The following is a 57,671-nucleotide window of genomic DNA, read 5'->3' as shown; positions in this document are numbered from 1 at the left end:
TGGTCAGAACTTCGCCACGGCGCGGACGCCGTAGGTGCGCGGCTCGCCGACCCGGCCGACAATGCCGGAGGCGAAGCTTGCCGTGCTCGTCACATATTCACGATCGGTGAGGTTGCGGGCGAACGCCAGCAACTCGAAATGCTCGCCGGGAAAGGTGTAGCCGATGCTGGCGTTGAGCAGACCATAGCCGGCCTGCGTATCGAGCCCGGAATTGGACGCGGTGAAAAATTGCCGCGTGCGATAATTATACTCGCCGCGGATGAACCCGGAGCCGGCGCCGATCGCGGTATCGGCCTCGGCGAATACCGAATAGGACCATTTGGGCGCGAGGTTCAGCCGGTTGCCCGAGGCGTCATAAGGAATGTTCCCGGGCAGCAGGGCGGACGTGTAATTCTTGTAGCGCGCGTCGAGATAGGCGAGGTTGCCGCCCAGCTTGAGCCATTTAGCCGGCCGCAGCTGCGCTTCGAATTCGACGCCGTCGACCTTCGCATCGGAGGCGTTGGTGATGTCGACCACGCCCGGCGAAAGGAAGGACTGCACCTGCAGATCGTTATAGTCGTAATGGAAGACCGTCGCGTTCAGCCGCAACAGGCGCTCCAGCAGATCGAGCTTGGCGCCGGCCTCGTAGCTCCATAGCGTCTCGGGACCGAAACCCTGGGCCGCATTGGCGCTGGAGAAGTTGAAACCGCCCGATTTGAAGCCCTTGGTCGCCGAAGCGTAGATCAGCACGCCGTCGACCGGGCGGAATTCGACGCCGAATTTCGGGGTCCAGGCCTTGTAGGTGTTTTCCGTGCTGTAAGTGCGCGGATAGGTCGCATTCGGCAGGCCGGTGACCAGCGAGAAATTGGTCGCGATCTGGTCGAACTTCTTCTTCTCGCTCGTGTAGCGGATGCCCGCGGTCAGCGTGATCTGCTCCGTGAGCGCGAAGCTGCCCTGCGCGAAGCCGGCGATCGCATCGGTGTTGATCGTCGGATTGAAATTGGCCCGGACGTTGGTGGCGTAGGTCGTCACGCTCGAATCGACCAGGATGTGCTCGTTGAAGTAATAGGCACCCAGGATGTAGGTCAGCGCACCCGCCTTGCCGGTGAGGTTCACTTCCTGCGAAAACTGGTGCTGGTCCTCGAACTGATCGGTTCGCCGGCCATTCAGCGCCGTGCCGTCGGTATCGCCGACCTGAGTCAGGCGGTTCGCCCGATAGGCAGTGAGCGATTTCAGCTGCAGGCCATCCGTCACGTCATAATTGACTTCGGCCGCGGTGCCCCATTGCCGGCGGTTCGAGGCGGGGCGGATATTGACTGCGATCTTGCGATAATCACCCAGCGTGCTGTTTGCGAGAGGATCGGTGGTCGTCTGCAGCAGTTTCACGTAGCCGGCGAGCGCGTCGTCCGAATGGATGTAGTCAGCCCGTAAAATGATCTCGAGCGGCGCGCTGGGCGTGAAGCGAAGCTGCCCGCGGCCGCCGATCGTGCGCTCGTTATCGGCATCGCCGACGCCCGGCACGATATTCTTGAGATAGCCGTCGCGGCGCGAACCGATGAACGAGATCGACGCAGCGAGCTTGTCCTCGATGAGCGGACCGCTGACATAACCCTCGGCCCGTGCGAAATTATAATTGCCATAGGTCGCCTGGATCCGGCCGACGAACTCGTTGCCCGGCTTGCGGCTGATCACGTTGATCGTTCCGCCGACTGAGTTGCGACCATAGAGCGTGCCCTGCGGGCCACGCAGGACCTCGATCCGCTCGACGTCGAGGAAATTGGTGAGGTAGCTCGCCGGCCGGGCGAGATAGACGCCGTCGAGGTGAATCGTCGACGATGGGTCCGATCCGCCAAAGACGTTGTTGGAGCCGATGCCGCGGATATAAATCTGCGAAAAGGACGCGTTCTGCGTAACCAGCAGGTTGGGCGTGACCGCCGCGAGATCGCGCACATCCTTGACGCCGGTCCGCTCGAGCATCTCGGCGTTGAACGCCGTCACCGCAAAAGGGGTGTCCTGCAACAGGGTGGCGCCGGTCTTGCTCGCGGTGACCACGATGTCGCCGGTTTCCGCACTGTCCTGATCGGGCGCCGTCTGGGCATGCGCCGCCGCGCTTGTGAGAAGCAAAGCTGCGCCAAAGCGCAACGTGAATCCAGTCGCCGCCATGTCCTGTTCCCTTTCGTGACCGGACCTGCCGTTCCTGGCCTCGTCCGATGATGGGAAGAGATCATGATTTCAGGCAGCATGCAAGCGATTGTCGACGATTCTTTTAAAAAGCATGGCAAAAACTACCTGACTCGCTCGAAATCCTCGTTTATCGTCGACAATTATTGCTCATTCGCCGCTTTTTGGATCGAGCAGGGAGACGCACCAGTCAGCATGATACAGCATGATCGCCTCAGCCGACCTCGCGTCTCCGGCGATCAGCGCGTCGGTGATGCGTTGATAATTCGCGACATATTTGCCCGCGTGCCGATCCAGGTCGATCGCCGCGGCCAGCAGCCTGTTCCAATATTCGATATTGACCGCGCGCAGGACGAGATCGACGTGCGGCTTCTCGGCGATCGCGTTCACGAGATAGTGGAATTCGTTGAGCACCAGGAAAAAGCCGAAATTCGACGGCGTGTCGTCGCCCGCGGCCCGGATCGCCGCCATCGCCGCGCGGACCCGCTCGGCATTGTCGCCCAGATCGATGCGCCGCGCAGCCTCGCGCAGGCCGATCGCGGCGACCGGCGCGCTCACTTCGTAGATCGCCGCCAGGTCGCGCACGCTCATCGGCCGAAGCATGGCGCCGCGATCCGGCAGCAGCTCGACCAGCCCCTGCCCCGCCAATACGGCCAGCGCCTCGCGCACCGGTGCCCGGCTCAGGCCCAGCCGCGTCGCGAGTTCGGAAGCGATGATCCGGCTGCCCGGGGTCAGTTCTCCCGCATCGAGCGCCGCCATGATCGTTTCGTAGACCAGCTGGACCAGCGAGGTCTTCACGCCGCCATCCGAATCCTGCTTGGGCGATCCAAACGGCAGCCCGCTCGGTCCGGCAAATTCGCGGTCGGCATCCTGCGGCGTTCTCTTGGGACGAGTCATGCTTCGTTCGCAGCCTTTTGTTCGGATGTTCGACAATCCTCTTACCGGCCCATGCGACGCAGGGCCACCACCTCCCGGAGACGACCGCATGGCTGACAAAACCTCATCCCTTTATGGTGCCATCGCCGCGGCGCTGATCGCGACGGGCGATCGCATCGCGATCGTCGACGATGGCCGCTCCTTGAGCGGCGCGGCACTGCTCGAGGGGGTCGAACGATGGGCGGCCGGGCTCGCCGCGCTGGGCGTCGGCGCGGGTGACCGCGTCGCGGTGCAGGCGGACAAGTCGCTCGACCTGGTGCAGCTATATCTGGCGACGCTGCGCCTCGGCGCCATCTACCTGCCGCTCAACAGCGGGTATCAGGTCGCCGAGATCGGCTATTTCCTCGCCGACGCGAAGCCGGTGCTGTTCGTATGCGATCCGGCGCGGGCAGCTCTGTTTGGCGACAATGGAATCCCGATCGCGACGCTCGATGCCAATGGCGCGGGCAGTCTCGCCGAAGCGGTCGCGGCCTCGCATCCGCCCGCGCCGCCGCACGAAGCGCGTGGCGGGGATCTCGCGGCGATCATCTACACTTCCGGCACCACCGGTCGCTCCAAGGGCGCGATGATCACCCACGGCAATCTCCTGTCCAATGCTCGGGCGCTGATCGCTGCCTGGGGAATCGCTCCGGGCGACGTGCTGCTCCACGCGCTGCCACTGTTTCACATTCACGGGCTGTTCGTGGGGCTCAACCCGCTCCTCCTCGCCGGTAGCGAGATCCGGCTCATGCCTGGCTTCGACAGCGCAAGCGCGATCGATCGCTTCCCTGGGGTCAGCCTGTTCATGGGGGTGCCGACCTATTACACTCGGCTGCTGGCCGATCCGCGGCTCGACCGGAGCAGCACCGCCGAGATTCGCCTGTTCATCTGCGGGTCGGCGCCGCTCACTGCGGCAACCTTCGACGCGTTCGCGGCGCGCACGGGCCACCCTATCCTCGAACGCTATGGCATGTCCGAATGCGGCATCATCTGTTCCAACCCGCTCGCCGGACCGCGCCTGGCTGGCGCGGTCGGTCGGCCGCTCGACGGCATCACCGTCCGCATCGCCGACAGCAAGGAGATCGGCGTCCTTGAGGTGAGCGGTCCCAACGTCTTTGCCGGCTATTGGCAGCAGCCCGAAAAGACCCGGGCGGAATTCCGCGACGATGGATTCTTCATCACCGGCGACATTGCCAGCATCGACAGCAACGGCGTCGTCCGCATCGTCGGGCGCGACAAGGATATGATCATCGCGGGCGGACTGAACGTCTATCCCAGCGAGATCGAAAGCCTGATCGACCAGTTGCCCGACGTAGACGAATCGGCAGTGATCGGGTTGCCTCACCCCGATTTCGGCGAAGTGGTCGCGGCGATCATCCGGCCTGCGCCCGGCCATGCCGTCGATCCGGTGACGATCGTCGCCGCGCTCCGCCCGCAACTCGCCAGGTTCAAGCTGCCCAAGGCAGTGTTCGCCGTCGACGATCTGCCGCGCAACACGATGGGCAAGGTGCAGAAGGCACTGCTCCGCGCCGAATATTCAACCTGGTTCGAGGGCTGACCCATGTATTTGCGGCTCTTCCGGCGGACGCCGGTCTCATCGCTCACCCATGCCCGCCACCTGTCCGAAAAACTGATCGGCCGTGCCGGCGAGGCCGAAGGCACCAGCCTTGCCGCCAGCCTGGCCGACCGGTGCCGGTCGTTCGACGACGGAGAAAGGCTGACCTATTTCCACTGGCTGGTCGACGCGCTGCCGCCGCTGCAGCCGGCATTGCTCGAAGCCGCCCGGGCGTTCACCGCGGATCCCTCGGTGGCCAATGCCGCGATGCTCACACGGCATGCCGAACCCCGGCGGCAGAATCTGCTGCGCCGGCTGAACGCCGCGCCAGGCGGCACCGCCCTGATCGTCGCCCTGCGCGCGCAGCTCCAGCGCCTGCTGCCCGATCATCCCGAGCTGCAACCGCTCGAAGACGATATGCGCCACCTCCTGGTCTCATGGTTCAACCGCGGGTTTCTCGATCTTCGCCGGATCGACTGGAACAGTCCTGCCGCGATCCTGGAGAAGCTGATCGAATATGAGGCCGTCCACGCCATCAGCGGCTGGGACGATCTGCGCGGCCGGCTCAGCGGCAGCCGACGCTGCTACGGTTTCTTCCACCCTGCCCTGCCGGGCGAACCGCTGATCTTCGTCGAGGTGGCGCTGACCGACGGCGTCAGTGACTCGATCGGGCCGCTGATCGATCCAGCCGCGCCGGCCGGAAGTTCCAAGCCGACAACCGCGATCTTCTATTCGATCAGCAATTGCCAGCACGGCCTGCGTGGCATCAGCTTCGGCAACCTGCTGATCAAGCAGATCACGACTCAGCTCAAGGCCGAGCATCCATCGTTGCGAACCTTCGCGACACTCTCCCCCGTGCCCGGATTCCGGCGCTGGCTGGATGCCAGGGACGGCAACCGGACGCCCAAGGACGATGAACTGCGCCAGTTATGCGCCATGTATCTGTGCGGCGACGATGCGGCTGGGCGGCAGACCAGCGATCCCGTCGCCAAATTCCATCTCTCCAACGGCGCGCGGCTCGAACGGATCAACCTCGCCGCCGATCCCTCGGACAAGGGGCTAGCCCAGAGCCATGGCGTCATGGTCAATTATCGTTACCTGCCCGAGCAGATCAAGGCGAACGTCCAGCGCTTCCTTGCCGAAGGACAGGTCGCTGTGTCCCCGCCGGTCGCCAGGTTGCTCGGTCGCCCCGCGGCGCTTCACGAAGGGCGATTGTAGCGTACCGCCGCAACATGGGCCCCCCGGTGTCGGGTTGTTCGCCCGAGAGGGCAATGCGCCGCCGCAAACTACGCGGCAGTCGAATCATACATTGCCCGCGCCACCCGCGCGACACGGCTCGTGCTGCCGAGCATCAGCATCCGCCGCTGCGGCAGATTGAGCTTGTCCAGGATCATGTGGACATGGTTCTTGACCGTGGCCGGACTGATGCTGAGCGCGCAGGCAATCTCCTTGTTCGACATTCCCTCTTCCACCAGAGAAGCGATTTCGCGCTCGCGTCGCGTCAGTTGCGCGTCTCCCACGGGTCGACCGCGCGTCGCGAGTTGCGCGACACGCTGCAACAACCGCGTGGTGAGTTGGGGCGGGCACACCGGAACGCCGCTTAGCGCGCGCTTGGCTGCCTGATTCAGGTCAGTGATCGTGCCGTCATGGTCGACGAACGCCGTCACCCCGGCTTCCGCGCCCGCCAGCCCTTCGTCCTCGCTGGTCATGCCGAAACCGATCACCAGCACCGGCGGCGAGAGCGCGCGTGCAGCCCGTGCCGCTTCCCGGGAACGCTCGTGCGAAATATCGACAAATACGATCTCCACCGTGCTCGCGGCGAGCGCGCCGGAAAGTTCCTCCGCCGAAATGGCGCCCACCACCTCGAGGTCGCCGATCCGCGCCAATCCCGCCGCGATTCCTTCTCGATAGATCAGGACGTCGCTCACCACGAGCGCGGGTGGTCGCTTCCTGTTGCCTGCGTCGCCGTCGCGATGGCGCTCCATCCCTGAACTCCTTCTGATTACGCCGCTCCGGCCGACTTCAATAAAGCCGATCGGCCAATGGCGGGGCCGGACCAATACTCGCCGGGGGAAATAATCCTGCCCCCAACATTTTGATTAACGCCGTGTTATTCACGGAGCGCGCGACCTACCGAGCCAAGAAAAGTCCTTGGCTGTCGCTAAAGAGCAAAGGAAACCCCAAGCAACCAGGTGGCGATGATCATAGTCCCGATCCGGCCAATCGAAAACTGGATTTAAGATCAATACGGTGTTTTCGACGATTCTCTGTCGCAGAGCGGTCGACTTCCCGTCGGCCAATTGTACGGATGCGACATTATAGGCCAAATGGTCCGGACCATGGTTCGGACACAGGTCCAGCTGATGACCCCAGGCCGTTGACCCGGGCCTTCCTCCCCACCCTTCAGTTCATGCACGCACCGCCGACATGAGCCTAGCTTGCCTCCCTGACCTCAAAGGGATGCGCAATGACGATCCGCGTATTGCTCGGCGCTTCCACGGCGATGGTCAGGTCCGCGCTGCACGGCGCGCTCGCAGAATGTGAGGATATCGAACTGGTCCACGCCGCCACTCCCGAAGCCGATATCGTGACTGGTGATGTCGACGTCGTCATCCTTCACCAGGCGGCGATGCGCGACTTCCCGGACGCGCTCCGAGTGATCTTCGACGCGCCGCATATCGGCGTGGTGGCGATCGGCGAAGACGGACAGGCGGGCGATCTCTACCGCTTGGATCGTCAGGGGTGGCGTTTCGGCACCGGGGACCAGCATGGACTCGCCGATGCGATCCGCGCCGTGGCACGGGCCGGCTGATGGCCCAGCATCAGGCCATCGCCGCGGTCACCGCCGCGATCCGCGGTCTGATCCGCGAACGCTATCCGCGCGACGCGTTCAATTCGCTCACCGTCGAGATGTACCAGGCCAAGGACGTCGAGAAGGGCCTGACCGGTGATGGCTTCGCGATCCTGCCCTGGCGCGTGACGATCAACACGCAACGCCGCGCCCGCGGGCCGCGCGTCGACATCTTCGGGCGCCGTTTCAGGCCCTCGCTGCCGATCGACGTCAGCTTCCTGATCATCCCGATCGCTTCATCGGCGGAGAAGCAATTGCGCATGCTCGGCTGGGTCATGCGCGCGCTGGAGGATGCCGGGACGATCACCGCCGCCCAGCTCAACGACTATCTCACCGAGGACGACATCTTCACCATCGAGGAAGATGTCGACCTGGTCTGCGATCCGCTTGCTCTCGCCGACCAACTCAACATGTGGGATCGCATCCGCAAGCACCCGCTGTTCGTCAATTATCTCGTCCGCATGGTGCTGATCGACAGCAACCAGGCGCTAGACGACAGCGGCGAAGTGCTTGAGCGCGGCTTCGGCGTCGGGGTGGCCGAGGAAGCGATATGACGCTGGTCCTCGTCTCGCCCGACCGCTTCACGCGCCACGTTCCGCTCGGCTTCGCCTTCCGCGACGCGTCGGATCTCGGCCTTGTCGGCGATGGGCTCGACATACGCATCGTCGATGCCGGGCGCCCGTTTCGCCAGGCCGTGCTCGGCCCGACGCCCAGCGGCGCCTGGATGACACCGCGCCTGCCCGGGCTCAGTTTCGAGCTTGCCCAGAAGCCGGCCGACTGGCCCGCCAAGGCGCGCAGCTTCAAGGTATCGGTCGACGATCCCTTCCAGCGCTTCCTGCCGCTGCGGTTCGAGGCGGCCTTGCCGGTGCGTGGCCGGTTCATCTGGCCGGCCTGGGCCGGGCTCGACCAGGCGAAGATCGCTCCGTTGCTGCCCGCCGGTGCCCCCGCCGGATACAAGCCGAACTATCTCCCCCTCTTCCCGTCGATCGCCTGCCCCGCATCGGGGCCGCGCTCTACCGTCCGGGCTCAGCTCGCCGAGCGCCAGGCGGACGGCACCGACAAGCCCGCGGCCTGGGCCGTGATGACGGTGACGGTCGACGGCAAGATCATCGCGCTCGGCATCGCCGGGGCGAACGGCTCGATCGCGGCGATCGGGGGCTATCCGGCGCTTCCATCCCAGACGCCGGAGGAAGCGACCGCCGGCCGGGACGCAGTCACCTGGAGTGCGGAGATCGCCGTCTATTGGGACGAGCTCACCGACGAGTTGCCCAAACTCGACGCGATCCTGGGCCAGCTTTCGAGTCCAGCGCGCATCGCCCTCAAACAACTCAACAAGGACGATCCCCTGCCTGGCCAGCCGCTCACGCTCGGTCGCCCGCTCACGCTCGTCTCGCTGAAGTCGGCGAACGTGCGTCTCTCAACGCTCTACCTCAAGCCGAATTGATCGAGGAGACTGCCCATGCCTGAATATCTCGCCCCCGGCGTCTTCGTGGAGGAAGTCTCCTACCGGGCCAAGTCGATCGAAGGTGTCAGCACCACCACCACCGGGTTCGTCGGCGCGACGCGCTTCGGCCCGATCGACATCGAGCCCGACGTCATCACCTCGCTCGTCGAATTCGAGCGGATCTATGGCGGCCGCCAGCAGCTCGAATTCGTCGGCACCACGCTCGACAATTATATGTGGCACGCGGTCCGCGCCTTTTTCGAGGAAGGCGGCAAGCGGCTCTATGTCGCCCGCGCCTTCCAGGGGAATATCGACACTGCCTGCGCGAAGGTCGCCGGCGCGTTGGTCCCTCCGGCCAATGTCGCGATCCGCGCCCGCTTTCCGGGCAAGGCGGGCGAGGCCCGGGTGCGGCTGCAATTCTGGGTGAGCCAGAACCGGCTGGTACTGGAGCCGATCCCCAACAGCGGCGGCAAGCACAAGGCGATCCTGCGCTCGTCGTTCGATCGCGACACCGTCTATGTCGGCAACGATGCCAAGAAGGGCATCTATTTCATCTCCTACGACATTCAAAAGGACCTGTGGAATTTCGAGAACCAGGACGGCACGGCCAAGTTCGAGCTGCAGGAACTTGCCGAAACCAACGCCACGATCCGCACCATCACCGCAAGCGTCTATGTCGAGCCCAGCGAGCCTGGCCTCCCCTTCTTCGCCGTTGCCAATCTGGCGCTCGACCGCGGGCACAGGATAGGCGGCGCGCCTGATTCGATCTTCGACTATTTCGCCGCCGAGCCGGCCAATCTGTCGGCGTCGCGCTCGATCCCGATCGTCGTCGCCGCGCTGACGGCGGAAGACGCGCAGATCGAGAAGACGGCCGCCGACAAGGTCAAGGCCGATGCGGACAAGGCCGACAAGGACGCCAAGAAGGTGGTCGACGCCGCCAACAAGGCGGTCAAGGACGCGCAGGACGAAAAGGATATCGCCGACGGCAAGCTCGACACCGCGCTCGACCATCAGGCCAATCCCCAGCCGGGCGACGTCCAGGCTACCCTGGATGCGGCGGTCGTGGCCGCCCAGGCGGAGGTCGACGCGGCCCAGGCCAAGATCGACCTGGCGCTGCCAAAGGTCCAGCCAGCGATCGACGCCAAGGCAGTGACGGCGGCCGCGCTCGTCGAAGCGACCGAGCGCGCCAAGGTCGCCGCCGACATCTTCGCGACCGCCGGGGACGACAATCCGCCGCGCAACGGCGCCAAGATCGCCACCGACTATCTTGCCGGCAACAAGGCGGACAATCGCTTCGTCATCACCGATCTCGAAGGCACGGGCAGCGACGCGGCCAAGGCGCGCAGCGAAGGCAAGGCGCCTTTCCTCGATGCGGTGTTTTTCCTGGCCGGGGGCAAGGACGGCGAAGTGCCCGGCCCGGACCGCTATGTCGGTGAGGAAAATCCGACGACCAATCGCAAGTCGGGGCTGAAGGCATTCGAGGATATCGAGGATATCTCGATCGTCGCCGCGCCCGGGTCGACTTATGGCCTCGCAGCCAGGATCAACGCTCAGGCGACCGCCAACGCGCTGATCAGCCATGCCGAGCGCATGCAATATCGCATCGCGGTGATCGACAGCATCAAGGGCCAGTCGATCGCCGATGTCCGGGCCTATCGCGCCATGTTCGATAGCAGCCACGCGGCGTTCTACTACCCCTGGGTCCGGACGATCGATCCGAACACTGGCCTGGAGAATTATTTCCCGCCATCGGGTTTCGTCGCCGGCATCTATGCCCGCAACGACATCGAGCGCGCGGTCTTCAAGGCACCTGCCAACGAGGTGGTGACCCTGGCCCTCGGCTTCGAGAAGCTGATCAACAAGGCCCAGCAGGAAGTGCTCAATCCCGAGGGGGTCAACTGCTTCCGCTTCTTCGAGGGGCGCGGCATGCGGCTCTGGGGCGCACGCACCATGAGTTCCGATCCGGAATGGAAATATGTCAACCTTCGCAGATACTTCGCCTATCTGGAGCGCTCGATAGACAAGGGCACGCAATGGGCCGTGTTCGAACCGAACGGCGAACGGCTATGGGCGAACGTGCGGCGCACGATCGAGGATTTCCTGCTCAACGAGTGGCAATCCGGCGCGCTGCTCGGTGAAAAGCCAGACCGCTCCTTCTTCGTGAAGTGCGACCGCTCCACCATGACCCAGAATGATCTGGATAATGGCCGGCTGATCTGCCTGATCGGGGTAGCCCCGTTGCGCCCCGCCGAATTCGTCATCTTCCGCATCGGCCAGTGGACGGCCGACCGCAAGTCATAAGGGGTCATTGTCATGGCAGTGCTGAGAGCGAAACGGCCATATGTCCAGTTCAACTTCCTGGTTGATCTGGGCGACGGCAATCCGGAGAGCCCGGAGGCGGGCTTCCAGGAAATTAGCGGCATCGGAATGGAGGTGACCGTCTCCGAATACCGTGCGGGCAACAGCATGGAACCTTCGGTGATGAAGATCACCGGCATGAACAAGTCGACCGACGTCACCTTGAAACGCGGCGTGATCGGCTCGCTCAACCTGTACAAATGGCTCGATCAGATCCGCAATGGCGACCAGGACGCGCTACGCACCGTCACCATCACGCTCAAGAGTGAAGACCATAGCCAGGACGTCCAGGTCTGGAAGCTGCTCCGTGCGCGCATCATCAAGCACACCAGCGGCCCGCTGAACGCCAAGGGCACCGACGTGGCGATGGAGGAACTGGTCCTCGCCTATGAGCGGCTGGAGATGGAATAACCCATGTTCGCCGGCGACGCCCTTCCCGGCATTCGCGTCGACATCGCCCCGGCGCCCGTTGCCGAGGCGCTGCCGCGCATGGACGTCGCCGTGTTCGCGGGGTTCGCGCAGCGCGGCCCCTGCCATGTGGCGATCGCCATATCCAGCGTCGCCGCCTATGAGGCCGTGTTCGGCGGCGACTGCCCGCTGGCCTATGACGAGGACGGCGGGCGGCGACTGAGCGGCAACCTCGCGCCAGCGGTGCGTGCTTTCTTCTCCAACGGCGGCACACGTTGCTGGGCGATCCGCCTGGCCGAGACGACCGAGCTTGCCGACATCCGCGCCACTGAACTGGGCGCGCCGGATCCAGGGTCGAGCCCCGCCTCCGCAGGTAGCTTCCTGATGCCCGGCCTGCTGTGCCGGCTCCCTGCGATCGACGACAATGCGAGCATCATCCTGCCGGCCAGCCTGAACGCCGCCAGCCTCGGTTCATGGTCGGACGCGATGCAACTCGCGGCGCGTGTCTCTCGCCGGCCGGTGACGATCGCTGGGCAGAGCAAGCTGCGCTACGGGCTGCGCTTCGCCGATCCGGGCGTGCTGACGCCGGGCGATCTGATCGAGCTGACCGGCGGTAGCGGCGTGGTCAGGCGCTACGCCAAGGTGGTGCGCCTGGCGGACGGCGATGTACTGGCGCTGTGGATCGCGTCCTTCGCCCGTATCGTCGAGGCCGGGAGCGGCCCGCCGGTGGTCAAGCAGGGCCATGCCATGATCGCGGGCGAGACGGGCAGCTTCGAGGCCAGTCTTACCGAAGGCACGGTCTGCACGCTTGTCTTCACTGACAAGAATGTGCCGCTCGTGCGTGGCCGCTGGGTGCGTTTCCAGCATCAGGGCGAAGCTGATTGGCTGCGCATCGACGCGCTGCGGGTCGATGCCGTGCAGGACAACAAGGCGTTCGGTCCGGCTTGGCAGCAGGTGGCATCGCGCATGCCGGCCGGCCCGCTCGCCGCGTCGAAGGTCACGATCGATATCGCCGAGCACCGCCCGGGTGCGGATCGGGTCCATACCGGGCTTGCACTGACGCCCGAAAGCGCCGGGGCGATCCAGGGGCTTGTCGATGCCGACCTGTATCACCGCGACCGCACCAACCGTACCGCGGCGATCCGCCCCGGATTCGCCGTCACGGGCGAGGAAACCGATCGCATCACGCTCGCTTATGGCCAGGCCGATTTCACCGAGATCGCTGCCCGGTTCGGCACCCAGGCCTTCACCTCGGCGGATCGCCTGGCGCTCCGCTCCGCCTGGCTGCCGGTCGGGCTCGATGCCGACTTTGCCGAATCGTGCGGACCTGTGCCCCGCCCCGAAGATCCGCTGGTGCGCGACGGGCTGTCGCGCTTCGACGAGCGGCTGTTTCTCGACCCGCGTCTTGCCGGCTTGCGCGGTCCGACGCTGGTCGAACGAGTCCAGGCGATCCGCGACCTGGGCGAGCAGCCCGTTTTCGGAGTCCATGCTGCGTTCGACATCGACGGCGACCTGTTCCCCGAACCAAGCCTGCTCGCCGTTCCCGACGCGATTCAGCCGGGCTGGGAAATCGACGGTACGACCGACAATTTCCCACCCCCCAAGCCGGGCGCCCCGGTCCTCGCCAATTGGCGCAACCATTCGGGCGGATGCGCGCCCACTACCATGCCCGAGCTGACAGAGCCGGATTTCAGCGGTTTCCTCGATTGCTCGACTCGTTTGCTTGCTGCGCCCGAACTCGACTCGCTGCAGAATCCGATCGCTACGGACGACTTCACTTTGTCCTGGTCTCCCGGCCCGGCGGGCAGCGTCGCCGTGCTGGAAGAGGCCGCGCAGCCGGATTTCATGGACGCGGTCGAGCTGCTCCGTGAGAAGAACGTCTCTACCTACGCCATCCCCGGACGCGCCCAGGGCGTGCATTATTACCGCCTGCACTTCGAGCTGGACGGAAATGTCTCGGCCTATGCCGCCGTAAAGGCAGTGCTGCGCAAGGCACGCTTTGCCGCGACCCGGGCAGAGGTCAAATCGCCGCGCCTCGCCGAGCTCCACACGGCGATTCTGCGCATCGCTGCCGCCAATGGCGATTTCTTTGCGATCCTCTCGCTTCCCGCGCATTTTCGTACCGCGGATGCGACGGGCCACGCCCGTGCCCTCGCCACGCTCGCTCCTGGAGCAGGGTCGTCGGGCCAGCTCGGCGCGGACGAAGCGCGGCTTCTCTCGCACGGGGCGGTCTATCATCCCTGGCTCGTCGCCCGGACCGGCAACGGCCTGCTCTCCGCACCGCCCGACGGCGCCGTGGCTGGCCTGATGGCGACGCGCGCGCGTACCCGCGGCGCCTGGATCGCACCCGCCAATGATCCGCTGCTCGACGTGGTCGGGCTCGACCCGTCGCTTCCCGAACCCGATTTGCTGTCGCTCGATCGTGCGCGCGTCAACATGATCCGCCCGTTGCCGGCCGGTTTCATGCTGCATGACGCCGACACGCTCTCGCCCGAGCGTGAATGGCGTCCGATCAACGTCCGCCGGTTGATGATGCTGCTCCGCCGCACCCTGCTTCGCCGCGGCATGACCTATGTGTTCGAACCCAATGGCCCGGTGCTGCGCCGGGCAGTCGAGCGCAGCCTCACCGAAACGCTCGACGACCTTCAGTTGCGGGGCGCCTTTGCCGGCGCGAGCTCGGAGAAATCCTTCCGCGTCGCCGTGCAGCAGAGCGAAGCCGATATCGACGCTGGCCGGCTGATCGTCGAGGTCGGCGTCGCCCCGTCGCAGCCGATCCGCTTCCTCACGCTCCGCCTCGTCCAGCAGGGCGCGCGGCTTTCGATCATCGAGGAGGCGTGATGGTCGACGTTCCGCGCCCCTTCATCGCCTTTAACTTCGCGGTCGAAATTTATCCCGACGGCAAGAGCGATCCGCTCGCCAAGGCGAGCTTCGCGGAATGCGACGGGCTGGAGATCACGCACGAATTCAAGACGATCCGCTCGGGCGGCGCCAATGATCACGCGTACCGCGTGCCCGGCATGATCAGCTACGCCAACCTCACCCTGAAGCGTGGCCTCACCGACAATTTCGATCTCTGGAAATGGGTCGCCGACTCGGTCGCCGACCCGTTCCTGCGCGCCAATGCAGAGGTGGTGATGTTCGCCGCGGACGGCAGCACCGAACGCGCGCGCTTCCAGCTCAGCCGCTGCATTCCAGCCAAGATCAAGGCGCCCGCGCTCAACGCCAAGGACGGCACCATCGCGATCGAGGAATTCGCGATGGCTTATGAAAAACTCCAGCTCGCCATGCCGGCCCCGGCGGGAGGTAAAAAATGAGCGAGCAGGTTCTCGTCATGGCGCAGATGATCGAGCTCAAGCAGGACCTCTCGATCGAGAAGCCCGGCGGCAAGAAGGTCTTCGTCCAGTTCAATCCGGAATCGATGAAGGTCACCTTCGCCAATCAGGTCGCCGAGCCCAAGGGCGGCGACCAGAAGGCAGGCACCGCTGGCCGCCAGTTCGTCGGCGCGGGCACGACCAAGCTGGCCCTGACATTGTGGTTCGACGTGACCGCGATGGCCAAGAACCCGGTCGACGATGTCCGACGCCTTACCACCGAGATCCTCTATTTCATGACGCCGCAGGAAGCGGAGAGCGACAAGAAGAAGCTTGCCCCTCCCGGCACGCGCTTCTCCTGGGGCTCGTTCATCTTCGACGGCATGGTCGAGGCGTTCGAGGAGAGTCTCGAATTCTTCTCCACCGCCGGCAAGCCGCTCCGCGCGAGCGTCACCCTGACGCTCGCGCAGCAGAAGATCCTGGTCACTGACTATTCCAAGACGACCGGCCTGGTGCCGTCGCGCCCCGGCCAGCGGCCTTTCACCCCGGCGCCGCAGAATGCCAGCCTCCAGAACATGGCGGGCGCGGCGGGCAAGGACGACTGGCAGGGCGTCGCTGCCGCCAACAATGTCGAAGATCCCCTGCGCATGTCGCCGGGCGCGCTGATCGATCTCGACGCAAGCGTCGGTGTCGGCGCCAGTGCGAGCTTTGGTGGCGGTGCGAGTTTCGGTGTCGGGGTCGGTTTCGGCGCGAGCGCATCGATGGCGCCGCCGAGCGTCGATGCGGGCGCCGCGATCTCGCTGTCCCCGAAACTGTCGATCAATTGAGGAGCGGGCAATGGCTGTCGTCATCGACGAATTCGAAGCGACCGGGGAACCGGCCAATGACGCCAAGGGCGATGCCGGTCCGCCGCAGGAACCGCGCCCACATGAAACCCGGCGCCGCGTCCGCGCCGTCGCCATCCGTGCCGCCCGTGTGTGGCCGCGTTGATCGATGAGCGCTGAAGTCGCCCGTTTGCCGATGCGCCCCGCGCGGCCCTCGATCTTCATCGAGGGCAAGCGCAATGCGCAGCTCGAAGCCGGCCTGCTCCGCTACGAGCTGAGCGACAGCATCGAAGGCATGGCGCGTGCCGAGATTTCGTTCGGCAACTGGGGCGGCGAGGACAAGCCCGGCTTCCAGTATTTCGATCGCAAGGTCCTGGATTTCGGCAAGAAGCTGAAGGTCGGCGTCGGTGATGCCGATGTCCTGTTCGAAGGCCGCATCACTGGGATTGCCGCCGACTTCCCCGAAGGCGAGGCTGCACGCATCACCATCTTCGCCGAGGACCGGCTGCAGGATCTGCGCATGACCCGGCGCACCCGCTGCTTCACGCAATCGTCCCTCGGCGATGTGGTGCGCAAGATCGCGCGGGAGCATGGGCTTGACGCGCAGGTCGACACCCAGGCGCCGGCCGTACCGCTGCTCGCCCAGCTAAATCAGACCGACCTCGCTTTCCTGCTCGATATCGCGCGGCGCTTCGACGCCGATATCTTCATCCAGGGCACCGCGCTCCATGCGGCGCCGGCGCGCACCCAGGAAGGCGTGAAGCTGGCCTGGGCCGGCACGCTGCGGTCCTTCAGCGTGCTCGCCGATCTCGCCCACCAGCGCAGCGGCGTCGTCGCATCCGGCTGGGACGTGAGCGAGAAGAAAGGCGTCAGCCACAAGGGCGCCAAATCGGCGATCGAATCCGAACTCAACGGCGATACCGCCGGCGGCGACATCCTGGTCAAGGCGCTCGGCGAACGAGTCGATACGCTCGCTCACGGTGTCCCGCGCTCGGCCGATGAAGCGAAGCAGCTGGCCGAGGCGAGCTATCGCCACATGGCCCGCGGCTTCGTCACCGGAGAAGGCGCCTGCGAGACCGACCCGAAGCTGCGCGCCGGAGTGAAACTCGACCTGACCGGTCTCGGCCCGCTGTTCGACGGCGGCTACCGCGCGATCTCGGTCACCCATCTCTACGACTCCGAGCATGGCGCGCGCACCGAGTTCCGCTGCAATCGTCCGGGGATCAAGCCGCAATGAACGCGCTGACTCTTCTCGAAGGCGATCGCCGCCAGGCTCAGCTCGACGAGCGCATGCCGTTCGGCCTGGGCGGCATCTGGTACGGCGTCGCGCCCGCCACGGTGATCGACATCTCCGATCCCGACGGGACTGGCCGGGTACAAGTCACCCTGCCGTGGTGTCCCGATTCAGCCGGTGGCCGCTACGAGGCGTGGGCACGCATGGCGACGCTCTTCGCTGGCAAGGATCGCGGCAGCTGGTTTATGCCCGATGTCGGCGACGAAGTGCTCGTCGCGTTCGAGCATGGCGACCCCTCGCGCCCCTATGTGCTGGGCGGCCTGTGGAACGGCACTGATTCCCCGCCGGAAAGCGCGAGCAGTCAGAACAACCACAAGGTGATCAAGTCGCGCAACGGCGTCACCGTCACGCTCGACGACACCAACGGCCAGGAGAAGCTGATCCTCGAAACCCCGGGCGGCCAGAAATTCACTCTGAAGGACGGCCCCGGCGCAGTCGATATCGAGGACTCCAACGGTAATTCGATCAAGCTCGAAACCGCCGGCATCACCGTCACCGCAGCGGCCAAGGTCACCGTCAACGCCTCGCAGGTCGCGATCTCGGCCGGCATGGTCCAGGTCGATGCCGGCATGTCCAAATTCTCGGGCGTGGTGCAGGCCGATACGATCATCACCAACTCGATCGTCTCGGCCAGCTATACGCCGGGCGCGGGGAATATCTGGTGACCGTGCTCGCCCATCCGCTGACCTGGGCCGCGCCGCGGCCGATGTGGCGCGGCGCCGCCTCGCCCGGTCGCGCGCCAACCATCCTGCGCTTCGCCAATGACGAGTTCATGGAGCAATTGCTCGGCTTGCTCGAGACCGATCCCGGCGCGCTCGCCGATCATGTCGCCCGCCACGAGACCTGGCGCTCGCCCCAGTTCGACCACCGGACCGAGGATCTGGTCGAACGCGTGCCGCTCCCCGCGCCGCTCAAGCTCGCCCGGCTCAAGACCCGCCTCGGCCGCGCGCCAAAGCCGGTCGCCGCGCTGCCCGCCAATATGCCGCGCCTGAAGCTCTATCAGCCCGCGCATCAACGCTTCTATGTCGCCGCCGCCACACTCGCCTGCGCGATCCCCGGCCTGCCCGACCGCAAGCTCGCCGGCAGCCACGAGCAGGTCGGCTTCGTGCTGCGCCGCCTGATGCCCGCGACCAAGGACGCCCAGCCCGGCAGCCCGCTCCATGAATATGGTTTCGTGAAGGACGCGACCGGCGCCCGCTGGCAGCGCGTCGCCGAGGGCGATGAAGGCGTGCTCGTGCCCGGTGAAGAACGCCTGCCCGCCTTCCCGCTCGCGCATCAGGACGGCCATGGCCTGAAACGGACGATGTGGGGCGGCCTCATCCCGGTCGGCCGGCGCGAACAATATCTGAGCGCGACCATCACCCGTACCGCACGCCGCCTCGTCGAAGGCCAGGCCGAGGCCCTCACCGGTGCCGCGCCCGTCTCACCGCGCAACTCCAAGCTGGCGCGGACCACCGAATTCAAGATCGACTTCGCCGAACCGTGGAAGGCGCTGATCCAGGCGGCGATGAAGGCCGCGAGCGATATCAACCTCGACAATGGCGACAAGGCGACGCCGGCCAACAAGCAGCTCAGCATCCGCAAGCGCAACTGGGGCTATCAGTCGCAGAGCTGGCTGTTGCTGCTCGATTTGATGGCCTTTCTCGACCGCCATCTCCCCACTGTCGCCCAGGCGGTTCGTCAGTCCTCGGCCGGCACCCTCTCCGGTGACAAGCTCGCGCTCTTCACCTGGCTATCGGGCCAGATGTCGACCGGCGACCGCGACAAGCTCAACAATGGCTTCAAGCCCGACGATGGCGACAATACCGGCCGTCCGGACCATGTCCGCAGCCTGGCCGAGGCGCTGCGCCAGGTCGCCAAGCCCGGCGTCGCCGCGCTGCTCGAAGGCGTCGAGACCCAGTATCGCGATCACAAGGACGATCGCGCCAAATGGCCGGCCTTCCACTATCTCCTCGCCGGCATCGCCACCAGCGACGGCGCCGGCAACGGCATCGTCTCGGCGGGCGCCTTTCGCAGCTTGCCGCCGGCCAACCCCGGGGCCGTGCCCGATGCGGAAATCGACGCGCTCACGGTCTCGCTCGACGCCCCGCCCATGCCGGGCCTCTTCGACATCAACCAGGTCGACAAGCTGACGGTCCTCGTCGCCCGCGCGCTCGACACCAGCGACGAGGCGACCGCTCGCGCCCTGCCCTTCGCCCAGCAACTCGCCCAGACCATGGCGGACAGCATCGGCGATACCGGCCAGTTCCGCCTCCGCTTCGTCCACCTCAACGCCGATTGCGGCCCGGTCCATCCACCCACGCTGTCGCAACCCAGCGTGCCCTTCGAGCTGGCCAGCTTCTTCGATCCCGACGCGCCCGCCCGCCCGGTGCGGATCAGCCTGCCGATGGACACCAGCCCTGCCGGCCTGCGCAAGCATGCTCGCGGCACGGCCTTCGTCTTGTCCGACATGCTCTGCGGCCAGGTCCAACGCGCCAAGGGCATGGGCTTCATCGATCTCGTGCTTCAGGTCCTGCCCTGGCCGCTCCACAAGGAGATCGACACTGGCGACGGCGGCGGCTGCAAGAACGGCAATCAGATCGATATCGGCATGATCTGCTCGCTGTCGATCCCGATCGTCACGCTCTGCGCGCTGATCCTGCTGATCATCATCGTCAGCCTGCTCGACTTCATCTTCCGCTGGATGCCGTTCCTCGCCTTCTGTTTCCCGGTGCCGAAGTTCAAAGGCAAGGGGAGCGGCGGATGACCAGTCCCTTCGGCAAAGGCTTGGCCTTCCCGCCGCGCGTCGACGCCTCCGGCCGGATGCTCTGGTCGCAAGGCGAGCGCAATATCCAGGAATCGATCGCGGTCATCCTGCGGACCGACCTGAACGAGCGCGTCCAGCTGCCCGGCTTCGGCACCAGCCTGAACGCCTTCCTGTTCGAGCCCAACAATGCCGCCACGCATGCCCGCATCGCCCACGCCATCGATGCCGCGCTGAAGAAATGGGAGCCGCGCATCACGGTCGAGGCAGTCGATGTCGCCGCCGATGCGAAGGCGACGGAAACCGCGATCGCCACCATCACCTATCGCCTCGTCGCGACCGGCGCTGCCCAGCGCGTCGCGATCGATGTCCCGCTGGCCACGAGCTGAGGAGGATCGGATGCCGCTCCCCGTCCCCCCCACCGACAACCGGCGCTACCAGGCATTGGTCGACGAGCTGATCGCGCGTATTCCGTCGCACACGCCGGAATGGACCAACTTCACCCAGTCCGACCCCGGCGTCACGCTGATCCAGCTCTTCGCCCATGTCACCGAGAGCCTGCTCTACCGCACCAACCAGATCCCCGAACGCAACCGCGCCAAGTTCCTCCAACTGCTCGGCGTGCCGCTCACCCCGGCGCGGGAAGCGCGCGGCCTCGCCGCCTTCGTCAATGAACGCGCGCCGGCCGAAACGCTGATGATCCCGCGCGGCAGCGAGCTGTTCGCCGGCACCATCCCCTTCCGCACCGCGACGTCGCTCGACGTCTTGCCGGTCGAGGCGCGCTATTATGTCCGCCGCCCGATCACCACGCCGACCCAGGAGCAGAAGGATTATTATGCCCTGCTCTACGCCTCCTACGACAAGCCCGTTCCGCAGACCCTGACGCTGTACGAGACCGTCGAGGTGGTGAATGGCGCAGGTGTCGATCTCGCCCAGACGGTCGATCACAGCCTGTGGGTCGCATTGCTCGGCCGCAAGGACGATCAGAAGATTACGCCGGCCGATCCCGGTGGCTGGGACGATCTGCGCGGCAAGCTCGCCGGCCGCATGCTCTCGCTAGGCCTCATGCCCGATCAGGGCGCCGAGCAGATCGTCGCCCGTCCCGGCACGCCGCCGCCTGCTGCCGACGGCTTGCTCCGCTTCGAGGTACCGAGCCCCGGTCCCGTGGCGCTCGACGGCACCGGCCGCCCCAGCCCCACTTATGTCCGCCTTACCGCGCGCGCCGATTTCGATCCGCTGACTCAGCCCGGCATCGTCGAGCTCGCTTTGCCCGGGACTGGTGCGGGCATCGACTATTGGGACAATCTCGATCCGCTCGAGGCAGGCGTCGGCGACCTGCCGCCCGCAGTCGACGCACCCGATGTGTCCGGCCGGCTGGTCACCTGGCTGCGCGTCCGCTCGGGCAGCAGCACGGACGTCAAGCTCCGCTGGATCGGGCTCAACGCGGCACAGATCCGCCAGCAATTGCTGATCAGCGCCGAACAGCTCGTCCCCGGCGACGGCGCGCCCGACCAGGCCCGCCAGCTTCGCCAGTCGCCGGTCCTCGCCGGATCGGTGACGGTGACCAGCATCGAGAACAACAATCGCCACGACTGGAAGGAGATCGACGATCTCCGCGCCGCCGGGCCCGAGCTGCCGATCACCGGCGCACCCGACATGGGCGACCCGGTCGAGGTCTTTTCCTGCGACGCCGAAGCGGGCCTGATCCGCTTCGGCGACGGCCTTACCGGCCGCCGGCCGCGGCTCGATGAGGCGCTTTATGCCAGCTATGCCTGCACGGAAGGGGCAGAGGGCAATGTCGCCGCCTTCATGCTGAAAGCCGGGCCGATGCTGCCCGCGGGCGTCAGCGCGACCAATCCCGTTCCGACCTGGGGCGGCGCCGAAGCCGAGAGCGTCGCCGCCGCGGAAAAGCAGATCCCGCGCTTCATCACGCACCGCGACCGGTTGGTAACCGCCGACGATTTCCGCGCGATCGCCTGGCGCACGCCGGGCGTGGCGATCGGCCGGGTCGAGGTCTTGCCCGCCGCCCATCCCGACATCGCGCCGCTCACGATCGGCTCGGCCCCGGGCGCGGTGACCTTGATGGCGATCCCGACGCGCGACCCCAACCATCCCGAGGCACCCCGCGCAGACCGGCCCTTCCTCAATGCGCTATGCACCTATCTCGATCCGCGCCGGCTGGTCACGACCGAGCTGGTGCTGCGCGGGCCCGATTATGTCGGCATCTGGATCTCGATCGGGATCGAGGTGGCGGGCGGCTACGCCGTGGCCGAAGTGGTCGAGTCAGTGAAGGTCCGCATCAAGGCCTATCTCAGCCCGCTCCCTGCACCGGCCACGCCGATGCCCCAGCTGCCGATGCTCTATGGTCCCGATATCGACCCTGCCCTGCGTGGCTGGCCGCTGGCCCGCCCGGTACATTCCCGCGCCTTGCTCGCCGAAGCGGCGCGTGCGGCCGGCGTGGTCGAGGTCGCCGACGTGCTGCTCGCCCAGGGCAGCAAGCCCGGCACGGACTCCGTCGAAATGTCGGGCCTCCAACTGCCCGAGATCCTCGGCATCTCCGTGGTTGCCGGGCCGCCGCTCCCGCTTGACGTGCTGCGCGGCGTCACTGCCACGCCGTCGATCGGCGTCAGCCGCCTGCCGGTCCCGATCCTGGCGGAGACCTGCTGATGAACGTCAACGGCTCCCGCTTCCACATGCTGCTCGGCAAGGACGATTGGGGCGCGTGCACCAGCGCCACGCCGGCCGCCGTGTCGTTGAAGGACCAATGGAAAGAGCTCACCGCGAGCCCGCTCTTCCCCGCCTTCGACAAGGCGAGCGGCCAGTTGACCCTGTTGCCGATGGTCCAGCCGATCGCCGACACCCCCGGCGAGCAGCGCTTCACCGCCGCCGACCATCGTGACGCCGCAGCCGACCGCAACGGCAATCTCTATGTCATCGCCGACGATCGCCGCGGCCTGCTGGTGCGCTCGGCGGGAGACGGCCGCGTCACGCCCTTCTGGCCGGCGACGCCGCGCCCCCGCCGCATCACCCGCGCCTTCACCGACGCAACCCCGGATACGCCGGCGGACGAGGTCTTTGCCGGCCTGGCAGTTACCACCGGCGATTTCCTGGTCGTCGGCACGATCGGCGACGCAGGCGGCCTGCTTCGCTTCGATCTGGTCGGCGGCGGCACGCCAGAGCGCATGACGCTCCCATCCGGCATCTTCCCCGCCTCCCTCGCGCCGACCTGCGACCGCGGGTTGTGGCTGCTCGATGCCGCAAGCCCGCGCCTGTTCCGGCTCGATCCCGACCTTCGCCTGGCCTCGCAACCGGTCAAGGATGTTGCCCCAGCGTTCGCGCCCGAAGATGCCGACCCCAAGGCCGATCATTTCCGCGCTGAGCTCGTCACGATCGACGTCAGCGCCGCAACAGCTCCCGTCGCGATCGCCACCTTGAGCGACGGCAGCGTCATCCTGCTCGACGCGCCTGCGGCTGCCCCGGCGTCGCTCCACATCGTCGATCCGGGCAAGACCGCGCTTCGCCTGCTCCGCACGCTGAAATTCAGCGCGAGTTGCTTCACTGCGACCATACTCGACAAGGCGCCCGTCCTGCTCCTCGCCGAAACGGGCGGCAATCAGGCGCGCCGGGTCCGTCTGGTCGAGCAAGCCGGGCAATGGGAAGCCGAAGAGCTGCCCGACACGCTCCCGCTGCGCCGCTTCGGCGGTCGCGCGCTTGTCACGATCAAGGACAAGGCCTGTTACGACAGCGGCGGGACCGATCCGATCTGGGTCCCCGTCGTCGAGGTTGTCCATCGCCGTTTCGCGAAGAGCGTCAGCTTTATCACCACCATCTATGACGGCGCCGTGCCGCAATGTGTGTGGGATCGCATTCGTCTCGACGCCTGCATCCCGCCCGGCGCATCGGTCACCATCGAAGCGCGCGCCGCTGACGAACGCTCGGCGCTTGCCACCCCCGCTACCGCCTGGGTGACTCAGCCCGCTTTGGTCCTCTCGCCAAGCGGCTCCGAATTGCCGGGCAAGCGCGCCATCGCCGCAATCGCCACCGACGCCGCGGCCGGCAGGGGCAGCTGGGATCTGCTGCTCCAGAATATCACCGGCCGTTATGCACAACTCCGCATCACCCTGAGCGGCGACGAACGAGTCACGCCCCGGCTCCGCGCATTGCGCCTCTGGTATCCGCGCTTCTCCTGGGTCCAGCGCTTCCTGCCCGGCGTCTATCGCGAGGAACCCGCCTCGGCATCGTTCCTCGAACGGTTCCTGGCCAATTTCGAGGGCATCGAGACCGGCATCGAGGATCGCATCGCCGGCGCCGAGGCGCTGCTCGACCCGCGCACCATTCCCGCCGAGATGCTCGAATGGCTGTCGAGCTGGTACGAAGTCGCGCTCGATCCCTCCTGGGACGAGCGCCGCCGACGGCTGTTCATCGCCAATGCCGCGCGTTTCTTCGGCTGGCGCGGCACGAACCGCGGCCTGCTTCTCGCGCTGAAGCTCGCGCTCGACACCAAGGTCACCGCGCAGGATTTCGATCTGGAGCGTCCCGCCTGCCCCTCGGCCAAGGCAATCCGCATCGTCGAAACCTATGTCAGCCGAACGCGCGGCCGCGTCTTTCCGCCCGCCGATCCGATCACCACCCCCGGCATCCGCAGCCTCGACGGCGATTGGATCCCGGAGGAAGGTGCCGCCGGTCTCTGGGCACGCTGGCCCGAACAGCCGGCCCCAACCGGCCGCTTCCCGCTCTTCCCGCCTGTCGGCAAGGAAGCCATCTGGACCACGCTGGTCCAGGCACAATTCGGCTTCGTGCCGATGGTCGGCCAAGGCGAGCGCGCGCGCTGGCAGGCATTCCAGGGCGCGATCGGCATCGCCTCGCCGGCACCCGATCTTCCCATCGCATCGAGCGAGCCATGGCTGCGCTATGTCGGGCTGCCCTCTTATGATCGCCGCAGCTGGCAGGACTTCCTCGTCAGCCGTTATCGGACGCTCGACCGGCTCAATGCTGCGCACAACAGCGGCTGGGACGACTTCTCGTCCGTGCCCCTCCCCGACTATCTGCCGGGTACCGCGACCGCCGCCCGCGATTGGCTGGCTTTCGAAGGGCAGGAGCTGCCGATCAGCCGCGCCGCCCACCGCTTCGCCGTGCTGCTTCCACGCACCAGTGTCGATGCCGATCCGGCGAAGGAAGCGGCCGACCTCGCGCTCGCGCGTCGCATCGTCACCCTGGAAAAGCCGGCGCACACCATTTTCGACGTCCGCTTCTTCTGGGCGATGAACCGCGTCGGCGAAGCCCGGCTCGGGCTCGACAGCGCCATCGGCCAGGGCAGCCGCGCACCAGAGCTGGTGCCGGGCGCCGTGCTCGGCCGCGCCTATGTCGGTGCCTCGTTCGTCGGCGGACCCGATACCCCGCGGCAAGGCAGGGAGCGGATCGCATGCTGAGACAACACACCACCCAACAGGGGGAGCCATTTCATGGGATGCTGTAGCCCATTCACGGCCGTGGCAACGGCCTCAGCGGCGGACCCCGGCCGCCACGTCAACTTCGTGCCCGGCATGGTCCTGGGCGCTGACGATTACCGTCAGGAGTTCGCCTATCATTCGGCGCGCGACAAATGGATCGTCCGCGACTTCCTCGGCTACGGCACGCTGTCGGGCCTCGCCGTCTCGGTCGAGGACGACGGTGCGAACGGCCCCCGCGTCCGCGTCACCGCCGGTGCTGCCGCGGCCCCGAGTGGCCAGCTGATCTGCGTCGGCCGCGAGCAATGCGGCAGCCTGAACTCCTGGCTGGCGCGCGACGAGATCAAGGAGAAAATCCGCCTGATGCTGGCGGATCCCACGGTGGACCATACCAGCCTCAACCTCTTCCTCACCCTATGCTATGTCGACTGCGCCGTCGCCGAGGTGCCGATCCCCGGCGAGCCGTGCCGCAGCGACGAGAACCTGATGGCGCCGTCGCGCATCGCCGACGATTATAGCATCAACTTCGCTTTCGAGGCGCCGCCGATGACCGAAGTCGAAGCGATCCCGGCGCTCGACACGTTCCTCGCGCAGCTCGGCACGGACAACGGCAAGACCAATGACGCCGCCGGGCTGGCCGAGGCACTGCGGATCGCCGAAATCCAGCTCCAGCTCGCGGTCGGCATTTATCCGCCCGACGCGGCTGAGCCGGCCGCCGGCGATATCGCGCCGCTGCTGATCAATCCCGACATGGGCATTCGCTTCCGCACTGCGCTCAAGACCCTGTGGGTGACGAAGATCCGCCCCAGGGTCGCGGCGCAGCGCTGCAACGCGGCGTCAGTGCCGGCGAATGACTGCGTCCTCCTCACCCAACTCTGGTTCCCGATCGTCAAGACCGCCGAAACCTGGTCGGTCGACGGAGACTTCACGGTGGTGGCCATCGACGACAGCAGCCGCCCGGTGTTGCTCTCGGCCGGCGTCGCGCAGTCCACCTTTGGCGGCGTGGTCGTCGCTGATTCCACTGGCCAGGGCTTCGAGGTTCTCACGGCGAAAGGCGCGATCTCCGGCAAGACCCGGACCGCCATCGTGCGCTCCGACGTGCCGATCATCGTCACGGTGCCGGCGGCGTCCAAGAATTTCGGGGCGGAGCTCAGCATCAAGGCTGGCGGCAAGGCGGAGATCACCGTCGGCACACCCAACAAGACAAGCATCGACGGCAAACCCGACCTCAAGCTCGCGGTACGCGGTGCGGTCAGCCTGGTGTCGGACGGCGCTGGCACCTGGCACATCACGGGCCTGGTCAAATGAGCGGCGGCGATTTCCTCGCGCTCGAGCAGCCGGTCAGCGACGGCGGCATCGAAAGCGTCAACTTCTTCAACGGTCGTCTGCTCACCGGCGGCGACATGCAGCGCGAGCAGCGTGCCCGCCGCGGCAGCGAGGCGCGGCTGGGCGAAGCGCTGGGGGACGGCATCGCCTTCGGCCTCGACGTCTCGGCGCTGCCGCCCGACGCGGACGACACGCTTGCGTCGATCAAGGTCCAGCCCGGCCTCGCGATCACCGCCACCGGCCAGTTGCTACGCCTGACTCAGCCGGAGCGCATTCGCCTGTCGCGCACGGACTCCACCAGCTACGCCACCGGCGGCTGCGCCTTCGACGATTGCGTGCCGCTCGCCGGCGGCACCTATGTCGCGGGCGAGGGGCTGTACCTGCTCACCATCGCGCCCGCGGAAACTGCTGCCGGCCGCGCGCCCTCCAACGGGCTCGGCGCGACGGGGGCTCCGTGCGACGTCGACCGGCGCATCGACGGCGTTCGTTTCCGCCTGCTGGAGGTCCCCTCGGCGCTCTATGCCAGCCTGAATGTCACCGCCCCCGATTTCCGCAACGCACTTGCCTATAAATGCTTCGGCCCCGGCGTGCTGGTGGACTGGGCGACGGCGCTCGTCGCGGGTGGTGCGCGGACTGATCCGCTGCTCGACGCGATGGCGGCGCATGGCTTGTCCCAGCAGGAAGTCGCGCTCGCGCTGATCGGCTTCAAGGGAGCGGCCGAACTGACCCTGCTCGACAATTGGGCAGTCCGGCGGCCCCTGTCGCTGGCGGACTCACCCGGTGCCTTTTTCGGCACCACTGCGCCGCGACGCATCGCGACCGGGCGCGCGATGCTGGCTCAGTTCCAGGCGCATTTTGCCGATCTGCGCGCCGCCAACACGCCCGCGCTCAAGGCCCGGACTCATTTCCCGCATTTGCCGCCGGTCGGGCTCCTGCCGCGCATGAACCCTGACCAGGCCAAGGACTTCCTCGGCGGGATGACGGTGCGTGGGCCGATCCACATCAACAGCGCCACGGTCGAACAACTGATCCGCGAAAGCCTCGCTTTCCCCGCGATCCGCTCGGCCAGCACTGAGGTGGTCTGGCTGTATTCGGTGGCCGAAAATCTGATCGCCGGCGTGAAGGCCGCAGCAGCCTCCGACAAGCCGGACCCGTTCGTCCTCTTCTCTTCTGCGAACATCGCCTTCCGGGGTGACGCTCGCTTCAATCTCCACCGCTGGAATTACGCCAACTACGCGCTCGGCAGCGGCTGACGCTGGAAAGGATCGATCATGGTTCAAACCACTGCAGATGCCGGTGCCATCTCGGTCCCGATGTCGAGCATCCTCGATGCGCTCGAAGGCGTGCTGACCGAGGCCGAACGCACGGCCCTGTTCCAGCAGCTGATCGGTCTTCGTCCCTCGGGCGTCGCCCCCGGCGACCTGATCACGGCCGAGCTGTTCAACCAGGTGCTGAGCGACGTCAACGATCTGGCCAAGCGCGTTGCTGTGCTCGAGGGCGCCGGCGACCCCATTCCGCACAAGCCGGTGATCACCCAGATCGTGCCAGGGCTCGTCAAGACCGGGCAGGAATTCACGGTCTTCGGCGAGAACCTCAATGCCAATCTGCTGAGCCGGATCGACGTCGACGACACCAATATCCCGCTCGACCGGATCAAGGACGGCAGCAGCCCGACGCGCCTCGTGCTCGATGCGCCTGCCATTATCGGCCTGCCCCAGGGCGGCGGCACCGTCGTGCTCTCGGTCTCCAACCCGGCCGGCAGCGACCAGGGCAGCTATGTCCAGCTTCCCGGCGTGGCCGCCAATATCCAAGCGACCTTCTCCTTCGTGCTGAAATCGGTGACGCCGAACGAAGCGATCAAGGCCAACAAGGCCTATGATTATACCTTCGAGCTTCAGGTCCAGAGCTCGCACGACGAGAAGTTCGTGGTGTCTCCGCAGGTCAGCGGTCAGGGCTGGAGTGCGGTCAACAAGACGGCAGGGACGATCGACGTCACGCCGGCCTCCGCGCTCAATGCCGTCACCGTTACCCGCGTCGTCACCGTCACCACCGGCCCGAGTGGTACGGGGACGTTGCTGATCAACGTCAATGGCACCAACTTCCCCGACTTCAACGCAAGCTCGCTGCCGACCCAGATCGCGATCGCCGCGCAGCAGGACATCCCGACCGACAAGATCAAGGTCAACACCATCACCGCGATCGGCCCGAATGCGAAATTCGCGAACAATACCCTGTCCATAAAACGGACTCCGCAGGGCGTGCCAGGGACGATCACCCTCTCCGTCCAATATGAATTCCAGCTTGCCGGCACCTTCCAGATCGGCACCCCCGCGGCCAGCCCCAACGCGGATTGGACGGTCGTGCGCAACAGCGCCGCCGCGCTCAATATCGGCGCGCCCGGCGGGACAGGAATGGTCGCGCTCAAGATAACGCCCAAGAGCAACGGCACGCAATTCACTGCCGCCGACGGCCAGTTCGATTTCGTCGTCCAATCAAGCAACGGCGTGGAAAAGCTCCCCTTCTCCGCGCAGCTGCGCATCGTCGACGTGCTTCCCTGAACCAGGAATGCCGGAGTTTCCCGCATCACATCAAGAGGATAAGGCAATGACCGCAACCATTCTCCGCAAGTCCCGCCTGCTCGGCCAGGTCTTTGGACTGGGCGCCCTCTCGCTCCTGCTCGGCGGCTGTCCGGGCGGCGGCGCGGTCGGGGCCAACTACAATGCGAACGAGAAACTCGCTTTCCCAGTGACCAACAGCGCGGTCGCAATCGATGGCATCGCCGGTGCGGCGGAATGGAACAAGAGCTTCAAATTCTACCTGGAAGACGGCGCGTCGACGGCCGCCGCGTTCATGCGGGGCATGTCGGATGCCGAAAATCTCTATCTGTTTTTCAGTGTTGAGGATACCGGCGGCTATGATGACTTCGACGCGGTGGTGCTGGCGTTCAATCCCACCAACGCGTCGAACGATTATAAGCGGTTGCTGATCTATCCCTGTCAGGACAATCCGTGCATTTCCTCCGGCACCGGGGCGGATCCGCATGTGAGCTATGGTTCGGGAAGCGAGTCCGGCGGAGTCGTCACCTGGGGCGCCGTCACCGAGGGGCTGCCGCCGGGAGTCACCGTCAAGGCCAACGCCGCGCCAAATGGAATGAACGGCCGCTGGACGGTCGAGATCAAGATCGCCAAGGCGAACTATCCGTTCCTCGCCAACAACTTTTTCGGGATGTTCGCGGACGTGATCGCGACCAACCTGAATCTCGGCGAGGGTTACCAATATACCTGGCCCGCCGGCGGCTATATCGGCGACGACCTGTTTTCTCCGCTTGTCGACGCGAAGCTGCCGCTACCGCGCTGGGGCAACGTCACGCTGGATACCAGCCTGTTCCCGGCCGGCCTGCAGATCACCGGTTTCGGTAATGTCGGTACCGACCCGAGCAAGATTTCGCTGACCGGCAATAACGAGTTCTTCGCGACCGTGGCCAACTCCCCCGCCGGAACCGGCGCGGAACCGGATTCCACCGGAGTCACCGCCACCTTCAAGATCAACAATATCGGGCTGAGCCCGAACTGGGCCTGGACCGACATTCCCTCGACCAGCAATCCCACCAGCCCGCCCGAAACGGTCAAGTCGCGCGAATATATGGCGCTCTCGTCTGGCGACTGGCCGTTGCTGACGACGGGCAATTATCAGGGCTCGGGCATGTCGCAACACGACTTCTTCGCCGCCAATCCGCATCAGTGCGTGCGTGTCGACGTCGCCCATTCGGGTGGCGGATCACCGATCACGCGCCAGTACAACATGAACTTCGTGACGGTGAATTCGCCGTTCGACGTCGCACCGCAGATCTCGACCGGCGCATGGCGAAAATTCTTTCCACGCGCGCAGAGCGTTACGTTGCAGGAGCAGTTCCTTAACGGCGGGCGCGGCTTCGAGTGGGAGAGCAGGTTCGAAGGGGCCGAGCCGGCCGGGCCGCATCGCTGGGTGATCAACTCGCTAAAGGACGAAACCCGGATGCTTCGCACCTCGATCCTGGCCGGGCCCTCGCTGAAACTCCCCAGCCAGCAGTTCAAGCTGGATCCGGCGGCGATGTCGGCCGGCAAGACGGTGGATATCCCGGTACGTGGCGGCTCGGTAGTAACGCTGCTAACCGACGGCGAAGCCACTATCGGCAAGGCGCGTTACGGTGCGGCCGGCATGACCGAGGAGGCCGCCAAACGCGCCGAAATCAAGGCCGAGATCGTTCGCGACAGCCTCCGCCCCGGCCTGACGGCGCGGGTCGGCGCCCTGCTCGGTTCGTTCGACGATTTCCGCACGAGTTTCCAGATCGGCACGGGTTCGACGATCTTCGTCCCCTTCAACGCGCAACAATTGCGGCTGCGCTTCGCGAAAGGCGTGCCTTTCTCCGGCGGCGGTTTCGATCTGCAAGTCGTCATGACCGAGGCCAACCCCGTCGCGCTGGACGGCGCTTCGCTCGCGGACATGCGCGCGGCGAAGGGGCCGGTCCTGCTGCCGCTGGGCATGAATCTCCCGATGCATATCGTTCGCGGGACGCTCAACACCGGCATGGGCGTTTCGATCGGGGGCAAGAAGTTTACTGTCGGCGTGCCGATGGGCAGTTACGGCTCGCTGGTGCGCAGCGTGCGCGGCTCGGGTCCGGACCGCCCCGATGGTCCGCAGATCAGGCGACCGCTCGACACGCTGACCGTCCGCCCCGCCCCCGCGGCAACCGCCGTCGCGCCGCGATAAGGCAGGCGGTGCTGCCTCGGCTCTCCCTCGGCGCCGATCTCGCCGTTCACCGCGCGCGCGTCACCGGGTGGCGCGCGTCGCGGGGAGAGGCCGAGCGCTGGCTGGAGGGGGTGCCGGTCGCGTCGCTCGGGCTCGATCCGGACGAGATTCTCTACGTCCCGCGGCTGCGCGTCCGCGCCCCTGCTTCCGGTATAGGCGCGGCGCGGATGTCCGACCGCATCCTTGCCGAACTGCGCACGGTTCTCGGAGAAGCGGAGACCGGGTGGGGTCGGGGCTTCGTACCCGACCGCCCCTATCGCTTCACCAGCCGCGGCAAATATTCGGCTTGGCTGATCCGCTTGTGGATTGGCGAGAGTTCGACTGCCGCAAGGGAGGCGTTCCGCAGGGCGACTGCACAGGAGAGCCTCGTCGAATGGCAGCGCGCAACGCCGCTCCGGCACGGCCCAGCACTGGTGGCGACGATCGCCCGCCTGGCCGAGATCGGCATGGCCGCCCGCTGGGTCGCCAGCTTCGAACCGGCCGACATCGCCTTGGCGTACCGCGCGATCGAGGCGAGCTTCGCGCTGCGTCTCGCCGTCCCGACCAGAACGGCCCGCGACGCCCAGCCGCTCGATAGCGTCGGACCGCGAACCATCCCCGTCACGGCCCCAGTTGCAGTGCTTCCCGAAGCCGCCACCTGGCTGGTCGAGCATCGCAACGAGTGGCGGGTCCTGCCCGAGCCCGCACGCGCCCTGCTCCTCGCCACGGCGGCGCTCGCACGCAAACCCGCCATCGCATCCCGAGATCCCCAGGCCGTCGCGACGGCGATCCTGGCCGTCGCCGCCGAGCCGGCGCTTCTCACCCCGGAACGCAGGGTTGATGCGGCGACACCACCGCCCGCTGGCGCCCGAGCGCAACCGCGCCGCAATGTCGCGCCCACGCTGCGGCCGAAGCCAGGGCAGGTTCCATCCATGGATTTGCGGCATGCGGCCAGCCCGCGCCCCGACATGGGCGTCAGTCCGCTTCCGGGTGCCTCGAAACACATTGCGGCCTCCCCAAGCGACGCGGTCGTGCAGCACTTCCTCCCGCAGACGGAGATCGCCGCTGAGGCCCGCCATCACATCCGGCAGCCTGCCCTCCCCGCCACGCTCCTCGCGCCCGACGTCCGATTCTCGACGGAGTTCGGTGGCCTGTTGTTCCTGGTGAACGCCTTTGTCGCGCTTGGTCTCTACCCCGATTTCACCCAGCCAAAGGGCAAGCGTCTCGAGCCATCGCCCCTCTGGCTGGCGGACCGTATCGGCCGCTACTGGTTCGGCACGCGCTATCGACGCGATCCGCTTGCCAACTGGATCGCCGCTCACGCCGAAAACGGTCGGCTCCCACGGAACTGGCGCATCGAGCGCGACTGGCTCGCCGGTTTCGAAACATCCGCGCCTCGCCGCCTGACACGTCGCCGCCGCCACACCACCTTGTGGCATCCGGCGGGCTTCCCGCTCGCCGACGGCCGCGAACGCGATCTGCAACCACGAGAGCGTCGCGCCCGCCCCGCTTCGGGCGCACCGGCACGCCTCCCACTGATCGAGCGTTGGCCCGCCTGCCTCGCGCTCTATCTGAATGCGCGCCTCCGGCATCTCACCGGTACCGGCCTGGCGCTCCTGGCCCAGCCTGCCCGCATCGAAACCCGCGACCTCGACTTGCAGGCAGTCTTCAGCCTCGATCGTCACCCGATCGAGCTTCGCCTCGCCGGGCTCGACCGCAATCCAGGCTGGCAGCCGACGGAGGGGCGCTCGATCGCCTTCGCGTTCGAATGACCAAACGATTCGCCTCACTCGCTCCGGGCATCGCGAGCCATTTCCGGCTCACTTTGTTCGGCACCGTTCTGCGCCTCGCCGAGCTGATCGCGCCGGACGATCGCCCGGCCTTCCTCACCGACTATCTCGACGAATGTGCCGAACTCTGGGGTGGGCCGCGCTCGCCCACCGCCGCCGAATGGGCTGATGCCATGGACAGCTGGGCAAGCGCCTCTCCCGGCCTTCCCTTCACACGCCTGACGTCCGGCCGCCCGGCGCTGCACCGTCATCTGATCGCGACCATCGCGCTGATCGAGGAAGATCCCGGCTTCGCCCTGCTGGCCGAAGCAACGCCAGGCTTTGCCACGCTGGGCGGCCTCACCGCGCTGTGGCGCGAGGCAGTTCCCGGCCGCGAGGGCGGCGCCGTGCGCGATCTGCTGCTCGAGATGATCGCCGGGGGTGTCGTTACCGTCACCGATCCCCAGGCGGCGCGTCCCGACTGGCAGTTGCGCCTCGCCAACCCGCTGCTCGACCTGTTGTCGGGTGCACTTCCCCGCCTCGATGGCGCGCTGTTCGAGCCGTGCGGCACTCTTTCCGATCCGGCAGGCTGGGTCGGCGATCCTGATCCCGCCAACCTCGCCCAGATGCTCGCCGCGAACCGCAGCACCCTGTTGCTGGTCCGCGGCCCACGCAACAACGGCCGGCGCACGTTGCTCCGTACCGCCGCGCGCCGTGCCGGACTGAATGTGCTGACGGTCGCGCCCGCTCTGCTCACCGATCCGGCCTTGTGGCGCACCGCCGGCGCGCTCGCTCACGCCGGCAACGCCCTGATCCTCGCCGAACTCCAGCCTGCGCCGGGCGAGACGATAGAACTCCCGTCGCACCCCCTGTTCGCCGGCCCCATCAGCGTAGTGACGGGCATGATCGGCGGCGTCCGCGCTGCCGGCACCGCCCCGACCATCATGATCCCGCGCCCCATGCCCGACGCTGCCGATCGCGAAGCCCAATGGCGCGCCCTCGGCCTGGCGCCGCTCGCCGTCACGCTATCCGAGCTCTCCCTCACCTCAGGCAATATCCGCCGCGCGGCCGAAGGCGCCGCCAGCCGCGCAACCCTTGCCGGCCACCCCGCCATCGCGCGCGACGACGTAATCACCGCCCTGCGCGACCTGCGTGACGCCGGCCTGGACGCGCTCGCCACGCCGATCGAGAACGGTGCGCCCGAGCCGCTCCAGCTCGAAACCCAGGACGCCGCCGAATTCGACGCGCTGATCCTGCGTTGCCGTCACCGCGAGGCATTGGGCGAGCCCGGCGGCGGGCGCGGCGTCCGCGCGCTGTTCGCCGGCCCCAGCGGCACCGGCAAGACGCTCGCCGCGCGCCATATCGCCGCGTCGCTCGGCAAGGATTTGTATCGCATCGATCTCGCCGCCACGGTCAGCAAATATATCGGCGAGACCGAAAAAAGCCTCGAACGCGCACTCTCCGCCGCTGAATCGCTCAACATCGTACTGCTGCTCGACGAAGGCGACGCCTTGATGGCGCGCCGCACCGACGTATCCTCGTCCAACGACCGCTACGCCAATCTCGAGACGAACTTCCTGCTGCAGCGGATCGAATCCTTCGACGGCATCCTCGTCGTCACCAGCAACGATGCCGACCGGATCGACCCCGCTTTCTCGCGCCGCATGGACGCCGTCCTCGCCTTCCGCCCGCCCGACGAGATTCGCCGCCATGACATCCTGCGCCAGCTGCTCGGCGAGCACCGCGTGTCGCCGGGGCTGCTGCACGACATCGCGTGTCGCTGCGCGCTGAGTGGCGGCCAGCTGCGCAACGTGGCGATGCACGCCCGGCTGCTCGCTTTCGACGCCGGCCTGCCGATCGGCGATGCTGATCTCCGCCAGGCGGTGGTGCGCGAATATCGCAAGACCGGCGATTATTGCCCGCTGAAGCTGCCGCTCGCGGCCGTCGGCTGACATGGCCGAAAGCGCGCGCCAGTCAAAGGCCGAGGAAACGCGCAGTACCGTACGCGCCACCCAGCCGGCCCGTGCGACCGTCGCCCGCTCGGCACTCGACAACAGCCGCTCTACCCTGCTCAGCAAGCGCACCATCCAGCCCTCGATGCGCGTATCGCAGCCCAGCGACGCGGCGGAGGTGGAGGCTGACCGGGTCGCCCGGGCCGTCGTCTCGATGCCGGCGCCCGCGCCAGATGCGACTCATCGCAGTGGGCCGATGCTCCACCGCGCCGCCGCGCCAGCCGCGAAAAAGACCCCGAGAGCCGGCGCCGACCCGGATGTCGAGAAGGAAGTCCGCAAGGCCGCAACCGGCGGCGCCGCGCTGCCCGCCAAGGTCCGCAAGACGCTGGAACCCCGCTTCCGTGCCAGTTTCGCCGGGGTGCGCATCCACACCGACGGCAATGCCGCCAAGCTCTCCGCCAAGCTCGGCGCGCGCGCCTTCACCTTCGGCAACCACATCTTCTTCGGCGGCGGGGCGTATGACCCAAACAGCAAGGGCGGCATGGAGTTGCTCGCGCACGAGCTGACTCACACCATTCAGCAGGGCGAGACGATTCAGCGCAAGGCGGACCCGGCCGCCGAGACCCGTGTGGAGCAGCGCACCGAACGCCAGGCCAGCCGCCTGGGTCTCAGCGACGCGCTCAACTTCTTTGCCGACGCCGCCAATGCCATCCCCGGCTTCCGCATGTTCACCATCCTGATCGGCGTGAACCCGATCAACATGAGCGCGGTCGAGGCGAGCGCCGCCAACATCCTGCGCGCGATCGTCGAGTTCCTGCCCGGCGGCAACGTCATCACCCGCGTGCTCGACAGCTACGGCATCTTCGACAAGGTCGGCGGCTGGATCGAAGGGCAGCTCAAGTCGCTCGGCATCAGCGGCGCCTCGATCAAGGCCGCGATCGACAAATTCCTCGAATCCCTCAGCTGGAAAGACATCTTCAACCTCGGCGCAGTGTGGGAGCGCGCCAAGTCGATCTTCACTGACCCGATCAGCAAGATCATCTCCTTCGCCAAGTCGCTGTTCAGCGAGATCCTGCGCATGGTCCGCGAAGCCGTGCTGCGCCCGCTGGCGGCCCTCGCGGAAGGATCGGCCGGCTATCCCCTGCTCAAGGTGGTGATCGGCTTCGATCCGGTAACGGGCGAAGCGGTCCAGCCTACCGCGGAGGCAGTGATCGGCGGCCTGCTCACTCTGGTCGGTCAGGAGGAGCTTTGGGCGAACATCCAACGTGCCAAGGCGATCCCGCGCGCCTGGGCGTGGTTCAAGGGCGCGATGGGCGGCATCAAGGCGCTGGTCTCCAGCATCCCCAGCCGCTTCATCGCCGCGCTCAAGGGCCTCGAGATCATGGATTTCGTGGTGCTGCCCAGCGCCTTCATCAAGCTCGCCAAGGTCTTCGGCAACTTCATCGGCGATTTCGGCTCATGGGCGCTGGGCACCGTCATCGATCTGCTCAAGATCATCGTCGAGGTCGTGGCACCGGGCGCAATGCCCTACATCGCCAAGGCAGGCGCTGCCTTCAACAAGATCCTCAAGAACCCGGTCGGCTTCGTCCAGACGCTGGTCCGTGCCGGCAAGCTCGGCCTCAACCAGTTCGCCGGCAATTTCCTTACCCATCTCAAGGCGTCGCTGATCGGCTGGCTCACCGGCGCGATGGGCGGTGCCGGGGTCTATATCCCGCAAGGTTTCTCGGCCGGCGAACTCCTGAAATTCGCGCTGTCGGTGCTCGGTCTCACCTGGGGGCATCTCCGGCCGAGACTGGTGGCGCTGAGCAGCGAGACCGTCGTCAAGGGGCTCGAAGAAGGCTTCGCTCTGGTCAAGACTCTGGTGAAGGAGGGTCCGGCCGCGGCGTGGCAACAGCTCGTCGAGACGCTTACCAACCTCAAGGACATGGTCATCGACCAGGTCATGGCGTTCGTGAAAGGCAAGATCGTCGAGGTGGCGATCACCAAGCTGGCGATGATGCTGAGCCCGGCGGGCGCGCTGATCCAGGCGATCATCTCGATCTACAACACCGTCATGTTCTTCATCGAGCGGCTGCAGCAGATCGGTCAGGTCGCCGCCAGCTTCATCGATTCGATCGCGACCATCGCCGCGGGCAATATCGGTCCCGCCGCCAACCGCGTCGAGAAGACCATGGCGGGACTGCTGACGCTGGTCGTCAGTTTCCTCGCCCGGTTCGCCGGGTTCGGCAAGGTCGCCACGGTGGTCAACAATCTGATCGAGAAGGTGCGCGCGCCGATCTTCAAGGCGTTCGACCGTGTCGCGGGCTGGATCATCGCGCAGGCGAAGAAGCTCGGCAAGCTTATCGCCGGCGGCGCAAAGAAGGCCGTCGCTGCCTTTACCAAGCCGGCCGACGGCGAGGTCGGATCACGCGAAAGCTTCAGCGGCGGGGACGAAAGCCACAGCATGTGGGTCGATGTTTCGGGTGGTTCGCCCCGCCTGATGATGGCCAGCGTCACCAAGCCGCTGTCCCAGCACCTGATCGATTTCGGCAAGCGTGCGAAAAACATCAAGGCGAAGAAGAAAAAAAGCGACACGCTGAAATGGATTGCTGACATCACGCCCGATGTCGGTGTCATCGAGCAAAAGGCCGCCAAGGCCGCGCCCTCTTCGACTTTGCCCGTCGCCAAGAAGACCGACCTCGATGCCGAGATCACCAAGCTGGAGAAGAAGATCGCCGACAAGCTCGGCAAGATTCTCGCCAACATGAAGGAGACAGTCCCCGAAAAGGTCGATCCTCCGATTTCCGTGAAGTTCAAGATGGGCGACAAGCTCAACCCGACCGACCACAAGAAGGAATATGACCGGCAATTGCTCATGCAGGAGAGTGCCATCAAGGGCATGACGATCCGGCAATGGATGTCGAACCGGGCGCGCTTTGCGAAGCGCGGTCGCGATCCGCGGTCGGCCGGTGCGCAGCGGAAGGAGCGCGAGGTCATCCAGGTCGCGATCGAAGCGCGCCTCACCAAGCCCGCCAAGAGCCCGACCACCAATCCGAAGCTCGGCGATCACGAGAAGAATGGCATCAAGGCGATCTTTGCGGCCGGAACCGACGACCAGCGCAATAACGGGTTCGGCGCTGTTGCCGCGGCCAATCGTGCCGCCACCTGGATGAGGGGACAGCGAGCGCTCCATTCGCCAGACCAGGTCGGCGGCGGCGAACATGACGACCTGACCGGCATGGGCCTCACCGCAGTCAATTCCAGCATCGGCTCCAACTGGGGCCAGGGCTTGGCCGACAAGCTGGAGGCAGACACCAAGGCATGGCTCGGCGGCACCGGTCCGGGCCGGCCGGTCGACGAAGAATGGTATCATTTCGTCAAGATGGGCGTTTCGCTAAAGCTCTGAGGAGAATTGCCGTGCCCGCACCGTTCGACCCCATCGCAAAATTCGACAAGCAGTTCGGCAAGCCGACCAGCGTGACTGGTTTTGCCGCGGCTGACGAGAAACGGCTCGGAAGGCGCCTTCCGGAAACGCTGTTGAAGCTTTTGCGGCGCGATGGGTTCGCGTCCTATTCGACGCAACTGCTGTGGACATGCGATCCGGACGAGTGGAACGGGCCGGTCGGGCCGTGGCGGCCATCGAAAAAGGCCGAAGTCTTCATGCGATCGTCCTTTGGTCATTTTTTTCTGTGGGACGGGCAATATTGCTGGTTCGCGGACGCGCCAGAGGCGGAGACGACCTTCGCCACGGACGATATCGACTGGTTTCTCGGCAGGTTTCTCAACAAGCCGTTCCTGGATGATCTGGGGCTCGTCCCCGATACCGCCCGGGCTCACAAGGAAGCCGGCGACCTTGCCGAGGACGAGATCTACATGTGGACGCCAGCACTTGCCCTTGGCGGTTCGAAAGCAGAGTCGACGATCGAGAAGTCGCAGGCGAAGCCCGGGCTTGCGCTCCTCGCCGATCTGACCTCGATCTCAATCGAGAAAATCTGACGTTACCGGGCAGGTCGATCACCGCGGTGCTGGGTAATTCTCGCCTTCCCCGGTTCGCTGATTGATCACCCGCATGCGACGATCGGGCCAGATCGACACGTCGAGCGAATAGCCGCCGTCCTCCGCCCCCTCAGGGTTCGCGATGAAGTCGGCCGGCTGGTTCACTTCGGGGCTCTTGGTCGCATAGTGAAGCTGCCACACCACCGGGTGTGACGGCGCCGCCGCGATCGTCTGGAACACGCGCGCATCGCCGCCCTTGGTCGCGCCATTGGCCATCAGCGCGACACGCGGCTGAAGCGCCGCCAACAGTGGCGGCGTGGTGCTCAACTGCGATCCGTGATGCGACACGACCAGCAGGTCGGCGCGGCCTAGCCGGTTGACCGGGCAGACCAGCCCGATCTCCACATCGGCGGTAAGGTCGGCCAGGCTCACGATCCGCGCCTTGCCATAGCTGGCGACGACGCCGATCGAGCGGGGATTCTCCTCGCCGCCATTGCCCATGTCGGGCAGCCTCGGTGCATCGCAACCCGGCGTCGGCCCGCCCGCTCCCTTCAGCGCGCCCGGCACCAGACCGCGATCCGCCGAGACGATATCGAGCGTGAGCGGCCCGACCGTGATCCTGTCGCCCGCCTTCACGCTGCGGTGTTTGCGCCCACCCAGCAGCGCCTCGTAGCGCGCGTAGAGCGACGCCGTCGCCGTCGGCCCCGGCACCGTGCCGGCCGGCGCCAGTTCACGGTTGGGGCCATGGTCGATGATCTCGCCGACCGGCATCGCCGCGAGCAGGTCCTGCACGCCACCGACATGGTCGAGATGGTAATGGGTGATGATCAGATAATCGATCCGACTTATCCCCAGCATCTTCGCCGCCGCGGCGATCCGGGTCGCGCTCGATTGATCCACCGGCGTGCCGCGATTCCCGGCCGGCCAACCGGTATCGAGCAGAACCGACTGACCCTGCGGGGTAACGAACAGCGTGCCGCCCCCGCCCTCCATGTCGATCGATACGACACGGAGCGGCTTGGCCGGCGCGGCAACCGCCGACACTGACGCTGTCGCGGCAAGCAGCAACATCGCCGCCAGCGCGCGCGCCATGTTGCCATGTCGGATAGTCGTCACAGGCGTACTCCCCTCGAGCCTCCGGTCGCATCGCCGGCACGGTTTGCTCATCCTACTAGCGCACCATGCACATCACAATCCTTGTATACAACAATGACGCCGTGTTCATGATTGCTGAAACGCGACGACATTCTCTCCAATGTCCCGTACGACCTTGCAAAAAACCGCCAATCGTCGTTCCATCCTTGTGCGATACACCTCTTGTCCGTTCAGCGTTGTGCAACCTTGCATACATGAATAGGAGGCAAGGCGCGGCGACAAGCCCCGGGAAGCTGTCCCTCACTGGAGTTCATGACAATGCGGATCAAGCGTGGTTTTGCAGCAGGTGCTGCCCTTCTGACCCTTGGGCTCCTGGCGGGCCACGGCCTGTCGGCCCAGCCACCGGTCGCGATGCCGGATGCCCAGGTTCCCCCGCCTGGCCCGGGCCTGGACCTCATCAACAAGAATTGCAGCGGGTGCCACACCACCGCGACGATCTTCTCGCAGCGCAAGAGCGCTGACGACTGGGCCGCCACGGTCCAGCTGATGGTCGATCGCGGCGCCGAGCTGAAGCCCGAAGAGCAGGACGCCGTCATCGACTATCTCACGAAGAACTTCGCCGATTCTCCCGCTGCCCCCAAGGCTGCGGCACCGGCGACCCCCGTTACCTGAGATCAAAAGGGGCGGGTCCGCTCGCGCGGCCCCGCCCCTATCCGTTTCCGCTATTTGCGAACGCCAAACGCGTAGACCCGCGCATCGTGCGACACGAGATACACCTTGCCCAGCGCCACGACCGGCTGGCTGAAATGGGTCCAGTCCTTGATCGCGTCCTTGCTCGAATAGAGCTGCTTTCCGCTTTCGGCATCGAACGCATAAAGGATCATGTTGCCGACCGGCGTCGATCGGTATTTCGCCGATGCCGCGGTCGCGCTGTTCAGGCGCGATCCGTCCGGCAGCGTCGGGTTCTGCATCGCCTGGCCGCCGGTCTGGGTCGCATAGACCACGCCGTTCGCCACGACGGGCGGATCAGGCATGATCATGTTGCCGGAGATCCATTCCGGGCTCAGCGAGATCTTGTCGCCGTCGTTCACCACCTGGAACGCCATGATGCTGCCATTGGGCGATTCCCCGGCATCGCTCCTGAACGCCGGCGCGAACTTGGAACGCGGGCCCCACATCGGCAGATAGAGGAAGCGCTTGCCCTCGGGATTCTCATAGGTCGTGACCGCACCCCAGACGCCCTGGCTGGGGTCGGTGCCGGCCGCCGCGTCGTTGCCGAGCTGCGGCGACTTGTAGACGAACTGCTGGTGGTTCTTCGCCTGCCCGCCGCCCATGTCGTTGGCGTCGAGCAGATAGAGAATGCCTTCCTTCTGCGCGGTCGCGACCAGGGTCTTGCCGCCGAACGGAAACACCACCGGGCTGGCCGAACCCGCCAGATCGTGCGCGAAGATATATTTGAAATTCTCCGGCGTGAACGAATCCGCCACGCGCGTCGCCTTGGGCGTCAGCTTCATGATCGTGTCGCCCCAGCTTCCCGCCGGCGGATCGTACAGCCCGTCCGAGGTCTGGAAGATCACCGTGTTGCCCGGCCCGCGCGCGAGCCCGCCACGGCCCCAGGGACCAGCCGGCCGACCGCCGCTGGTGTAAAAGCGGGTGAGCTCCGGCCTGGCCAGGTCGCGCACATCGACCGCGGTGACGGCGGACGGATCGGTCATGACCGGAGGCCCGGCCGGAGCCGCCGCCGCCGCCGCGTTCCGCCGCACGATCGGCGCGACCGCCGATGCCATGGCTGACCGCGGATCCTGCACTTCGCCACAGGCGCGGCCGCTGGTGGTGTAGACGATGTCGTCGATCAGGTTCAGGCTCCAGGCGCGCGTGAAAGGCGCCACCATCTCGATCGGCGCCATCTTCTCGGCGCCGTCGCCCAGGCTCAGCGCGCGCAGCTTGCCGTCGCTCGAAATGAAGAAGATCAGGCCACGGGCCTTGTCGACCACCGGGGTCGCGTTCGCCGTGTTCGGGCAGAGCCAGGTGGCGTTCTTCTTCGCCGTGATCGGGTTCGGGAAACTCTTCTGCCACAGTGCCGCGCCGCTATCGGCATCGAGCGCGAACAGCGTGTCGTCGGCGCCGAGCAGGTAGATGACGTTCTTGGCGCCCTGCGGCGTCTCGACGCTGGCGGCGATGATCGGCGACGTCAGCGTCGACAACACCACGTCGGTAACCGGTGTCGAAAGCTTGGTGCTCCATTGCAGCTTCAGCTTCGCCACATTCTTCTTGTCGAGGGTCTTTTCGCCCCGGTTCCACGCGCTCCGCTCCTGGTCATACCCCCAGGTCGTCCAGTCGTTCGCCGCCTCCGCTGCGGCTGCAACGGGCGCCGCCTGTTGCGCCTGCGCTCCGGCGGGAACGGCAAGCGCGGCGATCATGACCGGAACGAGCGGAAGATATTTTCTGGACATCGCTGCCTCTTGTGACGGGTGAAACACGCCGTGAGAAGGAGTCCCTCAGGGCGACGCGAAACGCTCACCGGCGGCCTCTCCATCCGGTATACATGTTTTGATGAGGCACCCGGTTTTTGATGTCAATGTTGTTGTCCGAAGGCCCGTTTAGCGGATTCCGGAACCTGATTTTTCGTACCGCACCTGAAAATGAGAGCGGTAACGGTTAGCGCTCGCAGCTAGCCCGGGTGGCATGATATGTTTTTGATAAACAATAGGATATAGCACCACAAATGGCGACAAATCCGGGGATTTGACCGCACCTTGTGGCCCTAAAACCACACTATTTCATCCCGTTCCGAAAGCTCGAACACGTGTGTTGACGCCTCACTTTCGGGATGTATACAAGATTCGCGAACAGGCCGAATCCGGTCAAATCCAGGTAGGGGATGCACGTTGTCGAAGGTATTGATGAATCTCGCCCGTGGTGGATCGAAGATGGCGCTGGGCACTGCCCTGTGCATCGCGGCCATGCCGGCCTGGGCGCAGACGGCGCCGGGCGCGGAGGCGACCCAGGTGACGCCGGCGGCACCGCTCCCCGCCGCCGATGACGAGAGCGCCGCAGAACCCCAGCAGGACATCGTCGTCACGGGTACCAGCATCCGCGGCGTCGCGCCGATCGGGTCGAACCTCGTCGCGGTCGGCGCGGAAGCGCTGCATGACACCGGTGCACAGACCGTCACCGGCGCGCTCGCCTCGGTCCCGTCGCTCAGCGGCATCACCGGCCAGGGCAACACCTCGGCTTTCTATCAGCCCAGCATCCACCAGCTCGGCGCCAGCGCCAGCAACTCCACCCTGGTGCTGATCGACGGCCATCGCGGCCCGACGGGCGGCACCAACCATACGTTCCTCGATCCCAACATCGTGCCCAACATCATGCTGGAGCGCGTCGAGGTCCTCGCCGAGGGCGCGTCTTCGGTCTATGGGTCGGACGCTGTCGCCGGCGTCATCAACTTCATCACCCGCAAGCGCTTCGACGGCGTCCAGGCCGAAGGTTCGGTCACCCTGCGCAATGGCACGACCGGCTATCAGGCGGGCCTGCTCGCCGGCCAGACCTGGGATCGCGGCTGGGCCGTGATCGGCGCGCAGTACAGCTATCAGGACAATCTGCGGAACGCCGACCGCGACTTCACCAATCCGAATCATATCCCGCAGGGTGGCACCAGCTTCCTCACGCGCAGCTGCTCGCCGGCCGGCGTCCAGCCCAACGGCGCGGGCGGCATCTATTACGGGCCCTATACGGGCACGGCGCAGCCGAATGCCGCGGCCAGCTACCCCTGCACGAGCTGGGGCGTGACTGACCTTGTCGGCAAGGAAGAGCGCCAGAGCGTGATGGGCAAGGTCAGCTTCGATGTTACCGACAAGCTGACGATCGGCCTCGACCTGCTCTATGCCCGCCGCCGCAACGATACGCTGCAGGGCGCCGGCACTGTCCAGGCCACCGTCTTCCGCACTGGCGCGCAGGCGAACCCCTTCTATGTCAACCCGACCGGCGTTACCGGCGCCGCGGCCGACAAGCAGACCGTCACCTGGGATGCGACCGATCTGGTCGGCCCGGCCCATGGCCGCTCCGATTCCGACTCGATGTATGCCAACTTCACGGCGGCCTACGAGATCACTGACGACTGGCATGCGGACTTCCTCGCCAGTGTCGGCCGCGACGAGAGCACGACCTACACCACTGGCGCGATCAACAGCAGCGTCGCCAACCTGGCGCTGAACGGCACCACCAATGGCGCTGGCTCGCTAACCCAGATCTCGATCCCCGGCACCACCACCATCGTCACGCAATTGCCGCTGACGGCGGACAATGCGCTCGACGTCTGGAACCCGGCCGGCCCGACCAACCGCACGTCGGCGGCGACGATCGCGCGGCTGCTCGACAACGCCAACCGGCTGCGCGCCACCAGCGGCTATCAGCAGATTCGCGCCAGCGCGAGCGGCTCGCTGTTCGATCTGCCGGCCGGCCCCGTCAAAGTCGCGTTCGGCGCCGAGCTGCTCAAGACTCAGCTCAGCCAGCTGGTGACGCGCGCCAACAACAGCGGCCCGGCCTCGCTCGGCTCGCAGCAGCTGTTCTTCCCGTTCGATCGCACCGTCTATTCGGGTTTCGTCGAGTTGAACGTGCCGATCGTTTCGCCGGAGATGGATACGTTCATCCGCCGCTTCGATATTTCGCTCGCCGGCCGCTACGATCATTATGACGATTTCGGCGAAACGACGAACCCGAAGATCGGCTTCAACCTCGAGCCGATCCAGGGCCTGCGCTTCCGCGGCAACTGGTCGACCTCGTTCGTGGCGCCGCCGCTGACGATCATCGGCGACAAGTTCGGCGCCTTCGGCACTGCCGGCTGGAACACCCAGACCAACAACATCTCGGTGCCGACCGCCGCCTATCCCGACGTCGTCAAGATCCTGCCCGGCTGCGCCGGCCAGGCATTGTGCAACATCAGCACGCTGCAGGGCATCCAGAACACCACCGGCGACCCCAATGCCGGTCCGCAGGAAGGCAGCGGCTGGTCGCTCGGCTTCGATGTCGAGCCCTCGCTCGTCCCCGGTCTCCATGCCGCCTTCACCTATTGGAACACCGAGTTCACCGGTGGCGTGACCGGTCCGCAGCTCGCCAACGTGATCAACACGGCGTCGGCGCAATATCTGCTGACCTTCTACCCGAGCTGCGCCACCCCGGCGCAGATCGCGGCGGTGACGCAGGGCATTCCGCAGACCAACGTGACCGCGGCGTGCACCAGCTACATCTTCCACACGCTCAACACGAACTGGCTGAACCTGGACATCTCGGGCATCGATTACCAGATCGACTATGACTACCGCACCGACAGCGCCGGCACGTTCAGCATCGGTCTTTCGGGCACGGAGTTCACCAAGTTCGATCAGTCCTTCGGCTCCGGCCCGAAGTACAGCGTGCTCAACACCGCAGGCAACAACGGCACCTTCCCGTCGCTGAAGCGCAAGGCGCGTGCGTATCTCGGCTGGGCTGGCGGTGCCTTCTCGGCGCGCCTGTTCGCCAACTATACCGGCGGCTTCCGCAACTGGTCGTCGAGCACGGTCGCCCCGCTCACGCGGGACGCCAATGGCAACCCGAACGGCGGCGGCGACAAGGTGAAGGCACAGACCACGTTCGACTTGAACATGGCCTATGAATTCAAGGGCGGTTTCCTGAACGGCTCGCGCCTCTCGGTCTCCGGCCTCAACATCTTCGATCAGGACCCGCCCTTCTACAATACCGGTGCCGGCTATTACAGCCTGATCCACAACCCGTTCGGCCGCACCGTCACGGTCGCGCTGAAAGTGAAGTTCTAAGCGACCCCCCTCATGGCCCGCCTTCCCGATCCGGGAAGGCGGGCTTTTTTTGCTCTCCGGCGCTCGCGGAGTGAGGGAAGGTCCACGGAACCACACTGTAGGGGCTTCGGCCCCATGCTATTGAAGGCCCCCGCGCCGGCACGGTGCAACAAGGTGGATAGATGCTGAAAATCGGGTTCCTGGGCCTTGCCCTGCTTTCCACCACGGCCCTGGCGCAGGACGGCACCGACTGGCCCACCTATGGGCACGACAAGGGCGCGATGCGCCACTCGCCGCTCGCCCAGATCACGCCCGCCAATGTGAACGACCTGCAGATCGCCTGGGTCTATCGGATGAAGCCGGCCAATACCGAGGCGGCAACCGATATGGGCGAAGCTGCCCGCCGCGCCGCCGAAGGGGCCGGCGCCCAGCGCGCCTCGCAATTCGCCGGTTCGGAGATGACGCCGCTGGTCGTCGGCAACCGCATGTACATCTCCACCCCCTATTCCCGCGTCGCCGCGCTCGATGCGACCACGGGCAAGGAAATCTGGGTCCGCGAGATTCCCGGCCCCGGCCAGCCCTCGTTGCGCGGCGTCGAATATTGGGCCGGCGACGGCAGGACCGGCCCGCGCATCTTCTTCGGCACGCGCGACGGCCGGCTGATCGGCCTCGACGCCGCCACCGGCACCTATGCGCCCGGCTTCGGCGAGAAGGGCGTCGTCAATCTGAAGACCGACGAGATCATGAACGGGTCGCCCGCCGCGCAATATGGCATGACGACCCCGCCGATCGTCTTCAGGAACCTGATCATCACCGGCTCCTCGGTGCAGGAGAACCCGGCGCTCGGCGCCCGCGGCGACGTCCGTGCCTGGGATGCGCGCACCGGCAAGCTCGTCTGGACCTTCCACACCGTGCCCCGCAAGGGCGAGCTCGGCTACGACAGCTGGGCGCCGGGCAGCACGGAGAAGCGCTCCGGCGTCAATGTCTGGGGCTTCATGAGCCTCGATGCGAAGCGTGGCATCGTCTACCTGCCGATCGGCGCACCCACGCATGATCGTTATGGCGGCGACCGCCACGGCGACAATCTGTTCGGCACGTCGCTGGTCGCGGCCGATGCGGCCACCGGCAAATATCTCTGGCACTTCCAGGTCGTGCATCACGACATCTGGGACATCGATCTCGAATCCGCGCCACTGTTGTTCGACGCGAAGGTCGGCGGCAAGACCGTGCCCGCCGTCGCGGTCGTGGCGAAGAACGCGCTGCTGTTCATGCTGAACCGGGTCACCGGCAAGCCGATCCATCCGGTCGAGGAACGCCCGGTTCCGGCCAGCACCGTGCCGGGCGAGCGCGCCGCCCCTACCCAACCCTTCCCGGTCACCCCGCCGCTCGCCCGCACCACTTTCTCGATCGAGAAGGACATCGCCGATGTCACGCCCGAGCTGAAGAGCTGGTGCGAGAACTGGATCAGGAGCAACAACATGGCAGAGGGCGTGCAGTATCAGCCCATGCTGCCCGATCGTCCGCTGATCGTCTTCCCGGGCACCGAGGGCGGCTCCAACTGGGGCGGCGCGACCTTCGATCCGAAGACGGGCTATATCCTCGTCAACACCAACAATTTCGGCCAGGTCACCACCATGGTGAAGACCGACGGCCCGGTCGCCTGGATGCCCGGCGGGGTCGGCGGTCGTTTCCAGCAACCCGGCACCGGCCTGATGTGCCAGCGCCCGCCCTGGGGCCAGCTCAGCGCGGTCGACAGCAGGACCGGCAAGATCGTCTGGCAGAGCACGCTGGGCGTCACCGACAGCTTGCCCGAGGGCAAGCGCGACACCGGCCGCCACGGTACCGGCGGCGCGATCACCACCGCAGGCGGCCTGCTGTTCATCGGCTCGACCGACGATTCCCGCTTCCGTGCTTTCGAGATCGCGACGGGAAAGGAAGTCTGGACTCACAAGCTCGAGGCCTCGGCCCATGCGACGCCAATCTCCTATCGCGGCACTGACGGCCGGCAATATGTCGCGGTGGTCTCGACCGGCGGCAGCTATCACAACAGCCCGCGCACCAGCGACGCGCTGACGGCGTTCGCGCTGCCGAAGGGGCTTGCCCGCTGACGACCGGGACGCAGCGATTCAACGGAGCGAGATTTTGGTGCAGCCTTCCGGACATCCCGGGGGTGACTCGCATCCTGGCGGCTTTTCCTCATGCTCGACAGGTTGGAAATTTTTCGTTCGCCGCAGCGGAAAAACAGCCCCTGTTTCGGCCCCGATTGATGCTTTTTCGCAGCCTGTTTTCCGCTGTCATGCCGTAACAGGGAAAATCGACCATAACTCCTTGTAAATTCAACGCTTATTTGTCTTGAAAATCCAACGTTACAGCGGAAGGAAAAATGTCGGCCGCGTGGCGACCGAAAATGGGCGAAATGCCTCCGAAACCGGTTGGAAAGCCGCGCTGCTGTCTTGCCGGTGTAACCGGATCGGCGTACCGCCTGCGAACAAGTCGCAAAAAGCGGCAACGCGTAAAGGGGTCTCAGGAAGGATGTACGATGAGTCCCGTTATAGCTGTGCCTGCCCCATCCATGACAGCGGCGATTCTTGAGGCAGTGCGGAGCTGGCGCGTCGCGCGCGACACGGGTAATTCGATCCAGCCTGCCCTGTACGCGCCGCTCGAAACGCGGGGTTACGGCCTGCTCGCCCCGGTGCTGGATGGCCTGCTGACTCTGTTCGAGGCAGCGTCGCGCCGTCGCTTCGATGCCGGCGCGCCGTCGGACAGCGCGATCACGCACGACGAGCACCGGCTGCTCGATCTGCTCGAGGGCGATGACGTGGCACCGCCGACCGATCAGCTTCGCCCCGATCTCGTCGCGGCGCTGCGGGTTGCGGTGCGCTCCTGCCGGATCATGCTGCGCTCGATGATCCGCCCGGAGACCGCCGCGCTCGCCTGACGTCGCTTCGCGCGTGCATCCGCCCGCCGATCCCGATAGGTTTCGGCAACCAACAAACGGGAGAGATGCATGCGGGCCCTCGTCACTGTCAGCCTGATCGGCGCGGTCGCGCTGACCTGGGCGCAACTCTCGGCGCAAACCACGCCGGCCCCTGCCGCCAAGCCGCCGGTCGGCCAGGGCGAGAATGGCGACTGGGCGTTCATCAACCGCTATCGCGAGGCGAACCAGCCGCTGCTTGCCGCTGCCGATCCGAAACGCGTCGTGTTCATGGGCGATTCGATCACCCAGGGCTGGGCCGAGCAGCCCTTCATCAAGGGCAATGCCCATTTCGTCGGCCGCGGCATCTCCGGCCAGACCACGCCGCAAATGCTCGTCCGTTTCCGCAGCGACGTGGTCGCGCTCAAGCCGGCGGTCGTGCACATCATGGCCGGCACCAACGACGTCGCGCAGAATACCGGCCCGACCACGCCCGAGGAAACCGAAGGCTATGTCGCCGGCTTGGTCGAGATCGCGCATGCCAATGGTATCAAGGTCGTGCTCGCCTCGATCCCGCCCGCGATCGAATTTCCCTGGCGCCCGGGCCTCGAGCCCGCGCCGAAAATCAGGGCGCTGAATGCCTGGCTAAAGGACTATGCCGCGCGAAAGCACGTGGTCTATGTCGACTACTGGCCCGCTATCGCCACGCCGGAGGGCGGGATGAAGCCGGGTTACGCGCATGACGGCGTGCATCCCAATGCCGAGGCCTTTGCCGCGATGGCCCCACTCGCCCAGGCCGCGATCGACAAGGCAATGCGAACACGATGACCCAACCACGTTCGTCCTGAGCTTGTCGAAGGACTGTTCTTTCTTTCGTCCGGCAAGAGAAAGAGCAGGGCTTCGACAAGCTCAGCCCGAACGGACCTGGGTGGCTGCCTATGGCGCCTTCCACCCGATCTGCCGGTCGGCCCAGGCAATGAAATATTTCATGTTCGGCGCATCGGTATGCCCGCCGTCATGCTGGCGCCAGGCGAGTTGCCCATCGAGCATGTCGGTCAGCACCGGCGGCTTCTGCGCGGTACGATAATCGTTGCCGACGCCGAGGTCCTTCGCGCCGAGCAGGGTCCATGCCTGCCCCGCCGCGACGGTCGCCATATAGCTGCCCTGCTGGTCGAGCCAGTTGGCGTCGCCCTTCTCGGGCACGCCATAGCTGATGAAGGTCGGCCGCGGTGCGCACAGCGCGATCAGCTGATGCGCATCGACCGGGATGTCGCCCGGCGTCTTCGCCCCGAATGTCGCGTCCGACGCCCCATATTTCAGGAAGTTGCCGGCCATCCAGTGATAGCCGCCAGTGCCCGTGAGGTTCTCGACTGCCTCGCCGAAATTGCGGCGGTGCGGTTTGGCCCCGCCCTCGCCCGACGATCCGACCAATACCATCGCGAACCGCTGGTCGAACGCCATGGTGATCAGCGCAGCCTTGCCGTAACGCGACACGCCTTCGATCCCGACTCGCTTCGCGTCCACGGCGGGCACCGTCTCGAGATAATCCAGCGCCCGGCTCGCGCCCCAGCCCCAGGCCCTGAGCGCCCCCCAATCGTCCGGCTTGCGCGGCTGGCCCTTGTTGGTCAGTCCGATAATGCCGCTGCGCAGCCCCGCGCCATTGTCCGCCTGGATGCTCCCCGTATCGACCAGCGCGACGCCCCAGCCGGCGGCGATCAGGTCGGAGATGCGACCGTCGCTCGGCGGCGCCGGAAAGAAGCTAGGCGGACTGACGAAGACGAACCCGGGATGCGCCTGGAACGCCGCGGCCAGTGAGGGGTCGCGCGCGACGAGATCGGCCTTCATCGCCGCGTCGATCTTCGCCGCTTCGTCGGCGGTCGGCTGGCTCGGCGCCGGATAGCGCGCCGCGCCGAACATGATCAGCACCGGCACCGGTTTCGTCGTCTCGGCCGGCAGCACCAGGGTCATCCGGATGCCGACCTCGATCGCCGGATACGCACTGTTGTCGACCCGCCCGATCAGCTGCTTCGCGACGATGCGCTTGCCGCTGATATACTCATTGTCGGTGCTCGCGACCGACCAGCTGACTCTCGGCACATTGGCCGGGATCCGACCGACCACCTCGCGCTCGAACGCCTCGACGATCTCGGGCCGGCGCTGCTTCCACCAACCATCCGCGGTGGTAACCTTCCTGCCGTTGTTCAGCATGAGGATCTCGGGCCAGTCGGGAAAAGGGTTCGCCCGAGCGGGATCGTAATTGGCCGGGTTCGGCCCATCGGGCTGGCCGCTATGGCCGGGGCGCAGGGTCTTGATGCCGAGCTGATCCATCATGTTCTGATGGTCCTGCTCCGCGGTCCAGGGCGCCACTGCTCCCTGCTGCGATACGGCCGGGGTCGATCCCGACACCGCCACGCCGGACAGCATGGCAAGAGCGCAGCACGAGCGCAGCAACGCGATTTTCATGGCAATCCCCTCCTGGGTGGACGCCTGCGCGCCTCACATCCTATAGGATATACGGCGAGGACATGATTGCAATCGCGATTGTCGGTAGGTCGACGGGGTGGGCCATATTCTCTCCCCCTCGCGCTCGCCGCACGCTATGCGACGCGAAACGAGGAGGATGCCAATGCCGCTTTACGCCATCGACGGAAAACAGCCCGTGGTCGGAACCGACGTATGGGTCGCGCCCAGCGCGGATGTGATCGGCGACACGCATCTGGCCGATGAATCGAGCGTCTGGTTCGGCGCTGTCATCCGCGCGGACAACACCCCAATCGTCATCGGCACGCGCAGCAACATCCAGGAAAGCGCGATGTGCCATTCCGACCCAGGCGCGCCGCTGACGGTCGGTGCCGACTGCACCATCGGCCACCATGCCATCCTCCATGGCTGCACCATCGGCAACAATGTGCTGATCGGCATGGGCGCGATCATTCTCAACAACGCCGTGATCGGCGACGGCTGCATCGTCGGCGCGAACGCCCTCGTGACGGAGGGTAAGGTGTTCGAGCCGAACAGCCTGATCGTCGGTAGCCCGGCCAAGGCGATCCGCACCCTGGACGAGGATGCCGCGGCGATGCTCAAGGCGTCCGCCCAGCATTATGTCGACAAGGGCAAGGCGTATAGCGAGGGGCTGACCAGGGTCGGGTGATCCGCGCGATTACCGCGTCGGATAATTCGGCGCCTCGCGCGTGATCGTCACGTCATGGACATGGCTCTCGCGCAGGCCCGCGCCGGTGATCTGTACGAACCGCGCGCGCCGCTGCAGGTCCTCGATCGTCGCCGATCCCGTATAGCCCATGGCGGCGCGGATGCCGCCAACCAGTTGATGGATCACGTCGCGTGCGGGGCCTTTGAACGCCACCTGGCCCTCGATCCCCTCGGGCACCAGCTTGAGCTGGTCCTTGATGTCGCCCTGGAAGTAACGATCCGCCGAACCGCGACCCATCGCGCCAACCGAGCCCATGCCGCGGTAGGATTTATAGGCGCGTCCCTGGTACAGGAAGCTTTCGCCAGGGGCTTCTTCCGTGCCGGCCAGCAGCGAGCCGATCATGCAGGCCGATGCGCCCGCCGCGAGCGCCTTGGCGAGATCGCCCGAGGTACGCAGGCCGCCATCGGCGATCACCGGCACGCCGGCCTTTAGCCCGATCTCGGCGCAATCCATCACTGCTGTGAGCTGCGGCACGCCGACGCCGGCGACGACGCGCGTGGTGCAGATCGAGCCCGGGCCGATGCCGACCTTGATGCCGTCGGCACCCGCATCGATCAGGGCGCGTGTCGCCTCGGCGGTGGCGACGTTGCCGGCGATGACCTGCACTGAATTGCTCAGCCGCTTCACCCGCTCGACCGCGCGCGCTACGTCGCGATTATGGCCATGCGCGGTGTCGATGACGACGAGATCCAGCTCCGCGTCGACCAGCGCTTCGGTCCGCTCGAAGCCCTTGTCCCCGACCGTCGTCGCCGCGGCCACGCGCAGCCGCCCGGTCGCGTCCTTGGTCGCGTTGGGATAGGTCACCGCCTTCTCGATATCCTTCACCGTGATCAGGCCAATGCAGCGGTAAGCCTCGTCGACGACGAGAAGCTTCTCGATGCGGCGCTGATGCAGCAGGCGGCGCGCTTCCTCCTGGCTCACACCCGGTGCGACGGTCGCGAGATTCTCGTGAGTCATCAGCTCGGCGACCGGCTGGCGCGGATTGCCGGCAAAGCGAACGTCGCGGTTGGTCAGGATGCCGACCAGCTTGCCGCTTGCCTCGACCACGGGGATGCCGCTGATCTTGTTGCGCGTCATCAACGCCTGCGCTTCCGCCAGCGTTGCCTCGGGCGCGATGGTGATCGGGTTGACCACCATGCCGGATTCGAAGCGCTTCACCGCCCGCACCGCCGCGACCTGTTCGGCGACTTCGAGATTACGGTGAAGCACACCGATACCGCCGAGCTGCGCCATGACGATCGCCATGTCGGCCTCGGTCACCGTATCCATGGCCGAGGAAAGGATCGGGATGTCGAGCGCGATCTCGCGCGTCACTCGTGTCGCCGTGTTGGTCTGGCTCGGGACGATGTCGGACTCCGCCGGCACGAGCAATACGTCGTCGAAGGTGAGGCCGAGGCGAATGTCCATGGGGTGCCAGTTTCCTGCGGGGAGCGAGTCGTGGCGGTCCATGTAAACAAGGGGCCGCTGCTGCGCTAGGGGCCCCGCCACTCGTGTCGCATTTCGCTATAACGGCCCCGCCAATCTGCTAATCTGAAGATGGCGGCCGTGCCTCTCGCGGCTCATTGTCGGGGTTTCACAGCATGACTCTCACGCTCGCCGGCCTGGTTCTGGTCGCCGTCATTTTCTATTTCATGACCAGCATCAAGGTCGTCCGCCAGGGCTATCAATACACCATCGAACATTTCGGCCGCTTCACCACCGTCGCGCGGCCCGGCCTCAACTTCTATCCGGCCTTTTTCTACCGGGTCGGCCGGCGCGTGAACATGATGGAGCAGGTGCTCGACATTCCGGGCCAGGAGATCATCACCAAGGACAACGCGATGGTCGCGGTCGACGGCGTCGTGTTCTTCCAGGTGCTCGACGCTGCCAAGGCCGCCTATGAGGTCAGCGATCTCTATCTCGCGATCATGCAGCTCTCGACCACCAATCTGCGCACGGTGATGGGTTCGATGGACCTGGACGAAACGCTGTCGAAGCGCGACGAGATCAACACGAGGCTGCTCCAGGTGGTCGATCAGGCGACCGAGGCATGGGGCGTGAAGATCACCCGCGTCGAGCTGAAGGACATCCGGCCGCCCGCCGATATCGTCAACGCCATGACTCGCCAGATGAAGGCCGAGCGCGAGAAGCGTGCGACCATCCTCGAATCCGAAGCGGCACGGCAGAACGAGATCAACCGCGCCGAAGGCCTGAAACAGGCGCAGATCCTCGAGGCCGAGGGGCGCAAGGAAGCCGCCTTCCGCGACGCCGAGGCGCGCGAACGCTCGGCCGAGGCCGAAGCGACCGCGACCAAGATGGTGTCCGACGCGATCGAGGCCGGCAGCAGCCAGTCGCTCAACTATTTCATCGCGCAGAAATATGTCGAGGCGGTGGGCAAGTTCGCTACCTCGCCCAATGCCAAGACGATCCTGTTCCCGGTCGAGGCGACTCAGCTGATCGGCACGCTCGGCGGCATCGGCGAGCTCGCGCGGGATGCCTTTGCCGACCGCGCGTCACCGCCCGCACCGCGTCCGCCGGCACGCCCGCGCGGTCCGTTCGAAGGAGGCCCGCAATGATCTTTCTCGGCTTCGTCTGGAGTCATGGCGCGCTCTGGCTCGCCGCCGCGCTGGCGCTGGCCATCGCGGAGTTGATCGCGCCGGGTTTCTTCATGATCTTTCTCGCGGCCGGCGCGGCGCTGACCGGCTTTGCATTGCTCGCGCTGCCGGGATTGCCGCTGCTGGTGCAGGCGGTGCTGTTCGCCCTGTTCACCACCGCGGCGGTCGGGCTGGGCCGGCGCTGGTACCACCAGAGCGAAGTCGCGACCGAAGATCCACTGCTCAACGACCGCACCTCTCGCCTGATCGGGACGACGGCCGAAGTGTGCGACGCCATCGCCGGCGGCGAAGGCCGCGTGAAGGTGGGCGACGGCGCCTGGAAGGCCCGTGGTCCTGACGCGGCCGCGGGCGCGCTGGTCCGGATCGTCGGGGCGACGGGCAGTGTTCTACTGGTGGAGCCTGCCTGACGATTTGGGCTTGATTCAAACACGGCGGAGATTGTCGCATGAGGCGCTGGACCGGATGCGTTGCGACGGTCCTGCTCTTTCTTATCGTTGGTCCGGACGCTCCCTGGGTTCCGGCTCCTCACCCCACGCATCGCCTCGGACGTGTTCAAGGGTCCACCGTGCCGCGTACAACGGGTTTTCGCACTTGTGGGGTTTTCGCACTCGTGGACCGGTGGATGCCGGAACAAGCCCGGCATGAGGGACGTAATCGATGCGCTCACCCGTTTGGAGCAGCCTCCATTCCCTGATCCATCCGAAAATTCCCTGTTATGCCGTGCAAAATTCCCTGTTATCCAATAACAGGGAATTCTGGAGCAAGGTTCTGATATACAGACATAAAATCTGCTCAAACATGCCGGAAAACGGGCAAAAAAAAGAAATTCCCTGTTAATCGCCCATAACAGGGAATTTCCGGCTCGCGCCTGACCCTCAGCTCTTGCCGAACAGGCCCTTGGCGAAGCCGGCAATCTCGTTCATCGGATTGCCGTCACCGTCCTGGTCGATCATCCCGCCGACCTTTCCGAGCATGCCCGAGCCTTCCAGCAAGCCGGCGAACTTCCCCAACGCGCCTTCGCCGCCGATATGGCCGATGATCTGCTGCAGCGTGTCCTCCGGCAGGCCGGTGGACGCGGCCGCCGTCGCGACCGTATCGGTGGGTGCCGTATGCGCCTGGCCGAGCGCGGTCACCGCGCTCTCGACCTGTTCGGGGGTCAGCCCGACCTTGGCCGCGAGGTTCTTGATGTCGACATTCTGGGCCACTTGTCCCAGCAGTCCGTCGAGCAGTCCCATGATGCGTTCCTAAGGCCATTTGATGTTCGGCCAGTGTATCACGGTACCGGAAGCAGCGCGAGGTCGGGTGCCGCGAATTTGCGCCGGGCCGCCACGGAAAACAGCCGGTTGCGGCTGTAGAAGCCAAGCGGCCAGTCGCGCGTGCCCATCGGACTCGCGAGCAAGGCATTGACGGCGTCGACAAGAGGTTCGTTCGCATCACGGCCGACAAGGTGCAGGCGAATGCCCGCCACGAACACATGCGTGATCGTATCGTGATAGCCTTGGGTGTCGTCATTCACGCCGCCAACGCTCTCATTGTAGCGCGCGATGATCTCGCCGATCCGCGCATCGACATCCACATCGGGGCGATCGCGGATCAGCCAGAGCGTGGCCGCGAGATGCGCCTCGTGAGTCCATTCGGCGCGCGGCAAGGTGCACGCGAGCAATCCTTCCCCGATCCGGCGGATCGAGGCGTCGTCAGCAAAGGGTCGGTACGGAAGGTCGGTCATCGATCGGGCTTTCTCTGGCCCGATCGATGACCGGGTCGGTTACGCGGCTTCTGCGGTCCTGGGAGCGGCCTGGCGCACCCCCTCGTCCACATCGTCCGCGAATTGCGCGAAATTATCGACGAACAGGTCGACCAGTCTGGCCGCCGTCGCGTCATATTCGTCCTTGTCCGGCCAGGTTTCGCGCGGATCGAGGATCGCGGTATCGACGCCCGCGACGCTGACCGGGACCCGGAAGCCGAAATTGGGATCGGTACGGAATTCGGCGTTGTTCAGGCTGCCGTCCAGCGCGGCGTTGAGCAGGGCGCGGGTCGCCTTGATCGGCATGCGCCGGCCGATGCCGTATTTGCCGCCGGTCCAGCCGGTATTGACCAGCCAGCAATCCACGCCGCCCTTGGCGATCCGCTCCTTGAGCAGATTGCCATAGACCGACGGGTGCCGCGCCATGAACGGCGCGCCGAAGCAGGTCGAGAAGGTCGCATCGGGCTCGGTCACGCCGATCTCGGTGCCGGCGACGCGCGCCGTGTAGCCCGAGAGGAAGTGATACATGGCCTGTTCCGGCGTCAGCTTCGAGATCGGCGGCAGGATACCATAGGCGTCCGCCGTCAGCATCACGATGTTGCGCGGCACCGGCCCCATATTCTCTTCCGAGGCATTGGGGATGAAGTCGATCGGATAGGCGCCGCGGCTGTTCTCGGCGAGGCTGGCGTCGTCGAGGTCGAGCTGGCGCGTGACATTGTCCATCACGACATTTTCGAGGATCGTGCCGAACCGCTTTGTGGTCGCGAAGATTTCCGGCTCGGCATCGGCCGACAGGCGGATCATCTTGGCGTAGCAGCCGCCCTCGAAATTGAACACCGCCGTGTCCGACCAGCCATGCTCGTCGTCGCCGATCAGCGTGCGCGACGCATCGGCCGACAGCGTGGTCTTGCCGGTGCCGGACAGGCCGAAGAACACCGCGGTGTCCCCCTTTGGCCCGATGTTGGCCGAGCAATGCATCGGCATCACGCCGGTCGGCGGCAGCAGATAGTTGAGCAGGCTGAACACCGACTTCTTCATCTCACCCGCATAGCGCGTGCCGCCGATCAGGATCAGCTTCTCGGTGAAGCTGACCGCGATCACGGTCTCGCTGCGGCAGCCATGGCGCGCCGGGTCGGCACGGAAGGTCGGCAGGTCGATGATGGTGTATTCGGCCTCGAAGCCGCGCAGCTCGCTCTCTTCCGGGCGCACCAGCATGGTGCGGATG

44 protein-coding genes (2 of these 44 only partly in view) are annotated in these 57,671 nt (G+C 65.9%); 33 read left to right on the top strand and 11 right to left on the bottom strand.

The window, feature by feature from the left end; translation table 11 throughout:
- The 3 genes from ACZ1I5_RS08820 to ACZ1I5_RS08810 form a co-directional block, all read right to left on the bottom strand.
- A protein-coding gene (locus ACZ1I5_RS08820; RefSeq protein ID WP_465173321.1) for a serine hydrolase domain-containing protein crosses the window boundary here: on the bottom strand, position 1 shows a 1-nt sliver of it. 1,139 nt of this gene lie to the left of the window's left edge; a 1-nt sliver of its 1,140-nt coding sequence is all that appears in the window; its start codon straddles the left edge of the window (only 1 of its three bases is visible, at position 1); its stop codon lies beyond the left edge, outside the window.
- Positions 2–3: 2 nt separating this feature from the next.
- Complete coding sequence (locus tag ACZ1I5_RS08815; protein ID WP_465173320.1) at positions 4–2,103, bottom strand: TonB-dependent receptor; 2,100 nt, start codon at positions 2,101–2,103, stop codon at positions 4–6.
- A 207-nt stretch (positions 2,104–2,310) separates the two neighbouring features.
- Complete coding sequence (locus ACZ1I5_RS08810; RefSeq protein WP_465173319.1) at positions 2,311–3,057, bottom strand: GntR family transcriptional regulator; 747 nt, start codon at positions 3,055–3,057, stop codon at positions 2,311–2,313.
- A gap of 88 nt (positions 3,058–3,145) precedes the next feature.
- Between ACZ1I5_RS08810 and ACZ1I5_RS08805 the strand changes: the two genes are divergently transcribed.
- Both ACZ1I5_RS08805 and ACZ1I5_RS08800 read left to right on the top strand, forming a co-directional pair.
- On the top strand, positions 3,146–4,633 hold the full coding sequence (locus ACZ1I5_RS08805) for an AMP-binding protein (protein ID WP_465173318.1): 1,488 nt from the start codon (positions 3,146–3,148) through the stop codon (positions 4,631–4,633).
- Positions 4,634–4,636: 3 nt separating this feature from the next.
- Positions 4,637–5,848 (top strand): malonyl-CoA decarboxylase, encoded by a 1,212-nt coding sequence (locus ACZ1I5_RS08800; protein WP_465173317.1) that lies wholly within the window; start codon positions 4,637–4,639, stop codon positions 5,846–5,848.
- A gap of 68 nt (positions 5,849–5,916) precedes the next feature.
- On the opposite strand, the gene ACZ1I5_RS08795 is transcribed toward ACZ1I5_RS08800, so the two are convergent.
- Positions 5,917–6,690 (bottom strand): response regulator transcription factor, encoded by a 774-nt coding sequence (locus ACZ1I5_RS08795; RefSeq protein ID WP_465173316.1) that lies wholly within the window; start codon positions 6,688–6,690, stop codon positions 5,917–5,919.
- A 407-nt stretch (positions 6,691–7,097) separates the two neighbouring features.
- Here ACZ1I5_RS08795 and ACZ1I5_RS08790 point away from each other — a divergent pair, with 407 nt between their 5' ends.
- From ACZ1I5_RS08790 to ACZ1I5_RS08680, 23 genes are read left to right on the top strand one after another with little or no spacing between them, the layout of a single operon-like run.
- Entirely contained in the window at positions 7,098–7,442 is a 345-nt protein-coding gene (locus ACZ1I5_RS08790) for a hypothetical protein (protein ID WP_465173315.1), read from the top strand.
- Positions 7,442–8,035 (top strand): Pvc16 family protein, encoded by a 594-nt coding sequence (locus ACZ1I5_RS08785; RefSeq protein WP_465173314.1) that lies wholly within the window; start codon positions 7,442–7,444, stop codon positions 8,033–8,035. The genes ACZ1I5_RS08790 and ACZ1I5_RS08785 overlap by 1 nt, the downstream gene beginning before the upstream one ends.
- Positions 8,032–8,925: a hypothetical protein gene (locus ACZ1I5_RS08780; RefSeq protein WP_465173313.1), complete on the top strand. Its 894-nt coding sequence runs from the start codon at positions 8,032–8,034 to the stop codon at positions 8,923–8,925. Before ACZ1I5_RS08785 ends, ACZ1I5_RS08780 begins: the two co-directional genes overlap by 4 nt.
- Positions 8,926–8,940: 15 nt before the next feature.
- Entirely contained in the window at positions 8,941–11,226 is a 2,286-nt protein-coding gene (locus tag ACZ1I5_RS08775; protein ID WP_465173312.1) for a phage tail sheath family protein, read from the top strand.
- A 12-nt stretch (positions 11,227–11,238) separates the two neighbouring features.
- A complete protein-coding gene (locus ACZ1I5_RS08770; protein WP_465173311.1) occupies positions 11,239–11,694 on the top strand; it encodes a phage tail protein in 456 nt (151 codons plus the stop codon).
- Positions 11,695–11,697: 3 nt separating this feature from the next.
- On the top strand, positions 11,698–14,529 hold the full coding sequence (locus ACZ1I5_RS08765) for a phage tail sheath C-terminal domain-containing protein (protein WP_465173310.1): 2,832 nt from the start codon (positions 11,698–11,700) through the stop codon (positions 14,527–14,529).
- Positions 14,529–15,005, top strand: coding sequence for a phage tail protein (locus ACZ1I5_RS08760; RefSeq protein WP_465173309.1), 477 nt, complete (start codon positions 14,529–14,531; stop codon positions 15,003–15,005). Before ACZ1I5_RS08765 ends, ACZ1I5_RS08760 begins: the two co-directional genes overlap by 1 nt.
- On the top strand, positions 15,002–15,829 hold the full coding sequence (locus ACZ1I5_RS08755; RefSeq protein WP_465173308.1) for a CIS tube protein: 828 nt from the start codon (positions 15,002–15,004) through the stop codon (positions 15,827–15,829). Before ACZ1I5_RS08760 ends, ACZ1I5_RS08755 begins: the two co-directional genes overlap by 4 nt.
- A gap of 10 nt (positions 15,830–15,839) precedes the next feature.
- On the top strand, positions 15,840–15,992 hold the full coding sequence (locus tag ACZ1I5_RS08750) for a hypothetical protein (RefSeq protein ID WP_465173307.1): 153 nt from the start codon (positions 15,840–15,842) through the stop codon (positions 15,990–15,992).
- A gap of 3 nt (positions 15,993–15,995) precedes the next feature.
- Positions 15,996–17,063: a phage late control D family protein gene (locus tag ACZ1I5_RS08745; protein ID WP_465173306.1), complete on the top strand. Its 1,068-nt coding sequence runs from the start codon at positions 15,996–15,998 to the stop codon at positions 17,061–17,063.
- Positions 17,060–17,785, top strand: a complete 726-nt coding sequence (locus ACZ1I5_RS08740) for a phage baseplate assembly protein V (protein WP_465173305.1) — start codon at positions 17,060–17,062, stop codon at positions 17,783–17,785. Before ACZ1I5_RS08745 ends, ACZ1I5_RS08740 begins: the two co-directional genes overlap by 4 nt.
- Positions 17,782–19,866, top strand: coding sequence for a hypothetical protein (locus ACZ1I5_RS08735; protein ID WP_465173304.1), 2,085 nt, complete (start codon positions 17,782–17,784; stop codon positions 19,864–19,866). The genes ACZ1I5_RS08740 and ACZ1I5_RS08735 overlap by 4 nt, the downstream gene beginning before the upstream one ends.
- Complete coding sequence (locus ACZ1I5_RS08730) at positions 19,863–20,252, top strand: GPW/gp25 family protein (RefSeq protein WP_465173303.1); 390 nt, start codon at positions 19,863–19,865, stop codon at positions 20,250–20,252. The genes ACZ1I5_RS08735 and ACZ1I5_RS08730 overlap by 4 nt, the downstream gene beginning before the upstream one ends.
- 10 nt (positions 20,253–20,262) lie before the next feature.
- Positions 20,263–22,530, top strand: a complete 2,268-nt coding sequence (locus tag ACZ1I5_RS08725) for a baseplate J/gp47 family protein (protein WP_465173302.1) — start codon at positions 20,263–20,265, stop codon at positions 22,528–22,530.
- A complete protein-coding gene (locus ACZ1I5_RS08720) occupies positions 22,530–25,292 on the top strand; it encodes a phage tail protein (RefSeq protein ID WP_465173301.1) in 2,763 nt (920 codons plus the stop codon). Before ACZ1I5_RS08725 ends, ACZ1I5_RS08720 begins: the two co-directional genes overlap by 1 nt.
- A gap of 60 nt (positions 25,293–25,352) precedes the next feature.
- Complete coding sequence (locus tag ACZ1I5_RS08715; RefSeq protein ID WP_465173300.1) at positions 25,353–26,618, top strand: hypothetical protein; 1,266 nt, start codon at positions 25,353–25,355, stop codon at positions 26,616–26,618.
- The gene (locus ACZ1I5_RS08710) at positions 26,615–27,889 is read left to right on the top strand and encodes a hypothetical protein (RefSeq protein ID WP_465173299.1); all 1,275 of its coding nucleotides are present in this window, start codon (positions 26,615–26,617) and stop codon (positions 27,887–27,889) included. Before ACZ1I5_RS08715 ends, ACZ1I5_RS08710 begins: the two co-directional genes overlap by 4 nt.
- An 18-nt stretch (positions 27,890–27,907) precedes the next feature.
- Complete coding sequence (locus ACZ1I5_RS08705; RefSeq protein ID WP_465173298.1) at positions 27,908–29,194, top strand: hypothetical protein; 1,287 nt, start codon at positions 27,908–27,910, stop codon at positions 29,192–29,194.
- 46 nt (positions 29,195–29,240) lie between these two features.
- Positions 29,241–31,385: a DOMON domain-containing protein gene (locus tag ACZ1I5_RS08700; protein ID WP_465173297.1), complete on the top strand. Its 2,145-nt coding sequence runs from the start codon at positions 29,241–29,243 to the stop codon at positions 31,383–31,385.
- 8 nt (positions 31,386–31,393) lie between these two features.
- Positions 31,394–33,175: a hypothetical protein gene (locus ACZ1I5_RS08695; protein ID WP_465173296.1), complete on the top strand. Its 1,782-nt coding sequence runs from the start codon at positions 31,394–31,396 to the stop codon at positions 33,173–33,175.
- Complete coding sequence (locus ACZ1I5_RS08690) at positions 33,172–35,124, top strand: ATP-binding protein (RefSeq protein ID WP_465173295.1); 1,953 nt, start codon at positions 33,172–33,174, stop codon at positions 35,122–35,124. The genes ACZ1I5_RS08695 and ACZ1I5_RS08690 overlap by 4 nt, the downstream gene beginning before the upstream one ends.
- Before the next feature lies 1 nt (position 35,125).
- Positions 35,126–38,509 (top strand): eCIS core domain-containing protein, encoded by a 3,384-nt coding sequence (locus ACZ1I5_RS08685; protein ID WP_465173294.1) that lies wholly within the window; start codon positions 35,126–35,128, stop codon positions 38,507–38,509.
- Positions 38,425–39,099 (top strand): GAD-like domain-containing protein, encoded by a 675-nt coding sequence (locus ACZ1I5_RS08680; RefSeq protein WP_465173293.1) that lies wholly within the window; start codon positions 38,425–38,427, stop codon positions 39,097–39,099. The genes ACZ1I5_RS08685 and ACZ1I5_RS08680 overlap by 85 nt, the downstream gene beginning before the upstream one ends.
- An 18-nt stretch (positions 39,100–39,117) precedes the next feature.
- Here the strand turns inward: ACZ1I5_RS08680 and ACZ1I5_RS08675 are convergent, their stop codons facing one another.
- Positions 39,118–40,215, bottom strand: a complete 1,098-nt coding sequence (locus ACZ1I5_RS08675) for a ComEC/Rec2 family competence protein (RefSeq protein ID WP_465173292.1) — start codon at positions 40,213–40,215, stop codon at positions 39,118–39,120.
- A 297-nt stretch (positions 40,216–40,512) separates the two neighbouring features.
- On the opposite strand from ACZ1I5_RS08675, the gene ACZ1I5_RS08670 reads away from it, so the two are divergent.
- Positions 40,513–40,866 carry a c-type cytochrome gene (locus ACZ1I5_RS08670; protein WP_465173291.1) on the top strand — a complete coding sequence of 118 codons (354 nt, stop codon included), beginning with the start codon at positions 40,513–40,515 and terminating at the stop codon, positions 40,864–40,866.
- A gap of 50 nt (positions 40,867–40,916) precedes the next feature.
- Here ACZ1I5_RS08670 and ACZ1I5_RS08665 read toward each other — a convergent pair whose 3' ends face one another.
- On the bottom strand, positions 40,917–42,647 hold the full coding sequence (locus ACZ1I5_RS08665; RefSeq protein ID WP_465173290.1) for an outer membrane protein assembly factor BamB family protein: 1,731 nt from the start codon (positions 42,645–42,647) through the stop codon (positions 40,917–40,919).
- A gap of 435 nt (positions 42,648–43,082) precedes the next feature.
- Here ACZ1I5_RS08665 and ACZ1I5_RS08660 point away from each other — a divergent pair, with 435 nt between their 5' ends.
- The 4 genes from ACZ1I5_RS08660 to ACZ1I5_RS08645 all read left to right on the top strand — a co-directional run bounded on the left by ACZ1I5_RS08660 (position 43,083) and on the right by ACZ1I5_RS08645 (position 49,725).
- Positions 43,083–46,004: a TonB-dependent receptor domain-containing protein gene (locus ACZ1I5_RS08660; RefSeq protein ID WP_465173289.1), complete on the top strand. Its 2,922-nt coding sequence runs from the start codon at positions 43,083–43,085 to the stop codon at positions 46,002–46,004.
- Between the two features lie 161 nt (positions 46,005–46,165).
- Positions 46,166–48,091: a pyrroloquinoline quinone-dependent dehydrogenase gene (locus tag ACZ1I5_RS08655; protein ID WP_465173288.1), complete on the top strand. Its 1,926-nt coding sequence runs from the start codon at positions 46,166–46,168 to the stop codon at positions 48,089–48,091.
- Positions 48,092–48,555: 464 nt separating this feature from the next.
- Positions 48,556–48,921 carry a hypothetical protein gene (locus tag ACZ1I5_RS08650; protein WP_465173287.1) on the top strand — a complete coding sequence of 122 codons (366 nt, stop codon included), beginning with the start codon at positions 48,556–48,558 and terminating at the stop codon, positions 48,919–48,921.
- 69 nt (positions 48,922–48,990) lie between these two features.
- Entirely contained in the window at positions 48,991–49,725 is a 735-nt protein-coding gene (locus ACZ1I5_RS08645) for a GDSL-type esterase/lipase family protein (protein ID WP_465173286.1), read from the top strand.
- A 108-nt stretch (positions 49,726–49,833) separates the two neighbouring features.
- Here the strand turns inward: ACZ1I5_RS08645 and ACZ1I5_RS08640 are convergent, their stop codons facing one another.
- Positions 49,834–51,360 (bottom strand): glucuronyl esterase domain-containing protein, encoded by a 1,527-nt coding sequence (locus ACZ1I5_RS08640; RefSeq protein ID WP_465173285.1) that lies wholly within the window; start codon positions 51,358–51,360, stop codon positions 49,834–49,836.
- 163 nt (positions 51,361–51,523) lie between these two features.
- Between ACZ1I5_RS08640 and ACZ1I5_RS08635 the strand changes: the two genes are divergently transcribed.
- Positions 51,524–52,048, top strand: a complete 525-nt coding sequence (locus ACZ1I5_RS08635; protein WP_465173284.1) for a gamma carbonic anhydrase family protein — start codon at positions 51,524–51,526, stop codon at positions 52,046–52,048.
- 9 nt (positions 52,049–52,057) lie between these two features.
- On the opposite strand, the gene guaB is transcribed toward ACZ1I5_RS08635, so the two are convergent.
- Positions 52,058–53,515: an IMP dehydrogenase gene (gene guaB, locus ACZ1I5_RS08630; RefSeq protein WP_465173283.1), complete on the bottom strand. Its 1,458-nt coding sequence runs from the start codon at positions 53,513–53,515 to the stop codon at positions 52,058–52,060.
- 173 nt (positions 53,516–53,688) lie between these two features.
- On the opposite strand from guaB, the gene ACZ1I5_RS08625 reads away from it, so the two are divergent.
- Positions 53,689–54,663, top strand: coding sequence for an SPFH domain-containing protein (locus ACZ1I5_RS08625; RefSeq protein ID WP_465173282.1), 975 nt, complete (start codon positions 53,689–53,691; stop codon positions 54,661–54,663).
- The gene (locus ACZ1I5_RS08620; RefSeq protein ID WP_465173281.1) at positions 54,660–55,109 is read left to right on the top strand and encodes an NfeD family protein; all 450 of its coding nucleotides are present in this window, start codon (positions 54,660–54,662) and stop codon (positions 55,107–55,109) included. Before ACZ1I5_RS08625 ends, ACZ1I5_RS08620 begins: the two co-directional genes overlap by 4 nt.
- Positions 55,110–55,577: 468 nt before the next feature.
- Here ACZ1I5_RS08620 and ACZ1I5_RS08615 read toward each other — a convergent pair whose 3' ends face one another.
- The 3 genes in view from ACZ1I5_RS08615 to ACZ1I5_RS08605 are tightly spaced (at most 39 nt apart) and all read right to left on the bottom strand, a layout consistent with a single transcriptional unit that may run on beyond the window.
- Entirely contained in the window at positions 55,578–55,937 is a 360-nt protein-coding gene (locus tag ACZ1I5_RS08615; RefSeq protein ID WP_465173280.1) for a hypothetical protein, read from the bottom strand.
- A gap of 38 nt (positions 55,938–55,975) precedes the next feature.
- Positions 55,976–56,428, bottom strand: coding sequence for a hypothetical protein (locus ACZ1I5_RS08610; RefSeq protein ID WP_465173279.1), 453 nt, complete (start codon positions 56,426–56,428; stop codon positions 55,976–55,978).
- Between the two features lie 39 nt (positions 56,429–56,467).
- A protein-coding gene (locus tag ACZ1I5_RS08605; RefSeq protein ID WP_465173278.1) for a phosphoenolpyruvate carboxykinase crosses the window boundary here: on the bottom strand, positions 56,468–57,671 show its 3' portion. Its footprint extends 404 nt past the window's final position; 1,204 of the gene's 1,608 nt are visible here — the last part of the coding sequence; the start codon falls outside the window, past its right edge; its stop codon occupies positions 56,468–56,470.

This window comes from Sphingomonas sp. BL-S-30 (genome assembly GCF_055521475.1).
This window is presented reverse-complemented; position numbering and strand designations above follow the sequence as displayed.

Excerpts from the sequence above, each read along its gene's own strand:
- ACZ1I5_RS08810 (WP_465173319.1), bottom strand. The coding sequence starts at position 3,057 with ATGACTCGTCCCAAGAGAACGCCGCAGGATGCCGACCGCGAATTTGCC.
- ACZ1I5_RS08805 (WP_465173318.1), top strand. The coding sequence starts at position 3,146 with ATGGCTGACAAAACCTCATCCCTTTATGGTGCCATCGCCGCGGCGCTG.
- ACZ1I5_RS08800 (WP_465173317.1), top strand. The coding sequence starts at position 4,637 with ATGTATTTGCGGCTCTTCCGGCGGACGCCGGTCTCATCGCTCACCCAT.
- ACZ1I5_RS08790 (WP_465173315.1), top strand. The coding sequence starts at position 7,098 with ATGACGATCCGCGTATTGCTCGGCGCTTCCACGGCGATGGTCAGGTCC.
- ACZ1I5_RS08785 (WP_465173314.1), top strand. The coding sequence starts at position 7,442 with ATGGCCCAGCATCAGGCCATCGCCGCGGTCACCGCCGCGATCCGCGGT.
- ACZ1I5_RS08780 (WP_465173313.1), top strand. The coding sequence starts at position 8,032 with ATGACGCTGGTCCTCGTCTCGCCCGACCGCTTCACGCGCCACGTTCCG.
- ACZ1I5_RS08775 (WP_465173312.1), top strand. The coding sequence starts at position 8,941 with ATGCCTGAATATCTCGCCCCCGGCGTCTTCGTGGAGGAAGTCTCCTAC.
- ACZ1I5_RS08770 (WP_465173311.1), top strand. The coding sequence starts at position 11,239 with ATGGCAGTGCTGAGAGCGAAACGGCCATATGTCCAGTTCAACTTCCTG.
- ACZ1I5_RS08765 (WP_465173310.1), top strand. The coding sequence starts at position 11,698 with ATGTTCGCCGGCGACGCCCTTCCCGGCATTCGCGTCGACATCGCCCCG.
- ACZ1I5_RS08760 (WP_465173309.1), top strand. The coding sequence starts at position 14,529 with ATGGTCGACGTTCCGCGCCCCTTCATCGCCTTTAACTTCGCGGTCGAA.
- ACZ1I5_RS08755 (WP_465173308.1), top strand. The coding sequence starts at position 15,002 with ATGAGCGAGCAGGTTCTCGTCATGGCGCAGATGATCGAGCTCAAGCAG.
- ACZ1I5_RS08750 (WP_465173307.1), top strand. The coding sequence starts at position 15,840 with ATGGCTGTCGTCATCGACGAATTCGAAGCGACCGGGGAACCGGCCAAT.
- ACZ1I5_RS08745 (WP_465173306.1), top strand. The coding sequence starts at position 15,996 with ATGAGCGCTGAAGTCGCCCGTTTGCCGATGCGCCCCGCGCGGCCCTCG.
- ACZ1I5_RS08740 (WP_465173305.1), top strand. The coding sequence starts at position 17,060 with ATGAACGCGCTGACTCTTCTCGAAGGCGATCGCCGCCAGGCTCAGCTC.
- ACZ1I5_RS08730 (WP_465173303.1), top strand. The coding sequence starts at position 19,863 with ATGACCAGTCCCTTCGGCAAAGGCTTGGCCTTCCCGCCGCGCGTCGAC.
- ACZ1I5_RS08725 (WP_465173302.1), top strand. The coding sequence starts at position 20,263 with ATGCCGCTCCCCGTCCCCCCCACCGACAACCGGCGCTACCAGGCATTG.
- ACZ1I5_RS08720 (WP_465173301.1), top strand. The coding sequence starts at position 22,530 with ATGAACGTCAACGGCTCCCGCTTCCACATGCTGCTCGGCAAGGACGAT.
- ACZ1I5_RS08710 (WP_465173299.1), top strand. The coding sequence starts at position 26,615 with ATGAGCGGCGGCGATTTCCTCGCGCTCGAGCAGCCGGTCAGCGACGGC.
- ACZ1I5_RS08705 (WP_465173298.1), top strand. The coding sequence starts at position 27,908 with ATGGTTCAAACCACTGCAGATGCCGGTGCCATCTCGGTCCCGATGTCG.
- ACZ1I5_RS08700 (WP_465173297.1), top strand. The coding sequence starts at position 29,241 with ATGACCGCAACCATTCTCCGCAAGTCCCGCCTGCTCGGCCAGGTCTTT.
- ACZ1I5_RS08690 (WP_465173295.1), top strand. The coding sequence starts at position 33,172 with ATGACCAAACGATTCGCCTCACTCGCTCCGGGCATCGCGAGCCATTTC.
- ACZ1I5_RS08685 (WP_465173294.1), top strand. The coding sequence starts at position 35,126 with ATGGCCGAAAGCGCGCGCCAGTCAAAGGCCGAGGAAACGCGCAGTACC.
- ACZ1I5_RS08680 (WP_465173293.1), top strand. The coding sequence starts at position 38,425 with ATGGCTCGGCGGCACCGGTCCGGGCCGGCCGGTCGACGAAGAATGGTA.
- ACZ1I5_RS08670 (WP_465173291.1), top strand. The coding sequence starts at position 40,513 with ATGCGGATCAAGCGTGGTTTTGCAGCAGGTGCTGCCCTTCTGACCCTT.
- ACZ1I5_RS08665 (WP_465173290.1), bottom strand. The coding sequence starts at position 42,647 with ATGTCCAGAAAATATCTTCCGCTCGTTCCGGTCATGATCGCCGCGCTT.
- ACZ1I5_RS08655 (WP_465173288.1), top strand. The coding sequence starts at position 46,166 with ATGCTGAAAATCGGGTTCCTGGGCCTTGCCCTGCTTTCCACCACGGCC.
- ACZ1I5_RS08650 (WP_465173287.1), top strand. The coding sequence starts at position 48,556 with ATGACAGCGGCGATTCTTGAGGCAGTGCGGAGCTGGCGCGTCGCGCGC.
- ACZ1I5_RS08645 (WP_465173286.1), top strand. The coding sequence starts at position 48,991 with ATGCGGGCCCTCGTCACTGTCAGCCTGATCGGCGCGGTCGCGCTGACC.
- ACZ1I5_RS08640 (WP_465173285.1), bottom strand. The coding sequence starts at position 51,360 with ATGAAAATCGCGTTGCTGCGCTCGTGCTGCGCTCTTGCCATGCTGTCC.
- ACZ1I5_RS08635 (WP_465173284.1), top strand. The coding sequence starts at position 51,524 with ATGCCGCTTTACGCCATCGACGGAAAACAGCCCGTGGTCGGAACCGAC.
- guaB (WP_465173283.1), bottom strand. The coding sequence starts at position 53,515 with ATGGACATTCGCCTCGGCCTCACCTTCGACGACGTATTGCTCGTGCCG.
- ACZ1I5_RS08625 (WP_465173282.1), top strand. The coding sequence starts at position 53,689 with ATGACTCTCACGCTCGCCGGCCTGGTTCTGGTCGCCGTCATTTTCTAT.
- ACZ1I5_RS08620 (WP_465173281.1), top strand. The coding sequence starts at position 54,660 with ATGATCTTTCTCGGCTTCGTCTGGAGTCATGGCGCGCTCTGGCTCGCC.
- ACZ1I5_RS08615 (WP_465173280.1), bottom strand. The coding sequence starts at position 55,937 with ATGGGACTGCTCGACGGACTGCTGGGACAAGTGGCCCAGAATGTCGAC.
- ACZ1I5_RS08610 (WP_465173279.1), bottom strand. The coding sequence starts at position 56,428 with ATGACCGACCTTCCGTACCGACCCTTTGCTGACGACGCCTCGATCCGC.